A 44562-nucleotide genomic window follows, 5' to 3' on the forward strand; every position below is an offset into this window, starting at 1 on the left:
TATCAACATGATCGTTACCCTGATCCACCCAATCGCGATGGACGACGGTTTACGTTTCGCAATCCGTGAAGGTGGCCGTACTGTAGGTGCGGGTGTTGTTGCAAAAATTATTGCATAATACCGCTCTTTCTGAATAAGAAAGAACCACTTAGTAAAAAAGGGCGTCTAATAGACGTCCTTTTTATACATTGCAAAATTCAGACGTTGCAAAATTAAGAACCTATCTCATCAATCATTTGTATAATTATTGGTGAGATAGGCTCTGAAACAACGAATTGATAACTGTGCGGGCTCCTTTGCGCAGTTATATGAGATTTATTAAGGTTTTGCTCGGAAGATATGGTATATTTTACCGCTGCCACAAAAAGAAAGTCATTTTCTTATTGGTGTAGTTAAAAAATTTGCTGAGCATGCTGAAATTCCTGCAAAATGGAATAGCACTTGTGAAATGGGTAGCACTTGTAAAGTGATAGTACTGACATACAAGTAGTACTTGCGAAATAAAATGTTACTGCAACTTGTTGTGTTTGCAGAACGAATAACGCTAATTACCTCCATTAACAAGGCTAATTACTTTTAGATCGCAGGTGATGTTATTGATATCCCTATCAAATTTTGCAGGCTTAGTTTGTAGTAATTGAGGGATATGTTGGCATATTCTATTGGTTTGGCTTGGTTGTTTTACCTTTGTAAGCAAGCAGGCTATGTACATACTTCATGGTAACAGGTTGAATTATGAGTGCGAATAGCGAAGCTCAAGGAAGTGGACGCAGTGCAGACATCTTCAAGTGGGTCATTGTCTGTGCCTTATTAATAATTGCTATTGTTGGCAATTATTACTTCCGTCAATATAATCTCGCGCTGCGTGCATTTGCAGTTGTGGCTGTTGTCGCTATTGCAGGTGCTGTCGCTTTATGGACTACAAAAGGTAAAGCAACACTGGCGTTTGCACGCGAAGCTCGCGTCGAGATGAGAAAAGTCATTTGGCCTACTCGCCAGGAAACATTGCAAACTACTTTAATTGTTGCTGCAGTAACGGCTGTAATGTCTTTAATACTGTGGGGACTAGATGGTATCCTGGTGCGTTTAGTTTCATTTATTACAAGCCTGAGGTTATTCTAAATGTCCGATTCACCTAAAAAGCGCTGGTATGTCATTCAGGCATTCTCTGGTTTTGAAGGTCGCGTAGCACAATCTTTACGTGAACATATCAAATTACATGCTATGGAAGATTCTTTTGGCGAAGTTATGGTTCCAACAGAAGAAGTTGTTGAAATCCGTAGCGGTCAGCGCCGTAAGAGTGAACGTAAATTCTTCCCAGGCTATGTCTTGGTCCAAATGGTCATGAACGATGACTCTTGGCACTTAGTGCGTAGTGTACCGCGTGTAATGGGGTTCATTGGCGGAACGTCAGATCGTCCAGCGCCAATTAGCGATAAAGAAGTTGACGCTATCATGAACCGCTTACAACAAGTTGGTGATAAACCACGTCCGAAAACACTGTTTGAACCAGGTGAAATGGTTCGTGTTAGCGAAGGTCCATTTGCTGACTTTAACGGTGTTGTTGAAGAAATTGATTATGAAAAGAGCCGCTTAAAAGTCTCTGTTTCTATCTTCGGTCGCGCAACTCCAGTCGAATTGGATTTTGGTCAGGTAGAAAAAGCCTAATCTAAGCGACAAAACTGACTTGCAAAAGGCGTGAAATTTGACTACAATTTCGCGCCTTTTGTTTTTATGTTCGGCGCAAATTAATGTGCGGGACATGTTTAATGTAACGGGGAGCCTTGCAAATTGTAAGGCGCTATCACCCATCTAGAGGAAATATCATGGCTAAGAAAGTTCAAGCCTACGTTAAGCTGCAAGTTGCAGCTGGTATGGCGAACCCAAGTCCACCAGTTGGTCCAGCTCTGGGTCAACAAGGTGTTAACATCATGGAATTCTGTAAAGCGTTCAACGCAAAAACAGACAGCCTGGAAAAAGGTTTACCAATTCCTGTTGTTATTACTGTTTACGCAGACCGTTCTTTCACTTTCGTTACCAAAACTCCACCTGCAGCAGTTCTGCTGAAAAAAGCAGCTGGCGTTAAGTCTGGTTCAGGCAAGCCTAACAAAGATAAAGTTGGTAAAGTGACCTCTGCTCAGATTCGCGAAATCGCTGAAACTAAAGCTGCGGACATGACTGGTGCTGATGTTGACGCAATGATGCGTTCAATTGAAGGTACTGCTCGTTCCATGGGCCTGGTAGTGGAGGACTAAGACAATGGCTAAACTGACTAAGCGCATGCGCAATATCCGTGAAAAAGTTGATGCAACTAAACAGTACGACATCAACGAAGCCGTTGCACTGCTGAAAGAATTAGCAACTGCTAAATTCGTAGAAAGCGTTGACGTAGCTATCAACCTGGGCATCGATGCTCGTAAATCTGACCAAAACGTTCGCGGTGCAACTGTACTGCCACACGGTACTGGCCGTTCAGTTCGCGTTGCTGTGTTCGCACAAGGCGCAAACGCTGAAGCTGCTAAAGCTGCAGGCGCTGAACTGGTAGGTATGGAAGATCTGGCTGATAAAATCAAAGCTGGTGAAATGGACTTTGACGTTGTTATTGCTTCTCCAGATGCAATGCGCGTTGTTGGCCAATTAGGTCAAGTTCTGGGCCCACGTGGTCTGATGCCAAACCCGAAAGTTGGTACTGTAACTCCAAACGTTGCTGAAGCAGTTAACAATGCTAAAGCAGGTCAGGTTCGTTACCGTAATGACAAAAACGGAATCATCCACACCACTATCGGTAAAGTTGATTTCGACACTAACAAACTGAAAGAAAACTTAGAAGCACTGCTGATCGCGCTGAAAAAAGCAAAACCAGCTTCTGCTAAAGGTGTTTTCATCAAGAAAGTTAGCCTGTCTACCACTATGGGTGCAGGTGTTGCTGTTGACCAAGCTGGTCTGTCAGCGACAGTTTAATTGCTATAGCTTCGGCTAATTGGTAATTAGGCTTTACCTTTGCGTCAAATTTGTATAAAATTTGACGCCTTGAGTTTGTTGGGTATAGCAATATACTCAACAAACCACAAATTTCGGTATGGAGTCTGGCCTTTCCAGACCCCGTCCAAGACCGCAGGTGTAGTCTAACCGCTGCTTAATTTACCTGCGTAGACGGTGACAGAGATACCTAGAATTTAATTCTGGATTTCTATTCTGCTCACCGTGTTTTAGCGCTCTTACATAATGTTGTGTTTGAGTGATGTGAGTCCCGGGGTTTCCCGGTTAATCCAGGAGCAAGAAGCTAATGGCACTAAATCTTCAAGACAAACAAGCGATTGTTGCTGAAGTCAGCGAAGTAGCCAAAGGCGCGCTTTCTGCAGTTGTTGCTGATTCACGCGGCGTAACTGTAGCAAAAATGACTGAACTGCGTAAAGCAGGTCGCGAAGCTGGCGTTTATATCCGTGTTGTTCGTAACACACTGATCCGCCGTGCTGTTGAAGGTACTTCTTATGACGTACTGAAAGACGTGTTTGTCGGTCCAACCTTAATTGCTTTCTCTAACGAACACCCGGGCGCTGGCGCTCGTCTGTTCAAAGAGTTCGCGAAAGCGAATCCAGCATTTGAGATTAAAGCTGCGGCCTTTGAAGGTGAGTTAATCCAAGCGAAAGATATCGATCGTCTGGCAACTCTCCCAACTTACGATGAAGCAATCGCACGCCTGATGTCAACCATGAAAGAAGCCGCTGCAGGCAAATTGGTTCGTACTCTGGCTGCTCTGCGCGATCAGAAAGAAGCTGCATAAGCCCTTTCCTTCGTTGCTTTTTAACGTATAAACTATTTCTGAATTTTAGGAACACTTGTTATGTCTATCACTAAAGACCAAATCCTTGATGCAGTTGCAGAAATGTCTGTAATGGACGTTGTTGAACTGATTACTATGATGGAAGAAAAATTCGGCGTTTCTGCTGCTGCAGCTGTTGCTGTTGCTGCGGGCCCAGCTGAAGCTGCTGAAGAAAAAACTGAATTCGACGTTGTACTGTCAGCTGTTGGCGGTAACAAAGTTGCAGTTATCAAAGCAGTTCGTGGTGCAACCGGTCTTGGCCTGAAAGAAGCTAAAGACATGGTAGAATCTGCTCCAGCTACTATTAAAGAAGCTGCAAGCAAAGACGAAGCTGAAGCTCTGAAAAAATCTCTTGAAGAAGCAGGCGCTTCTGTTGAACTTAAATAAGTTCAACTTCAAGAACGCAGCCTGATCTAATTAGGCTGACGGCTGGTGATTTTTTAATCACCAGCCTTTTTGCGCTGTAAGGCGTGATGGGTGTTAACAGCTTTTCACGCAGTTTTAATGTTAACAACAACCCTCCAATACTTCTTTCTATTGACGACTTAATATACTGTGTTCTTCGCTACGACCCGCTCGGGTAGCTCGGTAGCAATGGCAACGCAATGAAATGATTTAAGAGTAATAGCAATGAGTATTAAGGAAAGTATTCATTTTCCGTTTCTTATATAAAAACGCGTTGCGGTTCAGTCTCTTAAACTAAGAGCTAACCACTTGGGTCACTGATCAACGAGCTGAGGAAACCTATGGTTTACTCCTATACCGAGAAAAAACGTATCCGTAAGGACTTTGGTAAGCGTCCACAAGTTTTGGACATACCTTATCTCCTTTCTATCCAACTTGACTCGTTCCAGAAGTTTATCGAGCAAGATCCAGATGGCCAGAATGGGCTGGAAGCAGCTTTCCGTTCTGTGTTTCCAATTCAGAGCTACAGCGGTAATGCTGAATTACAATATGTCAGCTATCGTTTAGGCGAGCCTGTTTTTGATGTTAAAGAATGTCAAATTCGCGGTGTAACTTACTCTGCGCCTTTACGTGTGAAATTACGTCTCATCGTTTATGAGCGTGAAGCACCGGAAGGAACTGTTAAAGACATCAAAGAACAAGAAGTTTACATGGGTGAAATTCCACTCATGACTGAAAACGGAACTTTCGTTATCAACGGTACTGAGCGTGTTATCGTTTCTCAGTTACACCGTAGTCCAGGTGTATTCTTTGACAGCGATAAAGGTAAAACACACTCTTCAGGTAAAGTGCTATATAACGCACGTATTATCCCTTACCGTGGTTCATGGCTTGATTTCGAATTCGACCCGAAAGATAACCTGTTTGTACGTATTGACCGTCGCCGTAAATTACCTGCGACCATTATTCTGCGTGCAATGGATTACAACACCGAAGAAATCTTAAATCTGTTCTTCGAAAAAACAGTATTCCAAATCCGTGATAATAAACTGATGATGACGCTGGTTCCTGAGCGTTTACGTGGTGAAACTGCTTCGTTTGATATCGAAGCGAACGGTAAAGTCTATGTAGAAAAAGGCCGCCGTATCACTGCACGTCACATTCGTCAGTTAGAGAAAGAAGAAGTCAATAGTATCGAAGTTCCTGTTGAATATATCGCAGGTAAAGTTGTTGCTAGAGACTATATTGATGAAAGCACCGGTGAGCTGATTTGTGCAGCGAACATGGAACTTTCTTTAGATATGTTGGCACGTCTGAGCCAGTCTGGTCATAAAACAATCGAAACATTGTTTACCAATGACTTAGACCACGGTGCTTACATTTCTGAAACCGTTCGTGTCGACCCAACTAACGACCGTCTGAGTGCATTGGTAGAAATCTACCGCATGATGCGTCCTGGTGAGCCACCAACCCGTGAAGCTGCAGAAAACCTGTTCGAGAACCTGTTCTTCTCTGAAGACCGTTACGACTTGTCTGCGGTAGGTCGCATGAAGTTCAACCGTTCACTGAACCGTGAAGAAATCGAAGGTTCAGGTATCCTGAGTGAAGAAGACATCATTGATGTTATGCGTAAACTCATCGATATCCGTAACGGTAAAGGCGAAGTGGATGATATCGACCACCTAGGTAACCGTCGTATTCGTTCTGTTGGTGAAATGGCAGAGAACCAATTCCGTGTCGGTCTGGTTCGTGTTGAGCGTGCAGTGAAAGAGCGTCTTTCTCTGGGCGACCTTGATGCATTAATGCCACAAGATATGATCAATGCGAAACCAATTTCAGCCGCAGTTAAAGAGTTCTTTGGTTCCAGCCAGCTGTCTCAATTTATGGACCAGAACAACCCGTTGTCTGAAATTACGCACAAACGTCGTATCTCTGCGTTAGGCCCAGGTGGTTTGACTCGTGAGCGTGCGGGCTTCGAAGTACGTGACGTTCACCCAACTCACTACGGTCGTGTCTGTCCAATCGAAACGCCTGAAGGTCCAAACATCGGTCTGATCAACTCATTATCTGTTTATGCACAGACCAATGAGTACGGTTTCTTAGAAACCCCATACCGTTTAGTACGTGATGGCTTAGTGACAGACGAAATCCATTATCTGTCTGCAATTGAAGAAGGTAACTTCATCATTGCTCAGGCGAACACCGTTTTAGGTGATGATGGTAGCTTTGTTGAAGAACTGATTACGTGTCGTAACAAAGGTGAATCAAGCTTATTCAGCCGTGAACAGGTTGAATATATGGACGTTTCGACTCAACAGGTTGTTTCTGTTGGTGCGTCCCTGATCCCATTCCTTGAACACGATGACGCCAACCGTGCATTGATGGGTGCAAACATGCAACGTCAAGCGGTTCCTACTCTGCGTGCTGACAAACCATTAGTTGGTACAGGTATGGAGCGTGCAGTAGCGGTTGACTCTGGTGTTACTGCTGTTGCAAGACGTGGTGGTTCGGTTCAGTACGTTGATGCTTCTCGTATCGTTATCAAAGTTAACGAAGATGAGATGTACCCAGGCGAAGCTGGAATCGATATTTATAACCTGACTAAATATACCCGTTCTAACCAGAACACCTGTATTAGCCAGATGCCTTGTGTATCTTTAGGTGAGCCAGTTGAACGTGGTGACGTGTTAGCGGATGGTCCTTCAACAGACCTCGGTGAATTAGCACTTGGTCAAAACATGCGCGTGGCATTCATGCCATGGAATGGTTATAACTTCGAAGACTCCATCTTAGTTTCTGAGCGTGTTGTTCAAGAAGACCGTTTTACAACTATTCATATTCAAGAGCTCTCTTGTGTGTCTCGTGACACTAAATTAGGGCCTGAAGAAATCACTGCAGATATTCCAAACGTCGGTGAAGCTGCACTGTCTAAACTTGATGAATCCGGTATCGTGTATATTGGTGCGGAAGTGAAAGGCGGCGATATTCTGGTTGGTAAAGTGACACCTAAAGGTGAAACTCAGCTGACGCCAGAAGAGAAACTGTTACGTGCTATCTTCGGTGAAAAAGCATCAGACGTTAAAGACTCTTCTTTACGTGTTCCTAACGGTGTATCTGGTACGGTTATTGACGTACAAGTATTTACCCGTGACGGCGTAGAGAAAGACAAACGTGCATTAGAGATCGAAGAAACTCAGTTACGTGATGCGAAGAAAGACTTAACAGAAGAGCTACGTATTTTCGAAGCAGGTCTGTTTGCACGTATCCGTTCTGTACTGGTTAACGGCGGAATTGAAGCTGAAAAACTGGACAAACTGCCTCGCGACCGTTGGTTAGAGTTATCTTTAGCTGACGAAGAGAAGCAAAACCAGTTAGAGCAATTAGCTGAACAGTATGACGAACTGAAATCTGAGTTCGAGAAAAAACTCGATGCAAAACGTCGTAAAATTACTCAAGGTGATGACTTAGCACCGGGTGTACTGAAAATTGTTAAGGTTTATCTGGCTGTTAAACGTCAGATCCAACCGGGTGATAAAATGGCGGGTCGCCATGGTAACAAAGGTGTTATCTCAAAAATCAACCCAGTTGAAGACATGCCTTACGATGAAAACGGTAACCCAGTTGATATCGTTCTGAACCCGCTGGGCGTACCATCACGTATGAACATCGGTCAGATTTTGGAAACTCACTTAGGGATGGCAGCGAAAGGTATTGGTGAGAAAATCAATGCTATGCTTAAACAGCAAGAAGAAGTTGCCAAACTGCGTGAGTTTATCCAAAAAGCATACGATTTAGGTGATGATCCACGCCAGAAAGTTGACTTGAACACTTTCTCTGACGAAGAAGTTATGCGTTTGGCTGAGAACCTGAAAAAAGGTATGCCAATTGCAACACCAGTATTTGATGGTGCGAAAGAGAAAGAAATCAAAGAACTGCTGAAATTGGGTGGTCTGCCAACTTCAGGTCAGATTACATTATTCGATGGTCGTACTGGCGAGCGCTTTGAGCGCCAAGTAACTGTTGGCTACATGTATATGCTGAAACTGAACCACTTGGTTGACGATAAGATGCACGCCCGTTCAACAGGTTCTTATAGCTTGGTTACTCAGCAACCGCTGGGTGGTAAAGCGCAGTTCGGTGGTCAGCGTTTCGGGGAGATGGAAGTGTGGGCACTGGAAGCATACGGTGCAGCCTATACTCTTCAAGAAATGCTTACAGTTAAATCGGATGACGTTAACGGCCGTACGAAGATGTATAAAAACATCGTCGATGGCAGCCATCAGATGGAACCTGGTATGCCGGAATCTTTCAACGTATTACTGAAAGAAATTCGCTCACTGGGTATCAACATCGAGCTGGAAGACGAGTAATTCGTTTTATGCCGGAAAGCTTGCTTTCCGGCACATGTAAGCACTGGGATTTGGGGAGAGTGTCTTTGAACACTCACCTGACAGGTCTAACTCCGACAGGAGCATTTTGTGAAAGACTTAATAAAGTTTCTGAAAGCGCAAACCAAGACCGAAGAGTTTGATGCTATCAAGATTGCTCTGGCATCACCTGATATGATCCGTTCATGGTCATTCGGTGAAGTTAAAAAGCCAGAAACCATTAACTACCGTACGTTCAAACCTGAGCGTGACGGTCTTTTCTGTGCGCGTATTTTCGGGCCAGTAAAAGACTACGAATGTCTGTGCGGTAAGTACAAACGTTTAAAACACCGTGGTGTGATTTGTGAGAAGTGTGGCGTTGAAGTTACACAGACCAAAGTCCGTCGTGAGCGCATGGGTCACATTGAACTTGCATCTCCGACTGCACACATTTGGTTCTTAAAATCACTGCCATCCCGTATCGGCTTGCTGCTTGATATGCCACTGCGTGATATCGAACGCGTTCTGTACTTTGAATCATATGTAGTTGTTGAAGGCGGTATGACTAGCCTTGAGCGTGCACAGATTCTGACAGAAGAGCAATACTTAGATGCGCTGGAAGAGTTCGGTGACGAATTTGATGCGAAAATGGGTGCGGAAGCAATCCAAGGCCTGCTGAAAAACCTCGATCTTGAGAACGAGTGTGAAACGCTGCGCGAAGAGTTAAACGAAACTAACTCTGAAACTAAGCGTAAGAAGCTGACTAAGCGTATCAAACTGCTAGAAGCATTTATCCAATCTGGTAACAAGCCAGAGTGGATGATCTTAAACGTATTACCTGTATTACCACCGGATCTGCGTCCATTAGTTCCACTCGATGGTGGTCGTTTCGCAACATCAGATCTAAACGATCTGTATCGTCGCGTAATCAACCGTAATAACCGTCTGAAACGCCTCCTGGATCTGGCTGCGCCAGACATCATCGTACGTAACGAAAAACGTATGTTGCAAGAAGCGGTTGACGCCCTGTTAGATAACGGTCGTCGTGGTCGCGCAATCACAGGTTCTAACAAACGTCCTCTGAAATCTTTGGCAGATATGATCAAAGGTAAACAAGGTCGTTTCCGTCAGAACTTACTTGGTAAGCGTGTTGACTACTCAGGTCGTTCTGTTATCACCGTAGGTCCATACCTGCGTCTGCATCAGTGCGGTCTACCTAAGAAAATGGCTCTTGAGTTATTCAAACCATTTATCTATGGCAAATTAGAATTACGTGGTCTGGCAACAACCATCAAAGCTGCGAAGAAAATGGTTGAGCGCGAAGAAGCGGTTGTTTGGGATATCTTGGATGAAGTTATCCGTGAACACCCAGTTATGCTGAACCGTGCACCAACACTTCACCGTCTGGGTATCCAAGCTTTCGAACCTATTCTTATCGAAGGTAAAGCTATCCAATTGCATCCACTCGTTTGTGCGGCATATAACGCCGACTTCGATGGAGACCAAATGGCGGTACACGTTCCTCTGACTCTGGAAGCTCAGTTAGAAGCACGTGCGTTGATGATGTCAACCAACAACATCCTGTCACCTGCAAGTGGTGAGCCTATCATCGTTCCTTCACAGGACGTTGTATTGGGTCTTTACTACATGACACGTGACTGCGTAAACGCGAAAGGCGAGGGCATGGTATTAGCCGGTCCTAAAGAAGCTGAGCGTGTTTACCGTTCAGGTCATGCGTCACTGCATGCCCGCGTTAAAGTCCGTATCACTGAAGAAGTAAAAGATTCGGAAGGTAACATCACAATCAACACGGGCTTAGTTGACACTACTGTTGGTCGTGCAATTTTATGGATGATCGTACCGAAAGGTCTGCCTTACGAATTGGTTAACCAAGCGTTAGGTAAAAAAGCGATCTCTAAAATGCTGAACACCTGTTACCGTGTTCTGGGCCTGAAGCCTACTGTTATTTTTGCTGACCAAATCATGTATACCGGTTTTGCCTATGCGGCACGTTCTGGTGCATCAGTTGGTATCGATGATATGGTTATTCCAGAGAAAAAAGCTGGAATTATCGCCGAAGCAGAAGCTGAAGTTGCAGAAATTCAGGAACAGTTCCAGTCTGGTCTGGTTACAGCAGGCGAACGTTACAACAAAGTTATCGATATCTGGGCAGCGGCAAACGAACGTGTTGCTAAAGCGATGATGGAAAACTTATCGACTGAAGCGGTTATTAACCGTGATGGCGTCGAAGAACAACAAGTTTCTTTCAACAGTATCTTTATGATGGCCGACTCCGGTGCTCGTGGTTCTGCAGCTCAGATTCGTCAGCTAGCCGGTATGCGTGGTCTGATGGCTAAGCCAGATGGCTCAATCATCGAAACACCAATCACGGCAAACTTCCGTGAAGGTCTGAACGTTCTCCAGTACTTTATTTCTACGCACGGTGCGCGTAAAGGTCTTGCCGATACCGCATTGAAAACAGCGAACTCCGGTTATCTGACTCGTCGTTTAGTTGACGTTGCGCAGGACTTGGTGGTAACTGAAGACGACTGTGGAACTCACGAAGGTATCCTGATGACTCCGGTTATCGAGGGTGGCGACGTTAAAGAACCACTGCGTGAGCGTGTACTGGGTCGTGTGACTGCAGAAGATATTCTGATCCCAGGAACTGCGGACATTCTAGTTCCACGTAATACATTACTGCACGAAAAACTGTGTGACCTGTTAGAAGCTAACTCAGTCGACAGCGTTAAAGTTCGTTCAGTTGTAAGTTGTGAAACTGACTTCGGTGTGTGTGCTCACTGTTATGGTCGTGACCTTGCTCGTGGTCATATCATCAACAAAGGTGAAGCTATCGGGGTTATCGCGGCACAGTCAATCGGTGAGCCGGGTACACAGTTAACGATGCGTACGTTCCACATCGGGGGTGCGGCATCTCGTGCAGCGGCAGAATCTAGCATTCAAGTCCGTAACACAGGTACTCTGAAACTGGTTAACGCAAAATTCGTTACGAACTCAGAAGGTAAACTGGTTATTACTTCACGTAATACAGAGCTGCGTCTGATTGACGAATTCGGTCGTACTAAAGAAAGCTATAAAGTCCCTTACGGTGCGCACTTGACGAAAGGCGATGGCGATGCAGTAACGGGCGGTGAAACTGTTGCGAACTGGGATCCACATACCATGCCAGTCGTCAGTGAAGTATCGGGTATTATCAGCTTCTCTGACATGCTTGATGGTCAAACAATGACGCGTCAGACTGATGAATTAACCGGTCTGTCTTCAATCGTTGTTCTGGATACTGCGGAACGTACCAGTGGTGGTAAAGACCTACGTCCTGCTTTACGTGTTATTGACGCAAATGGTAACGACGTTCTTATACCTAACACAGACATGCCTGCTCAGTACTTCTTACCGGGTAAAGCAATTGTTCAGTTAGATGATGGCATCGCAATCAATGTCGGTGATACCTTAGCGCGTATTCCACAAGAATCTGTGGGTACTAAAGATATCACGGGTGGTCTGCCACGCGTAGCTGACTTGTTCGAAGCACGTCGTCCGAAAGAGCCTGCAATCTTGGCTGAAATCAGCGGTATTATCTCGTTTGGTAAAGAAACCAAAGGGAAGCGTCGTCTGGTTATCACACCATTAGATGGTAGCGATCCGTACGAAGAGATGATCCCTAAATGGCGTCAGCTTAACGTGTTCGAAGGTGAGATCGTTGAACGTGGTGACGTGGTTTCCGATGGTCCAGAATCTCCACACGATATTCTGCGTTTGCGTGGTGTCCATGCTGTTACGCGTTATATCACTAACGAGGTTCAGGAAGTTTACCGCTTACAAGGCGTTAAGATTAACGATAAACACATTGAAGTTATCGTTCGTCAGATGCTGCGTAAAGTCACTATCGCGGATGCAGGAAGTTCTGAATTCCTCGAAGGTGAACAAGTCGAGTACTCACGTGTTAAAGTTTCTAACCGTAAACTGGAACAAGAAGGCAAAATTCCAGCGAACTTTGCTCGTGACCTGTTGGGTATTACTAAGGCATCTCTGGCAACAGAATCCTTTATCTCAGCAGCATCGTTCCAAGAAACGACACGCGTACTGACTGAAGCAGCAGTTGCAGGTAAACGTGATGAACTGCGCGGTCTGAAAGAAAACGTAATTGTTGGACGTCTGATCCCAGCAGGTACTGGTTTTGCGTATCACCAAGACCGTATCCGCCGCCGTCATCTGAACGATGTTGTGGATGCACCACAAGTCAGTGCAGATGAAGCAACAGCGAACTTAGCTGAGCTGTTAAATGCAGGTTTCAGCAGCGACAACCAGAACTAATTTCTGATTTCACTGCAAAATTCCTGACAGAAGCCAGTACCGAAAGGTACTGGCTTTTTTATATCTAATAAAATGATAAATTGATTTTTATTTTTCTAATTTGAATTCATCAATAAATCCTTTTATTTCTTAAATTTATCTGAATATGTAATACGTATTTCTATTTTTAAAATATATCGGCCAGTGAAAAAACGTAATAATAATTTTCCGGGTTAAAAATTAAACGGTAATAAAAATAATAATACAAAAATCACTTTCAAATTATTTAATAGGAATAAATAAAAGGAATATACGATGGATAAAAAAAAGACAAATGAACAGGTAGATACAAATCAAGCCAGCCTTTCGGCTTATCATGGTTTATTATCAAATTCATTAGGGGTAATGAATACATCTCAGATAGTCACTGGGAACGGACAAATTGCGTTAGATTTAGTTGTTGTTATCGACACCAGTGGTTCAATGGCTGATGAAGCAGGGGATTTAAGTAAACAGATTGATGCGACGATTGAAGCGGCATCAGCAAAATGTCCATCGCATCTTCGTGCCACATTTTTAGGTATTGAAGGAACTTGGGCAAACACTAAGTTTGATCAATCTGCCAGTGAATATTTAATTAAGATCGGTGCGAACGAAAGGGATCTACAAGCTAGATTGCCATTTAAAGAATCTGATGGGCAAGACCATGCTGGAAATAAAGAAGATTTATGTCGTGCTGTTATTGATATTAGTAAACACTTTGATTGGCGAGATGATGCGCGTAGGGCTATTTTTGTGCTGGGTGATGAAGGGATGGAAGGTGGTGGCGGAATTCTTACTCGTGCTGCAATTGCAAAAAATAATGAAGCCATATCTGTCGCTCAAGAAAGAGGAATTAAGGTGTATACCTACCAAGGTACACCGGATGATAGCCCAACAAATCTAGATCGTTTTCCGACTCTTGCTGATAGAGATAACGTGACGAGGGAGTATGAACGACTAGCCAAAGAAACCGACGGACGTGCGTACATTTACACCACAGGGATTGCAAATTTTTCCTTGGTTTTACAGGAAATATTGTGTGACAGCTTAACACCACCAGTAAAACCAGATAAAGGTTTATTAAATTGTGATGCGGTGTGTGACAACTTGCCATTAATTATCAATACAGTAAATACATTGTCCGATATCATCAATAAAACTATCAACTCTTGTTGCCCAATAGACTCAGATACGAAACATGATGATTCATGCCAGTGTAAACATTAATATTGTGTTATGAAAATAAAAGCGGGAAAAGATTCCCGCTTTGTAATTATTACTGGTAAGTTTCGTGATTAATAAAAAATACCAATAATTGCACAGTGCGCGACAAACCCGACCATCAATGGCACAGCGGTTCGTTTCACGACATCAAAAGGTTGCAGTTTTGCCCCACTCGATACGGCAATAATAACTCCCGCGACGGGGGACATACCTCGACCCATGTGTGAAGCTTGTTGCATTGGTAGGATCATGGCGATTGGGTTAGCGCCCATGCTATGCGCGATTTGTGGAATTAACTCAACGAATGCAAGGAATGGTGCATTACCTGAACCCATAATAATGGCTGCTGCAAGGGTCACTAATGCAAATACAATCGCCATGGCAAATGGTGGCAAGCCGACGGACTCAGCGCCTAAAATCAGTTGGTCAATTGCTCCACTGACTTTAATACCATGAGCGAATACACCAGCAGCAACCAATAAGCCAACTACATTACTGAATGCATGACCCATACCATTTAAAAATGTTTGGAAGCCATTACAAACCGTTTTGAAATTACGTACGCGAAGTGTTTCAATCACCATACAAATTGCCATCGCAATCAGTACGATAGTCACAACATCTAAGTGAATACCGGAAAAGAACAAATTGGATGTTCCTACTGCCATAATAATGGGTAACATAGGAAGAATTGCATAATATCCAGGAACGGACTTAGTCGTTTCCTCTTTTTCATGGGACTGAACAGCTTTACCAATTTCAGGTACGAAACCTTGCTTACGGTCACAATGACGTTGCCAGAAAATATGGGTAATACCGACCACCAATACAGTGGCTAACGCGGCAGGGCCTTGATAGTAAAGTACATATTCAACAACAGACATATCGACAGCTTTTGCGCCACGGATAGCATCAATTGCCGTTGGAGTATAGGCCACACCAAGGGATGTAGCGATAACCCCAGCCGCAGAAGCAGGTGATAATCCCAAACCAATCATAATGGGGAACATGGTACCCATTAACAATACCGCTAAGCCCGTTGCTGATGGAATGGCTAATTGCAAGATACTCGCCAACAAGAAAGAGAAAAATAGTAGTACATAAGGTGAACGCATATTTTTCAGTGGCTTGGTTGCAACACGTACTACCGCTTCATTGGCACCGATATGGTCCATATAGTGCGCAAAACCCATCAATGCCATGATCATTAAACCGAGATCTGCTGCACGACTACTGAATAAATCTCGCATGACTTCAAATGGATCGAGCCAAGTGATACCGGTGGTGGCGACATTTTTAGGGAGGATAGGCCCCCAGCCAAGGGCTAGGGTGAATATCATCAATACTAAGCCAGCAATTAATAATACCGGCTCAGCTTTGTATCCCTTCAAAATAAACCGCGCAACCAAAACAACGATAATCAGAACCGTTAGAATTGGGATCATGCTTTAGCTCCTGGTTTGAAGCGTTCAGCGGTGATTTGTACCACTTGTTTTAATACATCGCTGGCGGCATGTAGGGATTTAACAGGTAGATATTCATAGATTGAATGGAAGTTATGTGCACCTGTGAAGATGTTAGGGCAAGGTAATCCATTTTGTGATAATGCGGCTCCATCATAGCCACCACGCATAGGAATGACTTTTGGTGTAATACCACAAGCTTGGTAGGCGTCAACAGCAATATCAATAGGGTAACGGTTATCACCTTGTAGGCTGTTGTAAACGTTAGAATAGCGATCTGATAGCTTGCAAACAACACTTTCGCTGCCCCAGAGACTTTCACAGCTTTCTGCTAATTGTTTTAAGAAAGCCATACGTTTGCGATAGCCGTCTTCGGTAAAATCGCGAATGTCCATTTTTAACACGGTACGAGCGCTATTACCTGACATTTGTTTCACCCAATAATAGCCTTCGCGACCATCTGTATATTCAGGGGCTTCACCGCCGGGTAACATGGCAATAAATTTTTGCGCCATTAATAATGAATTAACGAGTTTGCCTTTCGCAGACATTGGATGAGCTGATTTACCCGTAAAGATGATTTCGGCATCACCCGCATTCCAGTTTTCATACACAAGTTCACCAATACCGCAGCAGTCTAAGGTGTAAGCAAAATCTGCTCCAAACTCTTTAACATCAAAAACTTTTGCGCCACGGAGGCCTTGTTCTTCGTCCGGAACAAAACCAATTTTAATGGTTCCGTGCTTGATTTCTGGGTTTTGCTTAAAGTATTGCAGCATATCCATGATAGAGGCAATTGCCGCTTTATCGTCAGCACCTAATAGGCTGGTTCCATCAGTGACAATAATGTCATCACCAATGTAGTTCACCAATTCAGGGAATTCACTCTTACGTAGATAAATATTAAGCTCTTTATTCATGCATAAATCTTCACCGGTGTATGGCAAGATTTGCGCCTTAGTATCATTAGTTTGTTCTGCACTAGTGTCTAAGTGGCCGAAGAAAGCGACGGTTGGGACATCATAATCAAGGTTGGAAGGTAACGTTGCGGTGACAATGGCAGTGTCACGCAGTTTAATGTCTTCAACGCCCAGAGCCTCGAGCTCCTGAACCAATTGTTTCGCAAGGACACGTTGCCCTTCTGAGGATGGCATAATCCCTGCCGCGCCCTTTTCCCTATCAGTGGTGGTGTTAATTTTGGTGTAAGAAATAAATCGCTCAACAATATTCATTCTTTTAATTCCCCAGCATCTTATAAAATGCGTTTTACATTAGTTATATCTGTGACTGTAATTTCATTTCACAGTATTATTCTTGTATCACAACTGAAGATATTCTGAATATCAGACCTGTTGAATTTTTCTAAGAAATGCTAGTGGGAATATAAAATTGATAATTAATAGTGGCATTATTCGCATAATGAATTAAAATGAGCGACTTTATTCCTATCTTATTTTGCATTGTTAAATTATTGATATTGATACGTGATAATATTCTTTCACGATGTATATTTTATTTAACACCTAGTATTAAACTCACTCTATCTTAAATTTAATTAATATATATTGTTGTTGGGTAACTAAAAGATAATTTATTCTAAAAATAAAAACAATTTTAATTTAACAATATTAATAGAAAAATAGATGGAATGAATGCTTAAAATCATATTTTGACATTTTATTTCTTTATCTTTCATTTAGATAATTGAATAAATTTTATAATGCCCCTTATATTGGTTGATTTTTATAGGATAGTGATACAAAATTTTTTTGTATTGTTTCACATTGCCTCTATCCATCCTTCTTTGAAAGTAAATGAAAATTTAATGTCGATTGTTTAACTACCACTTGCTATGTAATTTCAAAGCAAAATTCTACTTTTGTGCTCAGTATCTCTGAATTGTTTATTTTTATTAAAAATCATTTGATTATGGTTGTTTTTGCTAAGTTGTCATCATTTTTTTACTGTGAGGTAATCGACTTGTTTTCGATGAATTGCTTACTTTTTGTGATCTCTACTTGAATTTTGGTATCTTCGATCACTTACTTTTTGATCTTATGTAAAAGTATAAATAATATGTATTAACCAAAAACGAAATAAAACGTAAACAAAAAGAGGATGAAGCAATGACTGTTTCGCGCAGAACCTTTATAAAAGGATTAGCAGCCAGCGGTGCAGCAATGTCGGTTTCTAGTCCCATTTTAGCCAGTGATGGAAAACCTTCAAATATTAAGCCTTATCGGCCCGATAACTCCCCTAACTTATTGATAGTATTCCCCGATGAGATGCGTGCCCATGCGTTACAATTTATGGGAGAAGACCCGTCAATTACCCCTAATTTAAATAAGTTTGCCAAACAATCAAAAGTCATGACACAAATGGCATCCAATTACCCACTATGTTCTCCATTTCGTGGCATGTTTATGACTGGGCAATATCCTGTACGTAACGGTATTACAGGCAACGCACACGATTATGGTGGGAAGGTAGGGATTGATTTATCACCTTACGCTAATTGTTGGTCTGATGTTTTGAAATCATTGGATTACAGCACGGGTTATATTGGTAAATGGCATTTGGATGCGCCATATGCACCTTTCATTGAAAGCTATAACAATCCGATGGAAGGGCGTTATTGGAATGAATGGGCAGCACCAAACCGCCGCCATGGCTTTGATTTTTGGTACTCCTATGGCACATATGATTTGCATATGAAACCGATGTATTGGGCCAATAATACACCACGAGAAAAACCTATTTATATCGACCAATGGGGACCAGAGCACGAAGCGGATATGGCCATAAAATTCTTACAGAATAAAAATGGACAATACCGTGATAATACTAAGCCATTTGCGCTGGTTGTTTCAATGAACCCTCCGCATTCACCGTATGACCAAGTCCCACAAAAATATCTTGATGTCTATAAAGGGAAAACCTCGCAAGAGTTAAATACTCGCCCAAACGTTAAATGGGATGTGGAATACCAAGAAGGTTATGGTCCTCAATATTTTAAAGAATATCTGGCGATGGTAAACGGCGTCGATGAACAATTTGGGCGTATCGTTGATGAACTTGAAAAACAGGGACTTGCTGATAATACATTGGTCGTTTTCTTCTCTGATCATGGTAGTTGTCTTGGTGCAAATGGGCAGCCGACAAAAAATAACCCTTATGATGAATCAATGCGTGTTCCGATGATGTTTCGGTTACCGGGTAAAATTAAACCGGGGCAAGATGATGCATTAATGTCAGCACCGGATATCTACCCAACGATTCTAGGTTTATTAGGATTAGAGCAATGGATTCCCGGCTCAGTTGAAGGAAGTAATTTAGCTGAGCGAGTGGTTACTGGTGAGGGGGATGTTGCCAATTCTCAACTTTACTTATTCATTCCGTATGGTGAACCTTCGTTTGGTAAACGCGGTGTGAGAACGAAAACTCATACACTGGTTATTGATCGCCAAGATGGACAGCCACTGAAATATACGCTTTATGATAATGTGAATGACCCTTATCAAATGAAAAATGTGGCAGATGAAAACAAGCCAATTATTGATAAATTAATTAAAGATGAGCTCATACCGTGGTTAGAAAAAACCGGTGATTCTTGGAGACCAACAGAGTTTATTACGGCAACAACAAATAAATTAAATAAGAAAGTCTCAGCGTGTGAAGTTAAATAAATTATTTTTTGCCGCCTAATTAATTAGGCGGTAATAACTAAAAATAATGAAAATATTATTCTCTAATAAAACAGGGAATCACTATCCTCGTGCTTAAATAGCACACAGCTTTGGAATAAAGATAATGAAAAGATTAATTATTGCTAGTGCAGTGTTATTTGCAATTTCATCACAATCTGCTCTCGCAAATAACTATAAAACAACAATTGAATACCGTCACCAATATTTAGATGCATCAGGGAAAAGTGGAGATAGAATTAAAGCTTTCTTGGATACAGGAAAAAATATTGGATTTGAACTCGATGCACGTTATGGGAATAAAGATGGTGCCTATGATGCAATGAAAATTGATGGTTCAGAATTTTCAGCTTTTTATTATACAAAGTTGAACCCAAATTTAGTGGGACTTATCGGTGCTTCTCTTGATTTTGATAAATTAGGTTTAGTTTATGTGCCTTATGTCCGTTTAAATTATACATTCGATAATGGTATTCGTTTGCAAGGCCGTTATAAATGGAAAGTATGGGATTATGGTCAAGCTGGGGAAAACGGCAGTAATTACCATTCTAAAATCCAGGAGTTTGATAGCTGGATAGGTTACAAATGGGGTAACTTAGACCTGCAATATCAGTTAGATTTAATGTGGGAAATGGCTGACAACGCTCAACCTCTTTATAATGATAAGAAATTCGATTATCAACACAACGTTCGCCTTCGTTATGACATTAAAGCGGATGATGGTGCTTTATGGCGCCCATTTGTTGAAGTGGGTAATGTGAAAGAAAATAGGTTTTCAAGTGACCGCCAAACACGTTTCCGTGTAGGTATTCAATATACTTGGTAATATCGTTTTTTATTAAATATACCCACGAATCATCGCGGGTGAGGTTGTTGACAAAGCGGGATAAAAGCGTGGTTTTTCCCGCTTTGTATTATCAGCTGAAAATCAATAAATTGATTTTCCTAGTTTATTTTCAAAACCTATTAGACTTGCCGCCAAACACAATATGTTTGTCGGCAGCCTGACCCACGAATCATCGTGGGTTTTTTTATTGCCTATTTTTAAAGTGAAGGGATGAATAAATACGGAAAAAAAGCAAGAAAAATGGCCAATAAATTGGCCAAAAAGAAAGTAATGAAATGACAACTTGAGCAATGGTAAATCGGGTTGTAATGAATTAAATTTTGAGTTGAATAACTTCACTTGCTGCTAACAAATAGGCTCCTGCCCCATAATCCATATTATGTTCATACTTGACATCTCGTGGATTGAACGCCGGAAGCTGCACCCAACCTAACATGCCATTAGGGTGAATACAGTTTTGTAGTGCACGCCATGATTTTTCGAGTAAAGGCAGATAACGCATTTCTTCCAGTAAACCTTGGTTTAATCCCCATGCTAAGCCATAGCAAAATAATGCGGTGGCGCTACTTTCGGGAGCGGGGAAGCTTTGCGGGTCAAGTAAACTGGTACGCCAGAAGCCATCTTCTTGCTGGTATTGAATGACAGTTTCCATTAGCTCCGTAAATAAATTTACATATTGCTGGCGGGCAGGGAAATCATTAGGTAAAGATTGTAAGATACGAGGGATAGACGCAATGACCCAACCAATGCCTCGACTCCAAAATACTTTTTCACCATTTTTTTCACGCAATTCACCACCTTTACCATCAGGAATATAACGATAATCGCGATAAATTAAGCCAGTTTCAGGATCACGCAAATGTTCTATCGCATCCCAATAAGCGGTATGCATGTAATCGAAATAGCGACCGTCATTCATTTTAGTTGATAATGCAGCAAAAGCTGGAGGGGCCATGAAAAGTGCATCACACCACCACCAGTCCTCTCGACCTGGTTTTGGCTCTGCTAACATAAGGTTGAATGCGTTAATAGTGGGTTCAAGGACTTCTGGATGATCAAATTGTGAACTCACAGCTAAATAGGCTTGGGTGCAGACGTGGTCATCGGCAAAACGCGGGTTAGGCCCTGTACGAAATCCTGTATGTAATGTGTAATCCAATACACCAGCGAGATATTCGTTATCCTGTGTTGCTTGCCATGCAGCAGCAACACAAGACCACAGAACACCACGTTCCCAGTCTGTATCTTTGATAAAACGGGTTTTGCCACTACGACGAAGTACACTGCGTACTTGGTTTTTTGATTGATAACGATAAACTCGTTTCATATCATCTAAAACCGTATTACGTTGTAATGGTTTTGGTAATGATGATTGTTCCATTATTTTCTCCTGATGGATTAGCGAGCTAACCAGCCACCATCAACAGCAATGGTATAACCATTAATATAGTCGCTTGCTTTGGAGGCTAAAAAGATGGCTGGTCCTGCTAAATCCTCAGGTGTTCCCCAACGACCTGCAGGAATGCGCTCTAAGATAGCCGCGTTGCGGTCTGCATCTGCGCGTAGTGCTGCTGTGTTGTCTGTTGCCATGTAACCTGGGGCGATTGCATTCACATTAATGTTGTATTGGGAAAGCTCAGTAGCAAGAGCACGAGTGAGCCCCATGACAGCTGACTTGCTTGCTGTGTAAGATGGAACCCGAATACCACCTTGGAATGAAAGCATTGATGCAATATTAATAATTTTCCCGCCATTACCTTGCTTCACGAATTGGCGTGCAACACGTTGAGATAAAAAGAATAAGGTTTTTTGATTAATATTAATCACATCGTCCCAATCTTTTTCACTAAACTCTAATAAGTCTTCACGGCGAATAATACCCGCATTATTGACAAGGATATCAACATGGCCCATAGCGGATACCGCATCATCAACTAAAGTTTGTAACCCGTCTTGTTCCATTAAATTCATGATAATATAGTGAAATTTACGGCCTAAAGCTTCAACTTGAGTACGTGTTTCAGGGGCATCTTGAATACCAACCCCGACAATATCCGCGCCTGCTTGGGCTAAACCAATTGCCATCCCTTGACCTAAACCGGTATTACATCCAGTGACAATCGCAACTTTTCCTGTTAAATCAAATAAGTTCATCTGTGCCTCACTTACGATGTGGCAGTACTGCCACATCGTTTTTTATTATGTTAAAAAGATAAAAGGTTATTTCAGATCTTTCATCGCGACATGGTCCATATCGTGGAATACCTGGTTTTCCCCAACCATTCCCCATATAAATGTATAAGCCGCGGTTCCCACTCCTGAGTGAATAGACCAGCTTGGACTAATGACGGCTTGTTCATTACGAACAACAATATGGCGGGTTTCCGAAGGCTCACCCATATAATGGAAAACAACGTTGTCTTCTTGCATATTGAAATACAGATACACTTCCATACGGCGCTCATGGGTATGGCATGGCATGGTATTCCATAAGCTACCGGGTTCGAGTACTGTCATGCCCATTGATAATTGGCAGGTTGGTAAAATAGATGGGTGTAAGAATTTATAAATGGTTCGAACGTTACAATTTTCAACATTACCCAATTTTTCTGGTGAAGCTTGTTCGATAGTAATTTTGCGTGTTGGATAGGTATGGTGTGCAGGAGCACTGTTCATGTAAAAACGTGCAGGGGTAATGGCATCCTTACTGATAAACTCGACAGATTTAGCACCCATACCAATATAAATAGCTTCTTTTGGTGCGATATCATAAGTTTCGCTGTCAACGATAACTTGACCAGCCCCCCCAATATTAATTGCACCCAGTTCTCGACGCTCAAGAAAGAACTCAACGCCTAATGCTTTTCCTGCCATAAGAGCGAGTGGCTTTTGTGTTGGAACAATGCCGCCCACAATGATGCGGTCGATATGGCTATAAGTGAGATTCATTTCCCCTTCACGGAACAAGTTCTCGATCAGGAACTGTTTGCGTAAGCCTTCAGTATCAAGTGTTTTTGCATGCTCGCTGTGAATTGGTTGACGAATTTCCATTATAAATACCTCATGATTTACTGATAGGTAACCAACCTTAATGGTCGGTATCCCCGAATACAGAGTGAACGTGTTCACCTCTGATGAATGTGTCTGTTAGATAAAAATTATTATCAACAACGGCAAAATTAGCTTGAGCCCCAACTCGGATGTAGCCAAATTGGTCATCAATTCCAAGGTATTGAGCGGGGACCGATGTGGCCATTTGTACAGCTTCCCACTCAGGAACATGAGCGAGTTGCACCATATTGCGCAATGCGTTATCAAGGCTACATGTACTGCCCGCAAGAGAGCCATCGGCTGTGCGAGCTTGCCCTTGCGTAACTTTTACCGTTTGTGCCCCAAGGGCATAATCACCATCTGGTAGGCCGCCAGCTCGCATACAATCTGTGATTAAAGCGAGCCGCTGATAACCTTTCATTCGATACGCTAGCTGCATCATGACGGGATGAACATGAATGCCATCGGCAATCAGTTCCGCAAGAACATCGTGGTACAACACTGCGCCACAGCAACCGGGTTCTCTATGGTGTAAACCGGTCATCCCGTTATAAAGATGCACACCACAATCTGCTCCTTGGGAAAATGCAAGACTGGTTTGCATGAAATCGGCGGCGGTATGTGCAACACTGGTTTTAATACCGTGTTGTACTAACCAATCAATAGCCTCAATGGCGCCTTCAGCTTCAGGTGCAACTGCAACACGCAAAAGTGTGTGATTAGCACATTGCATAAGGTCTTCTAATTCATGAATGGTCGGCGATTTTAAGTACTTAACAGGATGTGAGCCTCGATGACGTTCAGTGAAGTAAGGGCCTTCTAAAAAACTGCCGACTAATTGGGCTCCTGATGTTTGCGGCTTGGTGATAAATTCACACACTTGGGTGAGTGCGCGTTTAATATCATTCATTGGTGCGGTGACGGTGGTTCCCACCCAAGCCACAACGCCGGTTTTGACTAATGCATCAGCAATGGTTTGCAACCCTTGTTGGCTTGCATCCATGACATCTGCACCAGCACGCCCATGAATATGGATATCAACAAACCCCGGCAGTAAGGAGCGGTCTTCAAGACGGATAACAGGGCAGTGTTCGGGAGCAGTATCCGTAATTTCCTGTATAACACCGTTGCACACTCGAACATACTGCTGATAGCGAATTCCTTCAGGAGTAAAGGTGCGATCCGCTAAAATGGCGTATTGCTGTTTCATAGGCCATCTTCTTCAAATTCAGGCTCTGATATCATAGCCAGCTGCTGACGTAGGTCTTGGATACTGCTAGTACCAATATCCTGTAAGATAGAAAGAAGTTCTTTCGCATCAACGCCTTCACGTTCCAATGCCGCATTGACGATCATCGGCAAATTAACTCCAGCTAAAACTTCAACGGATTTATCTTCCATCATAATTGCCATAGCGCGGTTACAAGGGGTTCCACCAGGAAGGTCGGTAAGAAAAAGTACTTGTTCACAATTCATGGCGTCAATTGCTGCTCGCATTTGTTGTTCCAATTCGTCGGGAGAAAGGGTTTCAACAAAATCAATAAACACCATATTTTCCTGTTCACCTGCGATGGCTTTGACGGCGGAAGCCATACCGCTCGCAAAATTAATGTGCCCAGAAACAATCAAACCAATCATTTATAACTCCTTGCTGGTGGGTAACTTGGCTACCCACCTAAAAACAATTTAATACGATTTTGTTACATCACACCAAGTACATGGCCAATAACACCGAAGGCTAAGACAGAGAAGATAAGTACTGGCGGTTTTGCCCAAAAGCCTGTCCCTTTCACCATTTTGAACATCAAAAAGACAAGACACAGAGGGAGTAAGTTAGGCATGATTTTGTCAAACAAGGCGGTTTGTAGTTCGACCACTTTGCCACCCACCTCGACAGCAGCGGTGGTTTGTACTTTTATGAAGGTGGCGGAAAGCGCCCCGATGACAAAAATCCCCATGATGTTGGCGGCTTTAGCGAGTTTTTCTGTTGCATCGCTCATGTTAACCATCGCTGCAGTACCTGCACGATATCCCATGAACATCAAACCGAAATAGACAAAAAAGTGAACAATTTGGTACAAAAAGAAGAAAACGAATGGGCCGGCAATTGAGCCTTCCATTGCGATAGATGCACCTAATGCTAAAGTCAGTGGCATCAGTGTCATATGGTCGATAGCATCGCCAATTCCACCTGTTGGGCCCATGCCTGCCACTTTCATGACGTTGACCGTAGAAGGTTTCTCTTTGTTTTCTTCCATGGCAACGGCAGTACCAAGTAAGAAAGTAAATAATTTTGGACTCGCATTGAAAAACTGTAAGTGATTTTTCAGTGCGGTTGCATAATCGCGTTTGTTATTACCATGAATTTTGCGTAGGGCTGGGATGATGGAGAATGCAAAGCCACCTCCTTGCATACGTTCAAAGTTAAAGTTACCTTCCATAAATAGCCCACGAAAAGCACAGCGCCATAGATCGCCTTTTGTGATGACTTTGCGGACAGTGGTATCTTGATATTCATCAACGCCATCAACGTAGGATTCCACAGGTAAGTTTTTTGTTTCTACTGTTGTTTTGTTATCAGATACCATCTTCAAAATCCTCATTTTGTTGTGAGTTATTCTTGTTGTTGTTACCGCTGAAGAAGTAATACAGAGCCGCCGCAGATGCGCCGAGTATTGCTACTGCCATAATTGGCAGTTTGAGATAAGTGGTCATAACGAAACCAACAAAGAACACACCCGCCACTTCTTTTGACCACATAATTTTCAACAACATCGCGAAGCCAATTGCTGGAACCATTTTCGCCCCAATACCTAAGCCTTCGAGGAGCACTTTTGGTGTATTTTCATCAATCCACTGTGCTGCGTGTTCACCGAAGTAAACCGTTACAAAGGCGACGATCGCGTAGAGTAAAGAACGAACGGTAATTGTGGCGACTAATAACCGAGAGATCCCCGCCGCATCGGCTTTTTCAGCGTAGCGGTCAGCTTTACCCATGGTGAACGCGGTAATAGCAAAAAAGCCGATAATGATCATTTGCATGAGAACGGCAATTGGCATACCAATCCCCATCGCTACCGCTGGTGATTGATTAGTCATAATGGCAAATGCAACGGCGGCGATAGTGCCTAAAGTAACATCAGGTGGCTGAGCTCCTGCATTTGGAACAAGCCCAAGCCAAGCTAATTCTAATGTTGCACCCGCAATTAAACCGACTTGCATATCACCCATAATCAGGCCGACAACAGGCCCTGTGATCAGTGGGCGGTGGATATTGAGTGCAACGTCATACTTATCTATACCGCAAAAGAAGGCCCATAAAGCCACAAGAGAAGCTTCATAAATCATAATAGTTTTCCTTAAACGCCTTAGTGTTAAGTTGTTATCTCAATCTGCTTATGCTTATGCTTATGCGAGAGTAAGAACATTAACGGGGGTTTGATCGGGAGTATTTTGAATCGTGCAAGCGACTCCTTTGTCGACAAGCCGACGAAATGCTTCTAAGTCGCGCTCATCCACAGACACTGTTTTGGTAATTTGGCGTTTTCCTTCATGGAAGTGCATATTGCCAACATTACAGTGAGTGATAGGAACGCCGCCTTCGACAAGGCGGGCAACATCTGTTGGGTTATTGCAAAGAATAAAGATTTTTTGACGAGGAGACGCTTTGTGAATGACATCGATAGTTTTTTCGATAGAGAAAAATCGGACGGCATATTCTCCACCCGCGGAGGCTTTCATTCCTGCTTGCATAAAAGCAGCATTAGGGCCATCCGCAGCATCATCATTAGCGACAAGAATTAAATTTGCTTCAGTGTGTTTACCCCAAGTGATTCGAATTTGCCCATGTAATAAACGCTCATCGATTCGGGTCCAGACAATATTTGGTGCGTGCATATAATTGCTCTCTTATTATTAGCTATATTTATCATTAAGAAGGCATGACGCCATCTTCTTGATATGAGAACGGGTAAATAGTGACACCTTGAACAACTCGATTAATTTCTCCGGTTGGAGATGGGTTATCCGGTGTATTCCCCAGTGCAATGGAACTATGGAATGCAAAGGCCTGCGCTAACATTAAATAAGGGAAAAATAGGGCTGAGTCTGAGCATTGCTCCATTTTTTTAATATAAACAAAACTTTCCTCTATTTGTGTGTCATCGGAAGAGGAGGTGACCGCGATCACTTTTGCTGAAGCATTATCGTGAATTACCTCTCTTAATAAGTCAGTTTCATACTGTCTAGTGTATTTATCGTTTGACAGAAACAGCACGATTAACGTTTCCTTATTGACGATAGATTTCGGTCCATGGCGAAAGCCTAACGGTGTGTCGAAGTTAGCAACGACCTTACCAGCTGTTAATTCCAACATTTTTAGAGCGGCTTCTTGTGCAAGACCTTGTAGGCCACCACTACCTAAATAAATGACTCGTTTAAATTTACCCGCGTATTCTTCCCGGATACGGTGGTTAAATTGAGTAAAAATGTCGTGATAATCGTAGAAATAAGGTTTAATTTCGTTTAAATAGAAGGATTCTGTTAAGAAAATACACAGTGCCGCCATCATCATGGATGAAAAGCTTGAAGTCATGGCTAATGAACGGTCATTTGACTCTTCAGGCATTAAAATGGCTAATGCATTGGTATTATTTTGGCAATAACGATATAGCTGTCCTTGCTCGTTACAGGTTAAAACTAAGTGGTAACATTGAGTGAGGCATTTTTCTGCCACATCGAGGGCGGCAACACTTTCGGGGCTATTGCCTGAGCGAGCAAAAGAAATTAGTAACGTTGGTACGTCTTCCGCTAAATATTCTTTTGGATCAGCGACTAAATCCGTGGTGGCAATGGCATCCACTCGGCGTTTTAAATGACCGGTGAGAACGGGGGCAAGAGCGCGGCCAGCGAAAGCCGATGTTCCAGCACCCGTCATGATAATGCGTGCGTCCGATGCCTGAAGCACTTTAGCTAAAAATGTATCAATTTCAGTACGTTGCTCTTGTATTAGCTGGTTTGTTTTTTCCCAGCATTCAGGTTGTTGCTCAATTTCTTTTGCTGTCCAGAATGCGTTTAGCTTTTCGAGCTCGGGTGTTTGATAGCTTAAATATTCCATGTCAAACCTCAGTGACTAAATTTACATGCATCGGCATATACCGAAAGTACGTCGCGAATTTTTGCAAAAATAAAGGATTTCGCTGAGCCATCGAGCATGCCTTCTCTTAATTGTTTGAATTGATGCGGCATGTATTGGCTTAAAAGTGGTAACGGGATTGGTTTTGAAGATAAGTTAGCCATCAGTATTTCTATGGCTTGGTTAATTTCTTTATCAGGCCAGTAATAACGAATACGGTCACTAAAGCTATAAACGCGAGCAAAAGCTTGCTGCTGGGCATTACCATGGTAGTATTTTTGCCAAAATTCGGGCTCACGACACATCAACTGTTCCATTTTCTCTTTTAAGTGAGAACACTGTTCTGCCGGGAACATTTCATTCTCAATTTCACATAGAGAATAGAGGGCTTCTCGCATAGCAAATGTTAAAGCCGGACCAACTTTTAAAATGGCAAAGTGGTCTTGAACGAGCTGCTTATAAGCATTAGGTGTTTGGTAATCGGTTGAGTGTGCTTCAAAAACGAGATGAGGGTAATCATCAACTACTTGACTTAATGCTTGTGCTTTTTCGGGTTGATAATCAATAATACCAGTATGATCAAATTCCACACCCGGTTGAACGACGAGGCCAATAACACGTGCCCAACAGTCACCGACACCTGCTTTTTCGAACGCTTTCGCATGGCAGTCTAAGGTTTTTCTCGCGGCTTGTGGGGCTGTGATTTCAACGCCTTCAAGCGCTTCAGTTGCTCCACCTGGTACGGGGACTTCAGTACCAATAACATACACGATATCGCTGTAACCAAATTTTTCTTTGGCGGTTTTTTCTGCAATAACAGCGAGTCGGGCGGCACGTTGTGCAACGATTTCATCCGAGAGTGGAACGGGGTCATCTGCGCAGGACATACTACAGTCAAGGTGGATTTTTTTGAACCCTGCGGCAACGTAATGTTCAATCAGAACATCGGCATTATCCATGGCATCAGCGGCCTTAAGCCCTTGCCAACGATTTGGGCCTAAATGGTCACCACCAAGAATTAACTTATTCAGAGGGAAATTGATTTTTTCTGCTTTTTCAATCACATAATTGAAAAAATCAGCCGGAGTCATACCCGTATAGCCACCAAATTGGTCAACTTGATTTGATGTGGCTTCAATTAAAAGAAAGGAATCATCATCCAGCGCTTGATGCAATGAAGCTTCAATAACAAATGGGTGGGCTGAGCAAACAGAATAAATACCATTCTGTTTACCAAGTTTATTTTGCTGAACAATCTTTTCTAAAGGATGCATTAATACTAACTCCACAATCAACACGGTTGTATTGTTAATGGAGTTAGCGAATTATTGCTCTTTATCGACGATGATTACTTCAATTTTATGGTTTTTCAACTCTTGGACATATTCATCAGGGATCCCAGAGTCTGTCACCAAAACATCAATATCAGCGAATTCACGGATCATATGACAACTGCGCTTACCAAATTTCGTAGAATCAGCAACCGCAATAACTGTTTCCGAGATTTCACACATTAACCGGTTAAGGCTAGCTTCCTGTTCATTGTGTGTCGTGATACCAACGCGTAAATCGAAACCATCAACCCCAAGAAAAACCTTGTCAAAACGATAATTTCTGAGGCTATTTTCTGCTTGTGAGCCAGAAAACGATAAAGCATTTTTGCGCAATGCGCCGCCAGTCATTAGTACATCAACGCCTGCGGCTGTTGCTAACTCCATTGCGACATCTAAACCGTTAGTCATGACAACGACGTTATCCCGCGACTTTAAGTGTGTCGCAATTTCTCGTGTCGTTGTCCCCGAGTCTAAAATGATCGTGTCGCCATCATTAATGAGCGCGGCGGCTGCTTTCCCTATTAATGTTTTTGTGCCCGCATTCTGTCCCCGTTTTTCGTGAATGCTTAGTTCAGCAATAAACCCAGTATTTGGAATTGCTGCCCCATGGGAGCGGACCACATAACCATTTTTTTCAAGAAAGCTTAAATCGCTACGGATGGTGACACTTGAAACTTTAAATATTTCGGCTAAATCTTCGACCCGTGCTTTACCTTGTTGGTTAATCATGTCGAGGATTTCCATGCGCCTTTCAACAGCCGCTTTCACTTTCATCTCCTTACGAAACCAAATGATTTTCTTTCATTTGATTTCGAATTAAGTTTACTACGCTAAAAAATACCGACAACGAAAAAAAACAAAACTTTTGATCTCTTTCACAAAGTTTCGATTTGTATGTTGTTTGCTTACGGATATTTTCAAATTTTAAATATCATATCTTCGAATAAGAAAGTATCCAATCAATAAAGTATCAATAATTGTACTTTTACTGAGCAAACTCGGTGTTTTGCATAAATATTAGCAATATTTGCAAAAAATTCGCGGAATATAAGCTCAAAAATCGGCATAAAGTGTGAAGGTGATATTTAAATTTCGAAAGGAAGAGAAGTTTCTTTAAATCAAAAACAAAAGTCAGCGGTTTACTGTATGTTATTTATACTCTCTTCAATTGTTCTAACTCAAACTACTTTCTTTCAAATTCTTTCATTTTGCTGTTTTGTGATTTCAATCTCTTTTGATTTTTCGTGTTTTGGGTAATGCTATAAAAATAACCTGACTGTTTCGGATTAATTTAAATGCCTGCAAACCAACCCACTTACTTTCATATGATGGCGAAACCCACGAGTTATCGCTGCAATATTAAATGCGAATACTGTTTTTATCTGGAAAAAGAAAATGTGTTTCACGAGCAACCTGCGCAAGACCAACATGACGTTATGCCTGATAACGTGCTACGTCGTTATATCAAAGACTATATCCAGTCCCATGCAGGTGAGCAGGTCGATTTTTCATGGCAAGGTGGTGAGCCAACACTTGCAGGGCTCGAATTCTTTGAGCGGGTTGTAAAATATCAAAAGCAATATGCCCAAGGAAAAACCATCACAAACAGTGTGCAAACTAATGCGATAGCGATTAATCGGCAATGGGCGCAGTTTTTTGCAGATCATCATTTTTTAATCGGTGTATCTATTGATGGTTTAGAAGCAGTTCATGATAAATATCGAATTTCCGTTAATGGCAACCCAACTTTTGAGCGTGTGAAGAAAGCCATTCAGCTCTTGATTGAATACGGTGTTGAATTTAATACCCTAACCGTAGTTAATGACCAAAATTGGCAAAAAGGAAAAGAAACGTATCGAGCTTTGAAAGCATTGGGTTCCTCTTTCTTTCAGTTTATCCCTATTGTTGAGGTGGATAGGCGCTTTCCACAAACCCAAGGTGGTCATTATGCCCCTGGACCAAATGCGGTGATGGCGCCATTTTCAGTACCCGCGGAGGGGTATGGGCAGTTTATGGCTGATATTTTTGATGAATGGATCCATCAAGGAGACATTGGCAAAATTTACATACGTCTATTTGATAGCTTATTAGGAACTTGGATGGGCTATCCCGCATCAACCTGTGTGCAATCTAAAACGTGTGGGCAAGCACTGATTATTGAATCTAATGGGGATGTCTATTCCTGTGACCACTATGTGTACCCTGCAAATCGGTTGGGTAACGTACAACAACACTCCCTTTCCCGTATTGTTTCTTCTAAGCAGCAAGTCCGTTTTGGGCAAAATAAATATGACAAGCTAACTAATCTTTGCCAGCGCTGTGAGGTTCAAAGCCTTTGTTATGGTGGTTGCCCTAAGCACCGGATCACGGCGATAGAAGGTGAAAAATATCGCCATAACTATTTATGTCGTTCATATAAAAAAATTTTTCATCATACCGCTTTAGGTATGCAGTTAATGCGTCAAGCGATATCGGGTGGTGCTTTAGCCAGTGATGCACTTGGCGCAATACAGCGTGCTTACAAGCAATAATCATATTATCTGGAGATATTTTTGTGAGATTACCTTCTATGAAGAAAAGCCTATTAGCTGGGCTGATAGCCGCAAGCAGCTTAGTGCCTCCCATTGCAGCGAATGCAGGAGGCACACCGGAAAAGCCGAATGTTTTACTGATTGTTATGGATGACTTAGGAACAGGGCAGCTCGATTTTGTGCTTGATAGCCTTGATGTCAAAGAGCTTGCGCAGCGCCCATCACCACAACGTTATCAAGGTGATATTAATAAGATGGTGGAAGCAGCAAGAGCAGCAATGCCAAATGTTTCGGATATGGCTGCAGGCGGGATTAAGATGACCAATGCATTTGTGGCTCATCCTGTTTGTGGCCCATCACGAGCGGGTATTTTTACTGGGCGCTCTCCTGCAAGTTTTGGTACTTACAGTAACGATGATGCGATGTTAGGTATTCCTCAAGATATCAAACTATTACCCGCATTATTCCAAGAAAATGGCTATGCCACCGCCAGTATTGGAAAATGGCATAATGCGAAGGTATTGAAAAAACCTAAAATTGCACCAGAAAAGCAAACGCGCGATTATCACGATAATATGATTTCGACACCGGAGCCAGGTTTCGCACCTCATGAAAGAGGTTTCGATTATGCATATAGTTTCTATGCATCAGGGGCGGCACTTTGGAACTCCCCCGCAATGTGGCGAAATGGTGAAAATGTGCCAGCTCCTGGCTATACCACGCATTTGTTAACGGATGAAGCCATTAATTTCATTGATGGGCACAAAGACAAACCTTTTTTTATCAATCTTTCATATAGCGTGCCGCACATTCCGTTAGAAGAAGCTTCTCCAGCGAAATACATGGATAAATTCAATACGGGTAATGTTGAAGCCGATAAATATTTTGCTGCGCTAAATGCGGCCGATGAGGGAATTGGTAAAATTATCAATACACTAAAGGAAAATGGTGAATTAGATAATACGCTAATTTTCTTTATTTCTGACAATGGTGCGGTGCATGAGTCGCCAATGCCAATGAATGCGATGGATAAAGGCTTTAAAGGGCAAATGTTTAATGGTGGTGTACGTGTTCCATTTGTTGTTTATTGGCCAGGGCATATTCCTGCGGGTAAACACAGTGATGCGATGGTTTCAGCGATTGATATCTTACCAACCGCATTACAAAGCGCAGGGATCACCATACCCGATAGCATGAAAGTAGAAGGCAAAAATATTATGCCACTATTAACGGGTAAAACAGAAAAGTCACCACATGATTATCTGTATTGGACAGGTCCAGGGACGAAACATTACAGCGAAGAAAACCAAGATTTTTGGCATGGCTACCATGAATGGATCACTTATCAACGCAAAGAAATTCCAAATAACCCTAATTTAGAAAAACTATCGAAAGGCTCATGGGCTATCCGTGATGGGGAATGGGCGCTTTATTTTTATGATGATGGTTCTAACCAGCTCCAATTATTCAATGATAAACAAAATCCAGCCGAATCGAATAATTTAGCAGCTCAATACCCAGAAAAAGTAAAAGAGTTGAAATCTGCTTATTATCAATGGATTAAAGATAAACCAAAACCTGTCGTATGGGGACAAGACCGTTACCAAGTCCTGATTGAATCAGCAAAATAAATACAAACTTTTGTTCTAATCTGCGCGCAAGGATGCGCCTGTTTCATCATAGAGAAATACGTATGACAACGCCGACTGAACGCCCAAAGCTGCCTTATGAACACCCAGATATAAAAATTTATCAAAAACTATTCAAAGAAAATATCATTAGAAGGTTAATGAGAAAGTCAGCCTATCAATGTAACGATAGCCACATCATCAAAGCCTTTCAAGATGAAAATCAACCACTTTCAGTTCTTTGCGAATTATTAGTGCGCTATACCACGGAAGCTTTTGTTCATTATCAAACATGGGGTTACTCTCACGCATACTATCCTGGCAGCCCAGGCCAGCAAACGGTGCGGACAGATGCCCTAGAAGGGGTTAGTAGGGTACTGCCTTTACTTGCTTCATGGCTAGTTCACAGCCAAAAAGCAACATTGAATGGGTTAAATTTAGCATCAATTGACCTTTCTGAAATCATCAAAAATGCATTTTTACATGGTACAGACCCTGCTCATAAAGGCTATTGGGGAAGGCTTGAAAATTATGACCAAAAAATTTGTGAATCTGCAGATTTAGCGCTGACTCTCTGGGTGAGTCGTGAGTGGGTATGGGATAAATTGGATAACTCTGAGCAACAACGCATTATTGAGTGGTTCGAACAGGTTAATCATTGCGATATCGTTGATAACAACTGGCACCTTTTCCCTCTTACCGTGCAATTTGTGATCCGAGCTCTCACAGGTCGAGATACCATTGCAATGTGGCGGTATGAAAGAGTGAAACAATTTTACGTGGGTGATGGCTGGTTTCGGGATGGCGCGAAAGGTAACTTTGATTACTATAATGCATGGGGCTTTTACTATTCATTATATTGGCTGAACCAAATTTGCCCCCACTTCGATGATGAATTCATTCGTAGTTCATTAAATCAGTTTAACCATCATTATCATTATTTTATGACACCGCAAGGGATTCCATTTTTTGGCCGCAGTGCATGTTATCGCCTCGCGGTGTCCGCGCCTTTATTAGCCGGTGTTGATTTAGGTGGGGATGCTGTGAGTGTGGGGGAGGCTAAAAAAGCACTAGAAAGTACTTTGCGTTATTTTATTGGTCATGGTGCCTTAAAAGCGGGAGCGCCAACTCAAGGTTTATTCAGCTATGATGCCCGCCTAGTCGATAATTACAGTGGTCCTGCGAGTAGTTTTTGGTCATTACGTGCTGTAATTATTGCTTTGTATTGTGGCAATCGAATTCAACTTTGGGATAGCCCTTGTAGCCCACTGCCAGTTGAAAGCTCAGACTTTCATTTCGAAATACCATCAATTGCGGTAACGGTTATTGGTGTGAAAGAAACACAAGAGGTCACCGTGATATTTCGTGAAGATTACCTCAAACAGCAATCCCCATTGACGCGCCGCTTAGAGAAACAATTATGCTCTCATAAAGTAATTGAAACGCTACTAGGCCAATCAAAACGACCTAAAAACAACTTGTTACATAAAGGAGTGACAAGTTATAGCTCTAAAATGACTCACTACTTCTAATCTTCCTTTCATTTTCTTTCAGTGCGAAAGGAATGGAAATGTGATTTAGATCTTTTACCTTTCCATTTCTTTCGTTTAATATTGTTCGAAATCAATCGAAAGGTAAGAGGCGATTATGTACTTGGTATCTACCCGTAATATGTTGAACAGAGCCCAACTGGGAGGCTATGCAGTTCCCGCATTTAATATTCATAATTTAGAAACCATTCAAGTTGTTATGGAAACTGCTGCAGAAATGGCATCTCCGGTTATTTTAGCAGGCACACCGAGTACCTTTTCTTATGCAGGAAGTGACTATTTGATAGCAATCTGCCAGCAGGCCGCTGAGCGCTATAAAGTCCCCGTGGCTTTGCATCTCGATCATCATGAAGATATCCCAGATATCTTCCAGAAAGTCTCCGCGGGTGTACGTTCTGCAATGATTGATGCTTCTCATTTTCCGTTTGAAGAAAATATTCAAATTGTTAAACGGGTTGTTGATTTTTGCCATCAGTGGGACTGTACGGTTGAGGCGGAACTTGGGCGTTTAGGGGGGCAAGAAGATGACTTAGTTGTCGATGCAGTAGATGCACTTTTCACCGATCCTGATGCCGCGATTACTTTTATCCAAAGAACGGGTATTGATTCCTTAGCTGTTGCCATCGGAACCGCCCACGGTATGTACAAAAGTGAGCCTCATTTGGATTTTGTTAGGCTAGATGCCATCCGTAAGAAAACAGACTTACCGTTAGTTCTGCATGGTGCTTCGGGGATCCCGGATGCGGATGTACGGCATTGTATTGACCTTGGAATTTGTAAAGTCAATGTCGCGACAGAACTCAAAATTGCGTTTTCTGATGCCATTAAGCAATACTTCATTGAAAACCCAGAGGCTACCGACCCACGCCATTACTTGGTTCCCGGAAAGGCGGCGATGAAAGCGGTGGTGATGGATAAAATTCGTGTTTGCAAAAGTGATGGAACACTTTAACAAGTAAAAATCATCTGGATTTACTTGATGTATAAACCAAATTTATTGCGGATGATCCGTAATAAATTTCTTTAAAAATAAAAGGAATGTCATGAAACAAGTTGCTGTTTTGCTCGCGGATGGCTTTGAGGAAGGAGAAGCGGTCATTTTCATTGATATCATGCGTCGGCTAGATATTCATGTTGATGTGCTGTCTTGCATGGATACGCTTGTTTTAAATACGTATTTTGGTACTAAAATTAGTGCAGATTATCTGTTAGTCGATAAGTTATCCCATACTTATGATGCCATCATGATGCCAGGGGGCCCAAAAGGAACTGACCGCTTGTATGCGAATGAAAAAGTAGTTGATTTTCTTCGTCGGCACATACATGAGGATAAGTATATTTGTGCGCTATGTTCTTCAGGTGCGAAGGTGTTAGCGGCTCATGGGTTACTGGAAGGACGGCATTATAGTACAGGAGATAAGCTGGCTGAAAAATTTGATGATGGTATCTATGTTGACCAAGATGTTGTTGTTGATGGAAAATTTATTAGTGCAAAAGGGCTTGGTGTAAGCTTTGAATTTGCATTTACCGTCGCAAAACATTTACTGGCTGACAATATTGATAAAGTGGATTGGCAAGCTAAACATATATATTTTAAACATTGGCCGCTTTCCTATCTATAATTTTTATAGGTAACTACGTACTTTTATATCGGCAATAAAAGTAATAAATAAAGCGGGAATAATATTTTCCCCCGCTTTATTTTTATCAACTAGTCGGATGAAAATAAAAATAGAGAATTAATAGCGTATGAAGCTATTTTTTATCATAATAAGAATAAATGATGATTTATAAATATCATAACAATTAGATTTAAATTAGAAATTTTCCGTTATAAACATTAATCTGGTCAGATATATAATCACCGGTAAGGAATGAAAATGCGGAATATTGCTATTACAAAAAATAATATTATTTCTGGCTTTCAATGGTTCTTTTTTATCTTTTGTAATACGGTTGTTATTCCCCCGACGTTACAGTCTGCTTTTCATTTGTCACCACAAACCACGTTTGTTATTACTCAGTATGCTTTTTTATTAACAGCTTTGGCTTGCTTGTTGCAGGCATTTATAGGCCATAAACGCTCTGTGATGGAGGGGCCAACAGGGTTGTGGTGGGCAACAATTTTAACCGTAACTTTGTCAGAATCTATGCAAGGAACTCCTCTTGAGACGATTGGATGGAGTTTGGCCATGGGGATTTTTCTGTCTGGGATTATTACTATTCTTATTGGCCTAAGCGGTCTTGGTGGTTGGTTAGCGGGTTTGTTTAAGCCAGGCGTGCTGGTGGTCTTTATGTTTTTACTTGGCGCGCAGCTGGTCACTATTTTTTTAAAAGGGATGTTAGGGCTACCCTTTGGTGTTGGCAGTGAAAATATTACAGTTAATTATCCTGTATTCTTTTTGGCGCTCACAGTACTGGTATTTGTGATAGGAATTATTGTGTATTTACCCGTGAATATTAGTAAATATGCATTACTAATAGGAACAATCACAGGGTGGGTTGCTTATAGTGGGTTATTTGGCAGCACGATATCATCTGTTTCATCAGGAGAATGGGGGCTATTTCCATTAGGCCGCTCCGATGAAATTAATATAAGTATTGTGATAACAGCGATTTTGGCTGGGATATTAAACACATCAAATACGTTTGGAGCAATGCGAGGAACGGATGTATTTTACCCCGATTCATTACCCGTTAAGTCCTTATATCGGCGTAGTTTTATGATGTCAGGAGTTGTAACAATATTAGCAGCGCCGATAGGCGTAGTGCCTTTTTCACCGTTTGTTTCATCAATTGGTCTAATTACTCAAACAAAAGACAGTTCACGTATCTCTTTTACGATTGGCAGCCTTATTTTCTTATGCGTGGGGGGCGTTGCGGTATTGACTCAATTTTTCCGCTCTTTGCCGTTAGCCATTGGTAGCGCGGTTATGTTAGCGACTTATTTGCCGCTGCTATTTTCTTCATTTTCATTTCTTGCGGATATGAAACTGAATGCACGTAATATTTATCGCCTCGCATTACCTATTTTTATTGGCATTTTTTTGATGTCAGCCCCTGCTGCGGTACTAAATTCGTTACCAACAATGTTTAGTTCTTTACTGGGTAATGGGTTACTTATGGGCATTATATTGGCTCTTATTTTAGAAAATACGATCAAGTGGGATAAAATCTCCTAAATAATAAAAGAGCACTAAGCGGTTGTGCAGCTAATGCTCTTTTTCAGTAAAATTCTAACGGCCTAAATAACCATCCCAATCTTTCCAAACGGGCTGTAAACCAGCTTGCACAAGTGCATTCGCTACTTGTGCGGCACTGCGGTTATCATTTGGAGAAAATTGTTCTAGCTCTTCTTTGGTATCTGCATAGCCGCCTGGTTGGGTTTTCGAGCCAGCACTGACGTTGTTAATTGCCAATGGCACCACGTTATCACGGAAATAAGGTGATTCACGGGTTGAGAGTGAAAGCTCTACATTTGGCGCCAGTAAGCGAAAAGCACAAATTAATTGCACTAATTCGGCTTCATTCATCAGTGATGCCGGTTCAACACCACCCGCACAAGGGCGCAAGCGAGGAAAAGAGATAGAATAACGACTTTGCCAGTAGTATTGCTGTAAGTACAACAAATGTTCTGCAACCATATAGCAATCAGTACGCCAACTGTTTGATAAACCAATTAACGCACCAAGGCCGATTTTATCTATACCCGCTTCTCCTAAGCGTTCTGGCGTGGCTAAGCGCCAGTGAAAATCCTGTTTTTTGCCTTTGAGGTGATGGAGTTGATACGTGGGCTCATGGTAGGTTTCTTGATAAACCATCACACCATCTAACCCCAGAGTTTTTAATTCCTTATATTCATCTGTGCTTAATGGCTGCACTTCCATCATTAAGGAACTGAAATAAGGGCGAATGATGGGGAATGTGTGACGAAAATAGTCCATACCCACTTTACTCTGGTGCTCTCCGGTGACTAGCAATAAGCTATCGAAACCAATTTTGCGAATGGTTTCGCACTCATTGATAATTTCAGCGTCATTTAGCGTTTTACGTTTAATTTTATTACTCATCGAAAAACCGCAATAAGTACAATCGTTTGCGCATAGGTTCGATAAATAAAGTGGAACATAAAACCCAACGGCATGGCCAAAGCGTTGTCGGGTGAGTTTCTGAGCTTTTTGTGCCATCAGCTCAATATAGGGACGGGCAGCAGGGGAAAGCAGTGCCATAAAATCATCGAGTGTGAGTATATCCACCGCTAAAGCATGTTCTACATCGGCAGGTGTTTTACTGTTTATCCGCAGTGTCGTATCGTCCCAATCCAGTGCTTGTAAGCGTTCTTGGAAGCTTGGGATCATGATAAGGCCCCTAAGAAACTGGTCAATGGGCTGGACGCTTGCGCCTGTTGCTTCGGCGTAGCTAAACCACTTTGATAAGCTAATTCAGCCGCTTCGACCGCGAGTTTAAACGCTTTTGCCATGAGTACAGGTTGTTTTGCTACAGCGATTGCAGTGTTGACTAAAACGGCATCAGCGCCCATTTCGATGGCTTCTGCCGCATGGCTTGGTGCACCAATTCCGGCATCTACAACGACAGGTACAGAAGCTTGTTCAATAATGATACGGAGCATTTCTTTCGTTGCTAAGCCTTTGTTTGTGCCAATCGGTGCGCCTAATGGCATCACAGCGGCACAGCCAACTTCTTCTAAACGACGGCATAACACCGGGTCTGCGCTGCAATAAGGCAATACAACAAATCCCTCTTTAACGAGCTGCTCTGCGGCGAGTAATGTCTCGATGGGATCCGGTAGTAAATAACGCATATCCGGATGGATTTCGAGTTTGACCCAGTTAGTACCAAGGGCTTCACGAGCTAGGCGTGCAGCAAATATCGCCTCTTGGGCATTTTTCGCCCCTGAGGTATTCGGTAATAGTTTCACGCCCAATTGTTGTAGAGGTTGTAAAATACCGTCATCTTGCCCACGTAAATCAATACGTTTCATTGCCATTGTCACTAATTGACTGCCGGATGCCGCAATGGCGTCTTGCATGAGGTTGGCGCTGGCAAATTTACCTGTTCCAGTAAATAGGCGTGAGTGAAAAGTAAAATCTGCGATTTTTAACATCATTAGCCCCCCGCGATAGCTTGAAACAACAAGATATTATCTTGGTCATTAATGAGATATGAATCCCACTGACTCTTCGGAATGATCACTTGATTGATGGCAAGTGCAGTTCCCACCATTGGGCGATCGAGAGTGGAAAATAATTGATTAACCGTCAGTGGGGCGTCGAATTCCATAGGTTGGTCATTAATTATGATATGCATGTTTCTTCCCGACAGATTGGACATTGCAGTGACGGCATTAATTGCAATGTATTCCATTGTTGCTGTTTTCCATCGAATAAACGCAATTTACCGCTCAGTGAAGAGGGAAGGCCGACAAGTAATTTAATGGCTTCCAGTGCTTGCAACGTGCCGATAATCCCAACCACTGGCCCTAATACCCCAGCAGTGCGGCAGTTGCGTTCGGGTTCATCTTGGTCTGGGTATAAACAGGCATAGCAACCGGTACTAAATGGCGGCTCAAGTACCATTAATTGGCCACCAAACCCAACAGCACTGCCGCTGACTAAGGTTGTATTGGTCATGACACAGGCGGCATTAACTGCATGACGAGTGGCCATGTTATCGCAGCAATCAAGCACTAAGTCGACTTGTTCCGCTAATGGAATTAAAGTCTCAACATCCAACTTTTGTGCGATAACATGGGTTCTTACCAACGGATTGAGTTGATGTAGCCTATCTGCGGCAAGCTGGGCTTTTGACTGGCCAATATCATCGGTATCGTAAAGTACCTGCCGTTGTAAGTTAGAAACGTGTAAGTCATCGTGGTCAGCTAGCCACAATTCGCCGACACCAGCGCCCGTTAAATAAAGGGATGCGGGAGAGCCTAAGCCCCCTAAACCGACAATTAGGACTTTGCTATTTTTCAGTTTTTGTTGCCCCTCAGGACTGATGTCTTCAAGTAATAGCTGGCGGCTGTAACGCATGAATTCTTGGTCACTTAACATGATTGAATTCCTTAAATCATCATTAGCCCTGTTTTTATGACGATAAACTAGGGCTAATTTTGTGATTAAAAATCGACTAATTGGCGTGATCCCGCTCAATTAAATTCAGCAAAGTTTCTGTTGCGGCGCGCCAATCATCGGCTTTAGTAATCGCACTGACTAGCGCGACACTCCCCACTCCAGTTGCTAGCACGTCAGGCACTTTATCAATGGAAATCCCACCAATGGCTACCGTTGGGTAATCAGGTGTTGCTTCCACCATGGCTTTAAGTGTTTCTAAACCCTGAGGCGAAGAAGGCATCTCTTTGGTTTGTGTTGGAAAGATATGCCCCATGGCAATGTAGGAAGGGCGAACCGATTTTGCGATAGCCAATTCATGCTCATCGTGCGTTGATATTCCTAACCGTAAGCCCGCTTGGTGGATTGCTAATAAATCGGTAGTTTCCAAATCTTCTTGGCCTAAATGTACGCCATAAGCACCAAACTCGACCGCTAACCGCCAGTAATCATTAATGAATAAGCGTGCGTTATGTTTTTCCCCGAGCGCAATAGCTTGTTGAATCTCATCACGAACATCTGCGTCAGATTTGTCTTTGATACGCAATTGAATTGTGGAAACACCTGCATTAAGCAAACGTTCAATCCATTCAACGGAATCCACAACGGGATAAAGCCCAAGGCGTTGTGCAGTCTCAGGAAAAGGGCTATTTGGGAGAGTTATAGCATTAGGCAATTTTGGCATTTTCATCCACCTCAGCATTCACAATTTCAGCACCGTGATAGAGTTCGCTGCCATGGGCACGGAAGGCTTCTGACATCTGTTCCATACCCGCTTCTTTTTCATTTGCTTCTTTTTGGGCCGCGTAGTCACGAACCTCTTGGGATATTTTCATTGAACAGAATTTAGGCCCACACATAGAACAGAAATGAGCAATTTTCCCAGAGGCTTGTGGTAAGGTTTCATCGTGATATTTGCGAGCAGTTTCAGGATCTAACGCCAAGTTAAATTGGTCTTCCCAGCGGAATTCAAAACGGGCTTTGGACATGGCGTTATCACGGATCTGTGCACCTGGGTGGCCTTTAGCAAGGTCAGCGGCATGGGCTGCAATCTTATAAGTGATTAGCCCTTGTTTAACATCTTCTTTGTTCGGTAATCCTAAGTGCTCTTTAGGGGTGACATAACATAACATCGCACAGCCAAACCAACCGATCATGGCGGCACCAATACCAGAGGTAAAGTGGTCATAACCCGGAGCAATATCTGTTGTTAGAGGCCCTAACGTATAGAATGGCGCTTCGTGGCAGTGCTCTAACTCTTCGGTCATATTGCGGCGGATCATTTGCATTGGTACGTGGCCGGGACCTTCAATCATGACTTGAACATCATATTCCCACGCAATTTTTGTGAGCTCACCAAGGGTATGGAGCTCGGCAAATTGAGCTTGGTCGTTGGCGTCTTGAATTGAACCGGGGCGTAGTCCATCCCCTAACGACAAGGAAACGTCGTAAGCGGCACAAATTTCACAGATTTCACGGAAGTGCTCATACAGGAAATTTTCTTGGTGATGAGACAAGCACCATTTTGCCATGATAGAGCCACCGCGAGAGACGATCCCTGTTAGGCGTTTAGCTGTCATTGGCACATAGCGTAGCAATACGCCGGCATGGATAGTGAAGTAATCGACACCTTGTTCTGCTTGCTCTAATAATGTGTCACGGAACATTTCCCACGTGAGATTTTCGGCGACGCCGTTCACTTTTTCGAGGGCTTGGTAAATCGGAACTGTACCAATAGGCACGGGGCTATTACGTAAAATCCATTCGCGGGTTTCGTGGATATAACGGCCAGTGGATAAATCCATGACGGTATCTGCCCCCCAGCGTGTTGACCAAATCAGTTTTTCTACTTCTTCTTCAATGGATGAGGTGACCGATGAATTACCAATATTGGCATTAACCTTAACCAAGAAATTACGACCAATAATCATTGGTTCTGATTCGGGATGGTTGATATTGGCTGGGATAATAGCGCGACCCGCCGCCACTTCTTGGCGAACAAATTCAGGGGTAATATTCTCTGGCAAATTTGCGCCAAAGCCTTGGCCTGGATGTTGTTGCAATAAAACTTCGCCACGAATACGTTCACGTCCCATATTTTCGCGGATTGCAATAAACTCCATTTCAGGGGTAATGATACCTTTGCGTGCGTAATGTAATTGGGTAACACACTTGTTAGTTTGGGCTTTTAACGGGTGGGGACGGTTGTTAAAGCGTAGATGGTCAAGGCCTGCATCAGCAAGGCGTTGTTGTGTGAAGTCAGAGCTGAGATTTTCTACTTTAGTGGTGTCTGAGCGCTCGTTTATCCATGGCGCGCGAATTTTTTTCAAGCCTTTGTGAACGTTGAGTTCTGATGTTGGATCGCCGTAAGGGCCTGAAGTGTCGTAGATAGGAACGGGTTCGTTATCTTCAAATTGCGGTTTGTCTTTGTCGCCACCAATAAGGGTTTGCGAAAGCTGAATTTCTCGCATTGGGACTTGGATATCGCCTCTTGAACCTTGAAGATAAATACGTTCAGAATTGGGAAATGAAACGCCAGAAACAGTGTTGATAAAGTTTTCAGCGGCATCACGTTGGGCTTTACGAGTGCGAGCGGGTGCTGCTTGTGGCGATAAATCAGCTGTAGGGATGATATTTTGTTGTGTATTATTGGACATAGCAATTTCCTGACATTGTCACGGCTATCACATCTTAGTGTGTAGCGGGTTTATCGAAAGAAAGTTGCTTGTCAGGAGTTCGGAGGAGTAATAAAAAGACATTGCGTTTAATTTTTAGCCAAATGAGAGATGGCAAAAAGACGCTGAGTGATTACTCTTGTTCCCTTCGCGGGTATTAACCCGATCAGGTTCCGCGGATCCCGAATTAACGGTCTCAGCCCGATGCTATGCATGCTAGGCACTCCGACAAGAGATTTCAGTATAAGCTTTCCTCGTCATTCTTCAAGCGATAAGTGCGTTGGCTGCGCTCGGCTCCCCAAGTCACATACTTGTGTATGCTCCTTGGGATATTCTCGC

General features: G+C 42.6%; 36 protein-coding genes, 1 pseudogene and 1 riboswitch. Of the genes and pseudogenes, 18 read left to right on the forward strand and 19 right to left on the reverse strand.

What is annotated here, in order from left to right; translation table 11 throughout:
- From PR725_RS20710 to PR725_RS20755, 10 genes and pseudogenes are all read left to right on the forward strand, one after another.
- Window positions 1–118: pseudogene (locus PR725_RS20710) on the forward strand (EF-Tu/IF-2/RF-3 family GTPase); the annotation flags it as partial.
- 617 nt (window positions 119–735) lie between these two features.
- Window positions 736–1122, forward strand: coding sequence for a preprotein translocase subunit SecE (gene secE, locus PR725_RS20715; RefSeq protein ID WP_004265885.1), 387 nt, complete (start codon window positions 736–738; stop codon window positions 1120–1122).
- Window positions 1123–1668: a transcription termination/antitermination protein NusG gene (nusG, locus tag PR725_RS20720; RefSeq protein ID WP_004264378.1), complete on the forward strand. Its 546-nt coding sequence runs from the start codon at window positions 1123–1125 to the stop codon at window positions 1666–1668.
- A gap of 158 nt (window positions 1669–1826) precedes the next feature.
- Window positions 1827–2255 (forward strand): 50S ribosomal protein L11, encoded by a 429-nt coding sequence (gene rplK / locus PR725_RS20725; protein ID WP_004264379.1) that lies wholly within the window; start codon window positions 1827–1829, stop codon window positions 2253–2255.
- Between the two features lie 4 nt (window positions 2256–2259).
- A complete protein-coding gene (gene rplA / locus PR725_RS20730) occupies window positions 2260–2961 on the forward strand; it encodes a 50S ribosomal protein L1 (protein WP_004265881.1) in 702 nt (233 codons plus the stop codon).
- Window positions 2962–3286: 325 nt separating this feature from the next.
- Window positions 3287–3784 carry a 50S ribosomal protein L10 gene (rplJ, locus tag PR725_RS20735; protein ID WP_004264381.1) on the forward strand — a complete coding sequence of 166 codons (498 nt, stop codon included), beginning with the start codon at window positions 3287–3289 and terminating at the stop codon, window positions 3782–3784.
- Between the two features lie 60 nt (window positions 3785–3844).
- Window positions 3845–4210 carry a 50S ribosomal protein L7/L12 gene (gene rplL / locus PR725_RS20740; protein WP_004265879.1) on the forward strand — a complete coding sequence of 122 codons (366 nt, stop codon included), beginning with the start codon at window positions 3845–3847 and terminating at the stop codon, window positions 4208–4210.
- A gap of 359 nt (window positions 4211–4569) precedes the next feature.
- On the forward strand, window positions 4570–8598 hold the full coding sequence (rpoB, locus tag PR725_RS20745; RefSeq protein ID WP_004265877.1) for a DNA-directed RNA polymerase subunit beta: 4029 nt from the start codon (window positions 4570–4572) through the stop codon (window positions 8596–8598).
- 108 nt (window positions 8599–8706) lie between these two features.
- Window positions 8707–12930, forward strand: a complete 4224-nt coding sequence (gene rpoC, locus PR725_RS20750) for a DNA-directed RNA polymerase subunit beta' (RefSeq protein WP_109913197.1) — start codon at window positions 8707–8709, stop codon at window positions 12928–12930.
- A gap of 294 nt (window positions 12931–13224) precedes the next feature.
- Window positions 13225–14178 (forward strand): hypothetical protein, encoded by a 954-nt coding sequence (locus PR725_RS20755; protein ID WP_109913196.1) that lies wholly within the window; start codon window positions 13225–13227, stop codon window positions 14176–14178.
- Between the two features lie 68 nt (window positions 14179–14246).
- On the opposite strand, the gene dcuC is transcribed toward PR725_RS20755, so the two are convergent.
- Both dcuC and pepT read right to left on the reverse strand, forming a co-directional pair.
- Window positions 14247–15620, reverse strand: a complete 1374-nt coding sequence (gene dcuC / locus PR725_RS20760) for a C4-dicarboxylate transporter DcuC (RefSeq protein ID WP_109913195.1) — start codon at window positions 15618–15620, stop codon at window positions 14247–14249.
- The gene (gene pepT / locus PR725_RS20765; protein ID WP_109913194.1) at window positions 15617–16870 is read right to left on the reverse strand and encodes a peptidase T; all 1254 of its coding nucleotides are present in this window, start codon (window positions 16868–16870) and stop codon (window positions 15617–15619) included. Before pepT ends, dcuC begins: the two co-directional genes overlap by 4 nt.
- 894 nt (window positions 16871–17764) lie before the next feature.
- On the opposite strand from pepT, the gene PR725_RS20770 reads away from it, so the two are divergent.
- Complete coding sequence (locus tag PR725_RS20770; protein ID WP_115166431.1) at window positions 17765–19324, forward strand: sulfatase-like hydrolase/transferase; 1560 nt, start codon at window positions 17765–17767, stop codon at window positions 19322–19324.
- Between the two features lie 124 nt (window positions 19325–19448).
- Window positions 19449–20168: an oligogalacturonate-specific porin KdgM family protein gene (locus tag PR725_RS20775; RefSeq protein WP_117163059.1), complete on the forward strand. Its 720-nt coding sequence runs from the start codon at window positions 19449–19451 to the stop codon at window positions 20166–20168.
- Between the two features lie 334 nt (window positions 20169–20502).
- On the opposite strand, the gene PR725_RS20780 is transcribed toward PR725_RS20775, so the two are convergent.
- The 11 genes from PR725_RS20780 to agaR all read right to left on the reverse strand — a co-directional run bounded on the left by PR725_RS20780 (window position 20503) and on the right by agaR (window position 30476).
- Window positions 20503–21570: a glycoside hydrolase family 88/105 protein gene (locus PR725_RS20780; protein ID WP_115166434.1), complete on the reverse strand. Its 1068-nt coding sequence runs from the start codon at window positions 21568–21570 to the stop codon at window positions 20503–20505.
- A gap of 17 nt (window positions 21571–21587) precedes the next feature.
- Window positions 21588–22343 (reverse strand): 2-dehydro-3-deoxy-D-gluconate 5-dehydrogenase KduD, encoded by a 756-nt coding sequence (kduD, locus tag PR725_RS20785; protein ID WP_115166435.1) that lies wholly within the window; start codon window positions 22341–22343, stop codon window positions 21588–21590.
- A gap of 66 nt (window positions 22344–22409) precedes the next feature.
- The gene (gene kduI / locus PR725_RS20790) at window positions 22410–23240 is read right to left on the reverse strand and encodes a 5-dehydro-4-deoxy-D-glucuronate isomerase (protein ID WP_211888991.1); all 831 of its coding nucleotides are present in this window, start codon (window positions 23238–23240) and stop codon (window positions 22410–22412) included.
- A 37-nt stretch (window positions 23241–23277) separates the two neighbouring features.
- A complete protein-coding gene (gene nagA / locus PR725_RS20795; protein WP_117163056.1) occupies window positions 23278–24450 on the reverse strand; it encodes an N-acetylglucosamine-6-phosphate deacetylase in 1173 nt (390 codons plus the stop codon).
- Window positions 24447–24878, reverse strand: coding sequence for a PTS galactosamine/N-acetylgalactosamine transporter subunit IIA (agaF, locus tag PR725_RS20800; protein WP_117163055.1), 432 nt, complete (start codon window positions 24876–24878; stop codon window positions 24447–24449). Before agaF ends, nagA begins: the two co-directional genes overlap by 4 nt.
- 62 nt (window positions 24879–24940) lie before the next feature.
- Window positions 24941–25828 carry a PTS system mannose/fructose/sorbose family transporter subunit IID gene (locus PR725_RS20805; protein WP_117163054.1) on the reverse strand — a complete coding sequence of 296 codons (888 nt, stop codon included), beginning with the start codon at window positions 25826–25828 and terminating at the stop codon, window positions 24941–24943.
- Entirely contained in the window at window positions 25818–26588 is a 771-nt protein-coding gene (gene agaW, locus PR725_RS20810) for a PTS N-acetylgalactosamine transporter subunit IIC (protein ID WP_004264436.1), read from the reverse strand. Before agaW ends, PR725_RS20805 begins: the two co-directional genes overlap by 11 nt.
- Before the next feature lie 60 nt (window positions 26589–26648).
- Window positions 26649–27137: a PTS N-acetylgalactosamine transporter subunit IIB gene (gene agaV / locus PR725_RS20815; protein WP_228367390.1), complete on the reverse strand. Its 489-nt coding sequence runs from the start codon at window positions 27135–27137 to the stop codon at window positions 26649–26651.
- A gap of 34 nt (window positions 27138–27171) precedes the next feature.
- Window positions 27172–28356 carry an SIS domain-containing protein gene (locus PR725_RS20820; protein ID WP_115166440.1) on the reverse strand — a complete coding sequence of 395 codons (1185 nt, stop codon included), beginning with the start codon at window positions 28354–28356 and terminating at the stop codon, window positions 27172–27174.
- Window positions 28357–28364: 8 nt separating this feature from the next.
- Window positions 28365–29648 carry a tagatose-bisphosphate aldolase subunit KbaZ gene (gene kbaZ / locus PR725_RS20825; protein WP_123381793.1) on the reverse strand — a complete coding sequence of 428 codons (1284 nt, stop codon included), beginning with the start codon at window positions 29646–29648 and terminating at the stop codon, window positions 28365–28367.
- Between the two features lie 51 nt (window positions 29649–29699).
- Window positions 29700–30476 (reverse strand): transcriptional repressor AgaR, encoded by a 777-nt coding sequence (agaR, locus tag PR725_RS20830; RefSeq protein ID WP_115166442.1) that lies wholly within the window; start codon window positions 30474–30476, stop codon window positions 29700–29702.
- Between the two features lie 527 nt (window positions 30477–31003).
- On the opposite strand from agaR, the gene PR725_RS20835 reads away from it, so the two are divergent.
- The 6 genes from PR725_RS20835 (at window position 31004) to PR725_RS20860 (ending at window position 38599) form a co-directional block, all read left to right on the forward strand.
- Complete coding sequence (locus tag PR725_RS20835) at window positions 31004–32239, forward strand: anaerobic sulfatase maturase (RefSeq protein WP_123381794.1); 1236 nt, start codon at window positions 31004–31006, stop codon at window positions 32237–32239.
- Window positions 32240–32262: 23 nt separating this feature from the next.
- Window positions 32263–33870, forward strand: a complete 1608-nt coding sequence (locus PR725_RS20840) for a sulfatase family protein (protein ID WP_272513609.1) — start codon at window positions 32263–32265, stop codon at window positions 33868–33870.
- Between the two features lie 62 nt (window positions 33871–33932).
- The gene (locus PR725_RS20845; protein WP_272570370.1) at window positions 33933–35399 is read left to right on the forward strand and encodes a DUF2264 domain-containing protein; all 1467 of its coding nucleotides are present in this window, start codon (window positions 33933–33935) and stop codon (window positions 35397–35399) included.
- Between the two features lie 115 nt (window positions 35400–35514).
- Complete coding sequence (locus PR725_RS20850) at window positions 35515–36369, forward strand: tagatose bisphosphate family class II aldolase (RefSeq protein WP_211888989.1); 855 nt, start codon at window positions 35515–35517, stop codon at window positions 36367–36369.
- A gap of 91 nt (window positions 36370–36460) precedes the next feature.
- Window positions 36461–37039, forward strand: coding sequence for a DJ-1/PfpI family protein (locus PR725_RS20855; RefSeq protein ID WP_117163048.1), 579 nt, complete (start codon window positions 36461–36463; stop codon window positions 37037–37039).
- A 258-nt stretch (window positions 37040–37297) separates the two neighbouring features.
- Entirely contained in the window at window positions 37298–38599 is a 1302-nt protein-coding gene (locus tag PR725_RS20860) for a uracil/xanthine transporter (protein WP_004265869.1), read from the forward strand.
- A 54-nt stretch (window positions 38600–38653) separates the two neighbouring features.
- Here PR725_RS20860 and thiH read toward each other — a convergent pair whose 3' ends face one another.
- The 6 genes from thiH to thiC form a co-directional block, all read right to left on the reverse strand.
- The gene (gene thiH, locus PR725_RS20865; protein WP_004265866.1) at window positions 38654–39775 is read right to left on the reverse strand and encodes a 2-iminoacetate synthase ThiH; all 1122 of its coding nucleotides are present in this window, start codon (window positions 39773–39775) and stop codon (window positions 38654–38656) included.
- Window positions 39772–40542 carry a thiazole synthase gene (locus tag PR725_RS20870; protein WP_110732256.1) on the reverse strand — a complete coding sequence of 257 codons (771 nt, stop codon included), beginning with the start codon at window positions 40540–40542 and terminating at the stop codon, window positions 39772–39774. The genes thiH and PR725_RS20870 overlap by 4 nt, the downstream gene beginning before the upstream one ends.
- Window positions 40543–40544: 2 nt before the next feature.
- Window positions 40545–40745, reverse strand: a complete 201-nt coding sequence (gene thiS / locus PR725_RS20875; protein WP_004265860.1) for a sulfur carrier protein ThiS — start codon at window positions 40743–40745, stop codon at window positions 40545–40547.
- On the reverse strand, window positions 40733–41491 hold the full coding sequence (locus tag PR725_RS20880; RefSeq protein ID WP_004265857.1) for a HesA/MoeB/ThiF family protein: 759 nt from the start codon (window positions 41489–41491) through the stop codon (window positions 40733–40735). Before PR725_RS20880 ends, thiS begins: the two co-directional genes overlap by 13 nt.
- Window positions 41492–41567: 76 nt before the next feature.
- On the reverse strand, window positions 41568–42233 hold the full coding sequence (gene thiE / locus PR725_RS20885) for a thiamine phosphate synthase (protein ID WP_109913192.1): 666 nt from the start codon (window positions 42231–42233) through the stop codon (window positions 41568–41570).
- Window positions 42217–44205 carry a phosphomethylpyrimidine synthase ThiC gene (gene thiC / locus PR725_RS20890; protein ID WP_115166449.1) on the reverse strand — a complete coding sequence of 663 codons (1989 nt, stop codon included), beginning with the start codon at window positions 44203–44205 and terminating at the stop codon, window positions 42217–42219. Before thiC ends, thiE begins: the two co-directional genes overlap by 17 nt.
- Before the next feature lie 144 nt (window positions 44206–44349).
- Window positions 44350–44461: riboswitch (TPP riboswitch) on the reverse strand.
- Window positions 44462–44562: the final 101 nt, after the last annotated feature.

It is taken from the genome of Providencia sp. PROV255 (assembly GCF_028478065.1).
Taxonomy (GTDB): domain Bacteria; phylum Pseudomonadota; class Gammaproteobacteria; order Enterobacterales; family Enterobacteriaceae; genus Providencia; species Providencia rettgeri.

Excerpts from the sequence above, each read along its gene's own strand:
- thiS (WP_004265860.1), bottom strand. The coding sequence starts at position 40,745 with ATGCATATCATAATTAATGACCAACCTATGGAATTCGACGCCCCACTG.
- PR725_RS20775 (WP_117163059.1), top strand. The coding sequence starts at position 19,449 with ATGAAAAGATTAATTATTGCTAGTGCAGTGTTATTTGCAATTTCATCA.
- secE (WP_004265885.1), top strand. The coding sequence starts at position 736 with ATGAGTGCGAATAGCGAAGCTCAAGGAAGTGGACGCAGTGCAGACATC.
- agaW (WP_004264436.1), bottom strand. The coding sequence starts at position 26,588 with ATGATTTATGAAGCTTCTCTTGTGGCTTTATGGGCCTTCTTTTGCGGT.
- kduI (WP_211888991.1), bottom strand. The coding sequence starts at position 23,240 with ATGGAAATTCGTCAACCAATTCACAGCGAGCATGCAAAAACACTTGAT.
- rplJ (WP_004264381.1), top strand. The coding sequence starts at position 3,287 with ATGGCACTAAATCTTCAAGACAAACAAGCGATTGTTGCTGAAGTCAGC.
- PR725_RS20855 (WP_117163048.1), top strand. The coding sequence starts at position 36,461 with ATGAAACAAGTTGCTGTTTTGCTCGCGGATGGCTTTGAGGAAGGAGAA.
- PR725_RS20820 (WP_115166440.1), bottom strand. The coding sequence starts at position 28,356 with ATGGAATATTTAAGCTATCAAACACCCGAGCTCGAAAAGCTAAACGCA.
- thiC (WP_115166449.1), bottom strand. The coding sequence starts at position 44,205 with ATGTCCAATAATACACAACAAAATATCATCCCTACAGCTGATTTATCG.
- PR725_RS20805 (WP_117163054.1), bottom strand. The coding sequence starts at position 25,828 with ATGGTATCTGATAACAAAACAACAGTAGAAACAAAAAACTTACCTGTG.
- thiH (WP_004265866.1), bottom strand. The coding sequence starts at position 39,775 with ATGATCCCAAGCTTCCAAGAACGCTTACAAGCACTGGATTGGGACGAT.
- PR725_RS20755 (WP_109913196.1), top strand. The coding sequence starts at position 13,225 with ATGGATAAAAAAAAGACAAATGAACAGGTAGATACAAATCAAGCCAGC.
- PR725_RS20850 (WP_211888989.1), top strand. The coding sequence starts at position 35,515 with ATGTACTTGGTATCTACCCGTAATATGTTGAACAGAGCCCAACTGGGA.
- kbaZ (WP_123381793.1), bottom strand. The coding sequence starts at position 29,648 with ATGCATCCTTTAGAAAAGATTGTTCAGCAAAATAAACTTGGTAAACAG.
- PR725_RS20845 (WP_272570370.1), top strand. The coding sequence starts at position 33,933 with ATGACAACGCCGACTGAACGCCCAAAGCTGCCTTATGAACACCCAGAT.
- PR725_RS20780 (WP_115166434.1), bottom strand. The coding sequence starts at position 21,570 with ATGGAACAATCATCATTACCAAAACCATTACAACGTAATACGGTTTTA.
- nusG (WP_004264378.1), top strand. The coding sequence starts at position 1,123 with ATGTCCGATTCACCTAAAAAGCGCTGGTATGTCATTCAGGCATTCTCT.
- agaV (WP_228367390.1), bottom strand. The coding sequence starts at position 27,137 with ATGCACGCACCAAATATTGTCTGGACCCGAATCGATGAGCGTTTATTA.
- dcuC (WP_109913195.1), bottom strand. The coding sequence starts at position 15,620 with ATGATCCCAATTCTAACGGTTCTGATTATCGTTGTTTTGGTTGCGCGG.
- PR725_RS20860 (WP_004265869.1), top strand. The coding sequence starts at position 37,298 with ATGCGGAATATTGCTATTACAAAAAATAATATTATTTCTGGCTTTCAA.
- rplL (WP_004265879.1), top strand. The coding sequence starts at position 3,845 with ATGTCTATCACTAAAGACCAAATCCTTGATGCAGTTGCAGAAATGTCT.
- rplA (WP_004265881.1), top strand. The coding sequence starts at position 2,260 with ATGGCTAAACTGACTAAGCGCATGCGCAATATCCGTGAAAAAGTTGAT.
- nagA (WP_117163056.1), bottom strand. The coding sequence starts at position 24,450 with ATGAAACAGCAATACGCCATTTTAGCGGATCGCACCTTTACTCCTGAA.
- PR725_RS20770 (WP_115166431.1), top strand. The coding sequence starts at position 17,765 with ATGACTGTTTCGCGCAGAACCTTTATAAAAGGATTAGCAGCCAGCGGT.
- rplK (WP_004264379.1), top strand. The coding sequence starts at position 1,827 with ATGGCTAAGAAAGTTCAAGCCTACGTTAAGCTGCAAGTTGCAGCTGGT.
- PR725_RS20835 (WP_123381794.1), top strand. The coding sequence starts at position 31,004 with ATGCCTGCAAACCAACCCACTTACTTTCATATGATGGCGAAACCCACG.
- PR725_RS20870 (WP_110732256.1), bottom strand. The coding sequence starts at position 40,542 with ATGTTAAAAATCGCAGATTTTACTTTTCACTCACGCCTATTTACTGGA.
- kduD (WP_115166435.1), bottom strand. The coding sequence starts at position 22,343 with ATGAACTTATTTGATTTAACAGGAAAAGTTGCGATTGTCACTGGATGT.
- PR725_RS20880 (WP_004265857.1), bottom strand. The coding sequence starts at position 41,491 with ATGTTAAGTGACCAAGAATTCATGCGTTACAGCCGCCAGCTATTACTT.
- thiE (WP_109913192.1), bottom strand. The coding sequence starts at position 42,233 with ATGCCAAAATTGCCTAATGCTATAACTCTCCCAAATAGCCCTTTTCCT.
- agaF (WP_117163055.1), bottom strand. The coding sequence starts at position 24,878 with ATGATTGGTTTGATTGTTTCTGGGCACATTAATTTTGCGAGCGGTATG.
- rpoB (WP_004265877.1), top strand. The coding sequence starts at position 4,570 with ATGGTTTACTCCTATACCGAGAAAAAACGTATCCGTAAGGACTTTGGT.
- pepT (WP_109913194.1), bottom strand. The coding sequence starts at position 16,870 with ATGAATATTGTTGAGCGATTTATTTCTTACACCAAAATTAACACCACC.